Annotated in this window: 52 protein-coding genes and 1 tRNA gene (2 of these 53 running past the window's edge); 44 read left to right on the forward strand and 9 right to left on the reverse strand. The window is 68.5% G+C overall.

Annotated elements, in window-relative coordinates; translation table 11 throughout:
* From ACP15J_RS01665 to ACP15J_RS01815, 31 genes are all read left to right on the forward strand, one after another.
* On the forward strand, positions 1-2,054 hold the 3' portion of the coding sequence (locus ACP15J_RS01665) for a DEAD/DEAH box helicase (protein ID WP_424935761.1). 925 nt of this gene lie to the left of the window's left edge; 2,054 of the gene's 2,979 nt are visible here — the last part of the coding sequence; its start codon lies beyond the left edge, outside the window; it ends in the stop codon at positions 2,052-2,054.
* Between the two features lie 86 nt (positions 2,055-2,140).
* The gene (locus ACP15J_RS01670; protein WP_424935760.1) at positions 2,141-3,718 is read left to right on the forward strand and encodes a Rieske 2Fe-2S domain-containing protein; all 1,578 of its coding nucleotides are present in this window, start codon (positions 2,141-2,143) and stop codon (positions 3,716-3,718) included.
* 67 nt (positions 3,719-3,785) lie between these two features.
* Positions 3,786-4,322 carry a bifunctional pyr operon transcriptional regulator/uracil phosphoribosyltransferase PyrR gene (gene pyrR, locus ACP15J_RS01675; protein ID WP_424935759.1) on the forward strand — a complete coding sequence of 179 codons (537 nt, stop codon included), beginning with the start codon at positions 3,786-3,788 and terminating at the stop codon, positions 4,320-4,322.
* Positions 4,319-5,287 carry an aspartate carbamoyltransferase catalytic subunit gene (locus ACP15J_RS01680; protein ID WP_424935758.1) on the forward strand — a complete coding sequence of 323 codons (969 nt, stop codon included), beginning with the start codon at positions 4,319-4,321 and terminating at the stop codon, positions 5,285-5,287. Before pyrR ends, ACP15J_RS01680 begins: the two co-directional genes overlap by 4 nt.
* Positions 5,284-6,588: a dihydroorotase gene (locus ACP15J_RS01685; protein ID WP_424935757.1), complete on the forward strand. Its 1,305-nt coding sequence runs from the start codon at positions 5,284-5,286 to the stop codon at positions 6,586-6,588. The genes ACP15J_RS01680 and ACP15J_RS01685 overlap by 4 nt, the downstream gene beginning before the upstream one ends.
* A complete protein-coding gene (locus tag ACP15J_RS01690; RefSeq protein WP_424935756.1) occupies positions 6,585-7,088 on the forward strand; it encodes a hypothetical protein in 504 nt (167 codons plus the stop codon). The genes ACP15J_RS01685 and ACP15J_RS01690 overlap by 4 nt, the downstream gene beginning before the upstream one ends.
* Positions 7,085-8,266 carry a glutamine-hydrolyzing carbamoyl-phosphate synthase small subunit gene (gene carA, locus ACP15J_RS01695; RefSeq protein WP_424935755.1) on the forward strand — a complete coding sequence of 394 codons (1,182 nt, stop codon included), beginning with the start codon at positions 7,085-7,087 and terminating at the stop codon, positions 8,264-8,266. The genes ACP15J_RS01690 and carA overlap by 4 nt, the downstream gene beginning before the upstream one ends.
* Positions 8,266-11,577 (forward strand): carbamoyl-phosphate synthase large subunit, encoded by a 3,312-nt coding sequence (gene carB, locus ACP15J_RS01700; RefSeq protein WP_424935754.1) that lies wholly within the window; start codon positions 8,266-8,268, stop codon positions 11,575-11,577. The genes carA and carB overlap by 1 nt, the downstream gene beginning before the upstream one ends.
* Positions 11,574-12,407, forward strand: a complete 834-nt coding sequence (gene pyrF / locus ACP15J_RS01705; RefSeq protein ID WP_424935753.1) for an orotidine-5'-phosphate decarboxylase — start codon at positions 11,574-11,576, stop codon at positions 12,405-12,407. The genes carB and pyrF overlap by 4 nt, the downstream gene beginning before the upstream one ends.
* Entirely contained in the window at positions 12,400-13,314 is a 915-nt protein-coding gene (gene gmk / locus ACP15J_RS01710; RefSeq protein ID WP_424935752.1) for a guanylate kinase, read from the forward strand. Before pyrF ends, gmk begins: the two co-directional genes overlap by 8 nt.
* A gap of 59 nt (positions 13,315-13,373) precedes the next feature.
* Positions 13,374-13,628, forward strand: coding sequence for a DNA-directed RNA polymerase subunit omega (gene rpoZ, locus ACP15J_RS01715; RefSeq protein WP_197219860.1), 255 nt, complete (start codon positions 13,374-13,376; stop codon positions 13,626-13,628).
* Between the two features lie 123 nt (positions 13,629-13,751).
* On the forward strand, positions 13,752-14,945 hold the full coding sequence (metK, locus tag ACP15J_RS01720; protein WP_424935751.1) for a methionine adenosyltransferase: 1,194 nt from the start codon (positions 13,752-13,754) through the stop codon (positions 14,943-14,945).
* 15 nt (positions 14,946-14,960) lie between these two features.
* Positions 14,961-16,922 (forward strand): primosome assembly protein PriA, encoded by a 1,962-nt coding sequence (locus ACP15J_RS01725; protein WP_424935750.1) that lies wholly within the window; start codon positions 14,961-14,963, stop codon positions 16,920-16,922.
* A gap of 49 nt (positions 16,923-16,971) precedes the next feature.
* A complete protein-coding gene (fmt, locus tag ACP15J_RS01730) occupies positions 16,972-17,907 on the forward strand; it encodes a methionyl-tRNA formyltransferase (protein ID WP_424935749.1) in 936 nt (311 codons plus the stop codon).
* Complete coding sequence (locus tag ACP15J_RS01735; RefSeq protein ID WP_424935748.1) at positions 17,904-19,439, forward strand: RsmB/NOP family class I SAM-dependent RNA methyltransferase; 1,536 nt, start codon at positions 17,904-17,906, stop codon at positions 19,437-19,439. The genes fmt and ACP15J_RS01735 overlap by 4 nt, the downstream gene beginning before the upstream one ends.
* Before the next feature lie 61 nt (positions 19,440-19,500).
* The gene (rpe, locus tag ACP15J_RS01740; RefSeq protein ID WP_424935747.1) at positions 19,501-20,187 is read left to right on the forward strand and encodes a ribulose-phosphate 3-epimerase; all 687 of its coding nucleotides are present in this window, start codon (positions 19,501-19,503) and stop codon (positions 20,185-20,187) included.
* Complete coding sequence (locus tag ACP15J_RS01745; RefSeq protein ID WP_197219967.1) at positions 20,184-20,447, forward strand: phosphoribosyl-ATP diphosphatase; 264 nt, start codon at positions 20,184-20,186, stop codon at positions 20,445-20,447. Before rpe ends, ACP15J_RS01745 begins: the two co-directional genes overlap by 4 nt.
* 41 nt (positions 20,448-20,488) lie before the next feature.
* Positions 20,489-21,328, forward strand: a complete 840-nt coding sequence (gene hisG / locus ACP15J_RS01750; RefSeq protein ID WP_424935746.1) for an ATP phosphoribosyltransferase — start codon at positions 20,489-20,491, stop codon at positions 21,326-21,328.
* Positions 21,328-22,089: an imidazole glycerol phosphate synthase subunit HisF gene (gene hisF / locus ACP15J_RS01755; protein WP_424935745.1), complete on the forward strand. Its 762-nt coding sequence runs from the start codon at positions 21,328-21,330 to the stop codon at positions 22,087-22,089. Before hisG ends, hisF begins: the two co-directional genes overlap by 1 nt.
* On the forward strand, positions 22,086-22,466 hold the full coding sequence (gene hisI / locus ACP15J_RS01760) for a phosphoribosyl-AMP cyclohydrolase (RefSeq protein WP_424935744.1): 381 nt from the start codon (positions 22,086-22,088) through the stop codon (positions 22,464-22,466). Before hisF ends, hisI begins: the two co-directional genes overlap by 4 nt.
* Positions 22,463-23,047: a Trp biosynthesis-associated membrane protein gene (locus ACP15J_RS01765; protein WP_424935743.1), complete on the forward strand. Its 585-nt coding sequence runs from the start codon at positions 22,463-22,465 to the stop codon at positions 23,045-23,047. Before hisI ends, ACP15J_RS01765 begins: the two co-directional genes overlap by 4 nt.
* A 45-nt stretch (positions 23,048-23,092) precedes the next feature.
* Complete coding sequence (locus ACP15J_RS01770) at positions 23,093-23,323, forward strand: DUF6704 family protein (protein WP_424935742.1); 231 nt, start codon at positions 23,093-23,095, stop codon at positions 23,321-23,323.
* Positions 23,323-24,102, forward strand: a complete 780-nt coding sequence (trpC, locus tag ACP15J_RS01775; protein ID WP_424935741.1) for an indole-3-glycerol phosphate synthase TrpC — start codon at positions 23,323-23,325, stop codon at positions 24,100-24,102. Before ACP15J_RS01770 ends, trpC begins: the two co-directional genes overlap by 1 nt.
* Entirely contained in the window at positions 24,099-25,307 is a 1,209-nt protein-coding gene (trpB, locus tag ACP15J_RS01780) for a tryptophan synthase subunit beta (RefSeq protein ID WP_424935740.1), read from the forward strand. Before trpC ends, trpB begins: the two co-directional genes overlap by 4 nt.
* Positions 25,304-26,092: a tryptophan synthase subunit alpha gene (trpA, locus tag ACP15J_RS01785; protein ID WP_424935739.1), complete on the forward strand. Its 789-nt coding sequence runs from the start codon at positions 25,304-25,306 to the stop codon at positions 26,090-26,092. Before trpB ends, trpA begins: the two co-directional genes overlap by 4 nt.
* An 18-nt stretch (positions 26,093-26,110) precedes the next feature.
* Entirely contained in the window at positions 26,111-27,097 is a 987-nt protein-coding gene (gene lgt / locus ACP15J_RS01790) for a prolipoprotein diacylglyceryl transferase (protein ID WP_424935738.1), read from the forward strand.
* Positions 27,098-27,204: 107 nt separating this feature from the next.
* Positions 27,205-31,794 carry a glutamate synthase large subunit gene (gene gltB, locus ACP15J_RS01795; RefSeq protein WP_424935737.1) on the forward strand — a complete coding sequence of 1,530 codons (4,590 nt, stop codon included), beginning with the start codon at positions 27,205-27,207 and terminating at the stop codon, positions 31,792-31,794.
* Positions 31,787-33,253, forward strand: coding sequence for a glutamate synthase subunit beta (locus ACP15J_RS01800; protein ID WP_424935736.1), 1,467 nt, complete (start codon positions 31,787-31,789; stop codon positions 33,251-33,253). Before gltB ends, ACP15J_RS01800 begins: the two co-directional genes overlap by 8 nt.
* Before the next feature lie 58 nt (positions 33,254-33,311).
* Positions 33,312-34,763: a pyruvate kinase gene (pyk, locus tag ACP15J_RS01805; RefSeq protein ID WP_424935735.1), complete on the forward strand. Its 1,452-nt coding sequence runs from the start codon at positions 33,312-33,314 to the stop codon at positions 34,761-34,763.
* An 88-nt stretch (positions 34,764-34,851) separates the two neighbouring features.
* Positions 34,852-34,934, forward strand: a tRNA-Leu gene (locus tag ACP15J_RS01810).
* A 63-nt stretch (positions 34,935-34,997) separates the two neighbouring features.
* Positions 34,998-35,615, forward strand: coding sequence for a response regulator (locus ACP15J_RS01815; protein ID WP_197220182.1), 618 nt, complete (start codon positions 34,998-35,000; stop codon positions 35,613-35,615).
* Between the two features lie 21 nt (positions 35,616-35,636).
* On the opposite strand, the gene ACP15J_RS01820 is transcribed toward ACP15J_RS01815, so the two are convergent.
* The gene (locus ACP15J_RS01820; RefSeq protein ID WP_197220181.1) at positions 35,637-36,062 is read right to left on the reverse strand and encodes a hotdog fold thioesterase; all 426 of its coding nucleotides are present in this window, start codon (positions 36,060-36,062) and stop codon (positions 35,637-35,639) included.
* Positions 36,063-36,107: 45 nt separating this feature from the next.
* On the opposite strand from ACP15J_RS01820, the gene polA reads away from it, so the two are divergent.
* The 5 genes from polA to ACP15J_RS01845 are packed head-to-tail and all read left to right on the forward strand — an operon-like array spanning position 36,108 to position 43,036.
* Positions 36,108-38,741 carry a DNA polymerase I gene (polA, locus tag ACP15J_RS01825; protein ID WP_424935734.1) on the forward strand — a complete coding sequence of 878 codons (2,634 nt, stop codon included), beginning with the start codon at positions 36,108-36,110 and terminating at the stop codon, positions 38,739-38,741.
* A gap of 20 nt (positions 38,742-38,761) precedes the next feature.
* Positions 38,762-40,444 carry a DUF885 domain-containing protein gene (locus ACP15J_RS01830; RefSeq protein WP_424935733.1) on the forward strand — a complete coding sequence of 561 codons (1,683 nt, stop codon included), beginning with the start codon at positions 38,762-38,764 and terminating at the stop codon, positions 40,442-40,444.
* 55 nt (positions 40,445-40,499) lie between these two features.
* Complete coding sequence (locus ACP15J_RS01835) at positions 40,500-41,531, forward strand: LLM class flavin-dependent oxidoreductase (RefSeq protein ID WP_424935732.1); 1,032 nt, start codon at positions 40,500-40,502, stop codon at positions 41,529-41,531.
* A gap of 51 nt (positions 41,532-41,582) precedes the next feature.
* A complete protein-coding gene (locus ACP15J_RS01840; protein WP_424935731.1) occupies positions 41,583-42,359 on the forward strand; it encodes an SGNH/GDSL hydrolase family protein in 777 nt (258 codons plus the stop codon).
* Between the two features lie 26 nt (positions 42,360-42,385).
* Complete coding sequence (locus ACP15J_RS01845; protein ID WP_424935730.1) at positions 42,386-43,036, forward strand: YczE/YyaS/YitT family protein; 651 nt, start codon at positions 42,386-42,388, stop codon at positions 43,034-43,036.
* Here the strand turns inward: ACP15J_RS01845 and ACP15J_RS01850 are convergent.
* Positions 42,994-43,575, reverse strand: coding sequence for a dihydrofolate reductase family protein (locus ACP15J_RS01850; RefSeq protein WP_197220239.1), 582 nt, complete (start codon positions 43,573-43,575; stop codon positions 42,994-42,996). The two genes, ACP15J_RS01845 and ACP15J_RS01850, sit on opposite strands and share 43 nt — an antisense overlap.
* A gap of 87 nt (positions 43,576-43,662) precedes the next feature.
* On the opposite strand from ACP15J_RS01850, the gene ACP15J_RS01855 reads away from it, so the two are divergent.
* Positions 43,663-44,430, forward strand: coding sequence for a formylglycine-generating enzyme family protein (locus ACP15J_RS01855; protein WP_424935729.1), 768 nt, complete (start codon positions 43,663-43,665; stop codon positions 44,428-44,430).
* Between the two features lie 4 nt (positions 44,431-44,434).
* Positions 44,435-45,256: a phosphatase PAP2 family protein gene (locus ACP15J_RS01860; protein ID WP_424935728.1), complete on the forward strand. Its 822-nt coding sequence runs from the start codon at positions 44,435-44,437 to the stop codon at positions 45,254-45,256.
* Between the two features lie 26 nt (positions 45,257-45,282).
* Here the strand turns inward: ACP15J_RS01860 and ACP15J_RS01865 are convergent, their stop codons facing one another.
* Positions 45,283-45,834: a DUF2127 domain-containing protein gene (locus ACP15J_RS01865; protein ID WP_424935727.1), complete on the reverse strand. Its 552-nt coding sequence runs from the start codon at positions 45,832-45,834 to the stop codon at positions 45,283-45,285.
* A gap of 404 nt (positions 45,835-46,238) precedes the next feature.
* On the opposite strand from ACP15J_RS01865, the gene ACP15J_RS01870 reads away from it, so the two are divergent.
* Positions 46,239-47,750, forward strand: coding sequence for an amidase family protein (locus ACP15J_RS01870; protein WP_424980827.1), 1,512 nt, complete (start codon positions 46,239-46,241; stop codon positions 47,748-47,750).
* Positions 47,751-47,788: 38 nt separating this feature from the next.
* Here the strand turns inward: ACP15J_RS01870 and ACP15J_RS01875 are convergent, their stop codons facing one another.
* Genes ACP15J_RS01875 through ACP15J_RS01885 form a run of 3 tightly spaced genes read right to left on the reverse strand, consistent with a single transcriptional unit; the run spans position 47,789 to position 51,020 of the window.
* Positions 47,789-50,152 (reverse strand): ATP-binding cassette domain-containing protein, encoded by a 2,364-nt coding sequence (locus ACP15J_RS01875; RefSeq protein WP_424935725.1) that lies wholly within the window; start codon positions 50,150-50,152, stop codon positions 47,789-47,791.
* Between the two features lie 12 nt (positions 50,153-50,164).
* Positions 50,165-50,575 carry a VOC family protein gene (locus ACP15J_RS01880; RefSeq protein ID WP_197220196.1) on the reverse strand — a complete coding sequence of 137 codons (411 nt, stop codon included), beginning with the start codon at positions 50,573-50,575 and terminating at the stop codon, positions 50,165-50,167.
* Between the two features lie 10 nt (positions 50,576-50,585).
* The gene (locus ACP15J_RS01885; protein WP_197220197.1) at positions 50,586-51,020 is read right to left on the reverse strand and encodes a helix-turn-helix domain-containing protein; all 435 of its coding nucleotides are present in this window, start codon (positions 51,018-51,020) and stop codon (positions 50,586-50,588) included.
* A gap of 97 nt (positions 51,021-51,117) precedes the next feature.
* Here ACP15J_RS01885 and ACP15J_RS01890 point away from each other — a divergent pair, with 97 nt between their 5' ends.
* Positions 51,118-51,699, forward strand: coding sequence for a DUF308 domain-containing protein (locus tag ACP15J_RS01890; protein ID WP_197220198.1), 582 nt, complete (start codon positions 51,118-51,120; stop codon positions 51,697-51,699).
* On the opposite strand, the gene ACP15J_RS01895 is transcribed toward ACP15J_RS01890, so the two are convergent.
* Entirely contained in the window at positions 51,700-52,467 is a 768-nt protein-coding gene (locus tag ACP15J_RS01895) for an SDR family oxidoreductase (protein WP_424935724.1), read from the reverse strand. It lies immediately after the preceding gene.
* Positions 52,468-52,639: 172 nt separating this feature from the next.
* On the opposite strand from ACP15J_RS01895, the gene ACP15J_RS01900 reads away from it, so the two are divergent.
* From ACP15J_RS01900 to ACP15J_RS01915, 4 genes are all read left to right on the forward strand, one after another.
* Positions 52,640-53,113, forward strand: a complete 474-nt coding sequence (locus ACP15J_RS01900) for an NfeD family protein (RefSeq protein ID WP_197219994.1) — start codon at positions 52,640-52,642, stop codon at positions 53,111-53,113.
* A gap of 19 nt (positions 53,114-53,132) precedes the next feature.
* Positions 53,133-54,059: an SPFH domain-containing protein gene (locus ACP15J_RS01905; protein ID WP_424935723.1), complete on the forward strand. Its 927-nt coding sequence runs from the start codon at positions 53,133-53,135 to the stop codon at positions 54,057-54,059.
* Complete coding sequence (locus ACP15J_RS01910) at positions 54,056-54,835, forward strand: glycerophosphodiester phosphodiesterase family protein (RefSeq protein ID WP_424935722.1); 780 nt, start codon at positions 54,056-54,058, stop codon at positions 54,833-54,835. Before ACP15J_RS01905 ends, ACP15J_RS01910 begins: the two co-directional genes overlap by 4 nt.
* A 97-nt stretch (positions 54,836-54,932) precedes the next feature.
* Positions 54,933-55,316 carry an RNA polymerase-binding protein RbpA gene (locus tag ACP15J_RS01915; protein WP_424935721.1) on the forward strand — a complete coding sequence of 128 codons (384 nt, stop codon included), beginning with the start codon at positions 54,933-54,935 and terminating at the stop codon, positions 55,314-55,316.
* A gap of 9 nt (positions 55,317-55,325) precedes the next feature.
* Here the strand turns inward: ACP15J_RS01915 and lnt are convergent, their stop codons facing one another.
* Together lnt and ACP15J_RS01925 are read right to left on the reverse strand one after the other, a co-directional pair.
* A complete protein-coding gene (gene lnt / locus ACP15J_RS01920; RefSeq protein ID WP_424935720.1) occupies positions 55,326-56,909 on the reverse strand; it encodes an apolipoprotein N-acyltransferase in 1,584 nt (527 codons plus the stop codon).
* A 5-nt stretch (positions 56,910-56,914) separates the two neighbouring features.
* Positions 56,915-57,671 carry the end of a DEAD/DEAH box helicase gene (locus ACP15J_RS01925; RefSeq protein WP_424935719.1) on the reverse strand. It continues 1,721 nt past the right edge of the window, so the window shows 757 of its 2,478 coding nt (coding positions 1,722-2,478); the start codon falls outside the window, past its right edge — the gene reads right to left on this strand; the stop codon is at positions 56,915-56,917.

Here is a 57,671-nt window from a genome sequence, read left to right on the forward strand (position 1 = left end):
GGCTCGGGCGATATCCGTTCGACAGCGGCACGGAGCCGGCACGCGATCCCGATGCCGAACAGGAACTGCAGGCGGAGGTGATCCGGGCCTGGTGCGGGGCGACAGAGGCGCCTTTCGCCTCCTCCGGCCAGGTCCGCGACGCCGACGCCGCGGAGCTCGTCACTCGGGTCACGACCGCGCTCGAGGCGTGCGGCGTGCTCGTCGTGGTGAGCGGAACGCCGCGGCGGTACCACGAGCTCACCGGCGAGCCGGAGATCGCTGTCAGCACCGTCGAGTCGACCGACCCCGACTGGTTCGATCTCGGCGTCATCGTCCGCATCGATGGACGCGCTATCCCTTTCGAGCCGCTGTTTCGCGCGCTGAGCCTCCGTCGCTCGAAGCTGCTCCTCGTGGACGGGAGCTGGTTCGCGCTGCGACACCCCTCGCTCGATCGGCTTCGTGAACTGATCGACGAGGCCGTCGAGCTCGCCGAATGGGAGACCGGGCCCCGGATACATCGCGCGCAGGTGTCGCTCTGGGCGGACTTCGAGGACCTCGCGGACGAGGCGTATCCCGCCGTCGCCTGGCGCGATCGCGTACACGGCCTCGCACGCGCAGAGGGCGTGCCGACCACGCCGACGCCATCGGCCATCGCCGCCGAGCTTCGTCCGTATCAGCGGGAGGGACTGGACTGGCTCTCGCTCCTCTGGTCCCACCGGCTCGGCGGCATCCTCGCGGACGACATGGGGCTCGGCAAGACCCTCCAGCTGCTTGCGCTGGTCGCCCGCATCCGCGAGCAGGGGACGACGCGTCCTTGTCTCATCATCGCGCCGACGTCGGTGCTGGGGGCGTGGGCGGAGGAGGTGAGGCGGTTCGCCCCCGGGCTCGCCCTCGCTGTTCGGGATCGAACGGGAGCCGCCGGCGGTCTGTCCCTCGACGGCCTCGACGGGGCCGACATGGTGCTCACGTCTTACGCCGTTCTCCGTATCGACGCCGACGTCTTCGGCGCGCGGGAGTGGGCGGCGGTGATCCTCGACGAGGCGCAGAACGTCAAGAACCCCGCCACCCGTCTCCATCGCGCCGTCGCGAGCCTCCAGGCTGAGGCGGTGTACGCCGCGACCGGCACGCCGATCGAGAACGGTCTCGCGGATCTCTGGGCCCTGCTCGCCCTGACCTCACCGGGGCTGTTCGCCTCTGGCCGGCGGTTCCGCGAGGAGTACGTCCAGCCGATCGAGGACGGGAAGGTCCCGGAGAACGCGGAGGGGGCCCCGTACCGCCGCGCTCGGATCGAGCGTCTCCGGCGACGCATCCGCCCTTTCGTCCTCCGGAGGACGAAAGAACTCGTCGCGTCGGATCTTCCGGAGCGTCAGGAGCAGGTGCTGCGGATCGAGCTGGGCGCGGCGCATCGTGCCCGTTACGACGCCGCGCTCCAGCGTGAGCGGCAGAAGGTGCTGGGGCTTCTGCCCGATCTCGACCGCCATCGCTTCACCGTCTTCCGATCACTGACGCTCCTGCGCATGATGAGCCTCGCGCCGGGTCTCGTCTCCCCGGGGGACGCCGACATCGGCTCGAGCAAGCTCGACGCGCTCGTCGAGCACATCGCGGAGCTGCGCGCGGAAGGCCATCGCGCGCTCGTGTTCAGCCAGTTCACGTCCTTCCTCCGGCTCGCCGAACGGCGGCTGCGCGCCGCCGGGATGCGTACGGCGTATCTGGACGGGGCGACGCGCGATCGGACAGCGGAGATCGCTCGGTTCCGGGCAGGCGAGGACGACGCGTTCCTGCTCAGTCTCAAAGCGGGCGGCGTCGGGCTGACCCTCACCGAGGCGGACTACGTCTTCCTGCTCGACCCGTGGTGGAACCCGGCTGCCGAGGCGCAGGCGGCCGATCGCGCCCACCGGATCGGGCAGCAGAACCGCGTCTTCGTATACCGCATGATCGCGGCGGGGACGATCGAGGAGAAGGTCCTGGACCTCCAGCGCCGCAAGGCCCGTCTCACCGCGGCGGTCATGGACGACGACGATCTGTTCGCCCGGGCTCTCACGGCCGAGGACGTGCGCGACCTCCTCGGCCCCTGAGGCCGGCCGCATTAACCCCGGGCGGTCTCCAGGGGATCACCGGACGGCGCCGGTAGACTCGACGGGTCCACAGCAGGAGGAGAGACATGCGGATCACGGGACTCGGACACGCCGGGATGTTCATCGAGACGGTCGGCGGCAACATCATCTGCGACCCGGTGCTCGGTCCTTCCTTCTTCGGATCCTGGTTCCCCTTTCCCGACAACCGCGGGCTCGACTGGGAGAGGCTCGGTCGTGAAGCGGACTTCCTCTACATCTCGCACCGCCATCGCGACCACTTCGACCCGAGGCTGCTCGATCGGTACATCCGCAAGGACATCGAGGTGCTGCTCCCGGAGTACCCGACCGACGAGCTCGAGCAGGACATCCGCGCGCTCGGCTATACGAACATCACATATGCACCTGCGGGCGAGGTGATCCAGCGTGGCGAGCTGAAGATCATGATCACGCCGCTCCGCGCACCCAGCGACGGTCCGATCGGCGACTCGTCGCTGAGCGTCGACGACGGCACGGGATCGGTGCTGAACCAGAACGACTCGCACCCGCTCGACCTTGAGAAGCTTCTGCACTTCGGCAAGCCGGACGCCTATTTCACCCAGGTGTCCGGCGCGATCTGGTGGCCCATGGTCTATGACCTCCCGTTGGACGCCAAGCAGAACTTCGCGAGGCTCAAGCGTGAGGCGCAGAACAAGCGCGCCATGTACTACATCGAGAAGGTCGACGCCCCGCACGTCTTCCCCATGGCTGGTCCGCCGATGTTCCTGCGAGACGACCTCTTCGACTTCAACGGTGTCGGACGCAACGGCGAGTCCATTTTCACCGATCAGAAGCAGTTCCTCGAGCACATGAGGGAGCTCGCGCCGCAGTACGACGGCCAGCTGTTCATCCCGGGCACGGTGGTGACGGTCGAGGGCGGCCAGGTGACCACCGCGCAGACGCTCTACTCCGAGTCCGAGATCGCGCACATCTTCGATGAGAAGTGGGACTACCTCGAGGAGCAGCGGGCGAGCCGGCAGCAGGAGCTGCGCGACGAAGAGGCCTCCCGTGCCGAGGCGCTCCCGCCGGACGAGATCCTTGCGACGCTCAAGTCCTGGTGGGAGCCGCTGCTGAAGAAGTCGCGCACCATCCGGCTCGGCGTAGGCGGGTGCGTCCGGTTCCGCATCGGCGAGCTCGACATGGTCGTCGACTTCCCGCGCGCGAAGGTCCGGGAGTATGCGGGAGAGGAGTGCATCTACTGGTACACGATCCCTGCCGACCTTGTCTCCACGAACATCCGTGACCGCGAGATCGACTGGTCCAACTCGATCTTCCTGTCCATGCAGTTCCAGGTCGGCCGGAGCGGCAAGTTCAACGAGTTCCTGACGACGTTCCTCAAGTGCCTCTCGGCAGACCGGATCGAGTACGTCGAGAACTGGTACCAGGAGCAGACGGACCAGACTGAGGACGCGGAGATCGGCGACTGGATCGTGCAACGGCGGTGCCCGCACCTCCGCGCCGACCTCACGCGCACCGGGAAGATCGATGAGAACGGCGTGCTCACCTGCAGCATGCACGACTGGAAGTGGGACCTCAAGACCGGGCGGTGCCTGTCGACCAGCGGGCACCCGATCCGTGCCACGAAGATCGACGACGTGACCGAGGACGCGCTCAGACCGGCGGTCTGACGGCAGCTAGACTGGTCTCCACAGCAACCTTTAACACCGTCCTGTGAGGCGGAGAAGGGAGCGGCGGATGAGCACGAGGATCGTGCTGCACGAAGCCGATATCACGCGGGCATTGACCCGCATCGCTCATGAGATCCTCGAATCCAATCGAGGCGCCGAGAATCTCGTCCTTCTTGGCGTCCCCACCCGCGGCGCGACGCTGGCGGAGAGGCTCGCCCCGGTCATCGGCGCGATCGCCCAGGTCGATGTACCGGTCGGCGCGCTCGATGTGACGCTCTTCCGGGACGATCTCGCCAGGAACCCCACCCGCTCCCCGCAGCCGACGCACATCCCGGCCGGAGGGATCGACGGACGAACCGTGGTGCTCGTGGACGACGTCCTCTTCTCCGGGCGAAGCATCCGCGCCGCGCTCGACGCGCTCCAGGCGATCGGGCGTCCCGCGGTGGTCCGACTCGCGATCCTGGTTGACCGGGGCCACCGCGAGCTGCCGATCCGGCCCGACTTCGTCGGCAAGAACATCCCGTCCTCGCGTCAGGAACGGGTGAACGTGCGCCTGCGGGAGGTCGACGGCGAGGATCTCGTGAGCATCGAGGAGGCGCGATGAGGCATCTGCTCGACACCCGCGGGCTCTCCCGCATGCAGGCGCTGCGCATCCTCGATGTGGCCGAGGACATGGCGGACACGCAGTCCCGCGAGGTGAAGAAGCTCCCGACGCTGCGGGGCAAGACCGTCGTGAACCTCTTCTTCGAGGACTCCACCCGCACGCGGATCTCTTTCGAGGCCGCCGCCAAGAGGCTCTCGGCCGACGTGATCAACTTCGCGGCCAAGGGGTCGAGCGTCTCCAAAGGCGAGAGCCTCAAGGACACCGCGCAGACCCTGCAGGCCATGGGCGCGGACGCCGTGGTGGTGCGTCACGCCGCCTCCGGCGCGCCGCGGACGCTCGCCACCAGCGGCTGGATCTCGGCGGGCGTCGTGAACGCGGGAGACGGCACGCACGAGCACCCCACCCAGGCGCTCCTCGACGCCTTCACGATCCGCAAGCGTCGCTTCGGCGCGGACAGCCGGGGGCGGGGTCTCGACGGCGTCCGCGTCGTGATCGTCGGCGACGTCCTCCATTCGCGGGTCGCACGCTCCAACCTCTGGCTGCTGAACGCCCTCGGCGCCGAGGTCACGCTCGTGACGCCGCCGACGCTCATCCCGCAGGACGTGAGCGCATGGCCGGCGCGCGTCCTCTACGACCTCGACGAGGCTCTTGCCGAAGGCCCGGACGCCGTCATGATGCTCCGGATCCAGCTGGAACGCATGAACGCGGCTTTTTTCCCCAGTGAGCGGGAGTATTCCCGGCGCTGGGGGCTCGACTCCGCACGAGTCGACACACTGCCGGACGATAGCATTGTGATGCACCCCGGCCCGATGAACCGGGGTCTGGAGATCTCCGCAGATGCCGCCGATTCCCCCCGTTCTACCGTGCTCGAGCAGGTGGCGAACGGAGTGTCCGTGCGGATGGCGGTCCTCTATCTGCTGCTGACGGGAGAACGAATGGACGACGAGATGGGGGAGAAGCGATGAGTGATGCCCTCATCTTCCGTGGTGCACGGCTTCTGGGCGGCGACGGTGCCGACATCCTGGTGCGCGACGGCGTGATCGCAGAGATCGGCATCGGGCTCAGCGCGCCCGGCGCCCGGCTGGTCGACGCCGACGGCCTCGTCGCCCTCCCGGGACTCGTCGATCTGCACACGCACCTGCGCGAACCGGGATACGAGGCGTCCGAGACTGTGCTCAGCGGCACGCGCGCGGCGGCCGCAGGAGGCTTCACAGCCGTCTTCGCGATGCCCAACACCTCACCGGTCGCGGATTCGGCCGGTGTCGTCGAGCAGGAGCTCGCGCTCGGCGAGGCGGCCGGCTACGCGACGGTCCAGCCGATCGGTGCCGTCACTGTCGGGCAGAAGGGAGAGCGCCTGGCCGAGCTCGGCGCGATGGCGTCCTCCCGCGCCAGGGTCCGCGTGTTCAGCGACGACGGCTTCTGCGTATGGGACCCCCTCATCATGCGACGGGCGCTCGAGTATGTGAAGGCCTTCGGAGGGGTCGTCGCCCAGCATGCTCAGGATCCCCGTCTGACCGAAGGTGCGCAGATGAACGAGGGCGCGGTGTCCGCCGAGCTCGGACTCGCGGGCTGGCCCGCGGTCGCGGAGGAGTCGATCATCGCTCGTGACGTGCTCCTCACCGAGCATGTCGGATCGCGTCTCCATGTCTGCCATCTCTCGACTGCGGGCTCGGTGGACCTCATCCGCTGGGCGAAGAAGCGAGGGATCGCCGTGACCGCAGAGGTCACCCCGCACCACCTGCTCCTGACGGACGAGCTCGTCCGCGGCTACGACGCGCGCTTCAAGGTGAACCCGCCGCTACGGCGGGAGGAGGACGTCCTCGCGGTCAGGGAGGGACTCGCGGACGGCACGATCGACATCGTCGCGACCGACCACGCCCCGCACCCGCGGGAGAGCAAGGCCTGCGAATGGCCGGCGGCAGCCAACGGCATGGTGGGTCTGGAGAGCGCCCTGCGCGTGGTGCATCAGGCGATGGTCGAGACCGGCCTTCTGAGCTGGACCGATGTCGCCCGTGTGCTGAGCGCCGCGCCCGCGCGGATCGGCTCTCTGGCGGGCCACGGAACGCCGTTCGCGGTCGGCCAGCCCGCGGAGCTCACACTCTACGACGCCGACGCGCGGGGGAGCTTCACCGAGGAGGACCTGCGCGGGCGGAGCCTCAACTCGCCGTACATCGGGCGGGAGCTCCCCGGCCAGGTGCGCTGGACCGTGCACCGTGGCTACGCCACGCTCGCTGACGGCCTGCTCGTAGAGGAGCCCGGCGCATGAGCCGGGAACTGGCCGTCACGGTGATGGTCGCCGTCGCCGTCCTCATCCTGCTCGCGATGCTTCTCGCTTGGCGGGCCCGCCTCCGGCGAGACTCCGGCCTCGTCGCCCCGCTCGGCGTCCCTGAGCACGCGGAGGTCCAGTCGCGCCACGAGGTCCTGTATGTCGCGACGACACGGCACGATCACTCTCTCGAACGGCTCGCGGTCCGTCCGCTCGCCTATCGGGCGCGCGGCGAGGCCGCCGTCACGGACCGCGGGCTCGCGCTGAGCCTGGACGGCTCGCCGACCGTCTTCGTCGCCGCCGACCGGCTCGTCTCCGTGGACCGCGCCACGGTGACGATCGACCGCGTGGTCGAGCCGGGCGGCCTCGTCCGGCTCGCCTGGAAGATCGACGACGAGACCGTCGTCGACAGCTACCTCCGATTCACCGGCGACCCCCGCGCCGTGATCACCGAACTCCAGCGCCTGTGCGCTGCCCCCGAGACGGGAGAATCCGAATGACCTCTCCAACCGCCCAGAGCCCAGCGACCGCGGTGCCCGCCGAGCCCGCCGTGCTCGTCCTCGAGGACGGCACCCGCCATGTCGGACGCGCCTACGGGGCGCGGGGGACGACGCTCGGCGAGGTCGTCTTCGCCACCGGCATGTCCGGGTATCAGGAGACGCTGACCGACCCCTCCTACGCAGGGCAGATCGTGCTCCAGACGGCGCCGCACATCGGCAACACCGGGATGAACGACGAGGACTCCGAGTCCCGTCGCATCTGGGTCGCCGGCTATGTCGTGCGCGACGCCTCTCGCGTGGTGTCGAACTGGCGCGCGACCACCTCGCTCGACGCCTCCCTCGAACGCGACGGGATCGTCGGCATCAGCGGGATCGACACGCGTGCGGTCACCCGGCACATCCGCTCTGCAGGCTCGATGCGAGGGGGGATCTTCTCGGGCGCGGACGCGTCGCTCGACGCCGAGGAGCAGCTGCGGCGTGTCACCGCCGCACCCGAGATGGCCGGGCAGAGCCTCTCCGCGCAGGTCTCGGTGGAGCGAGCGGAGGTGACCCCGGCGGCCGGAGAGCGCATCGGGAACCTCGCCGTGCTCGATCTGGGTGTCAAGCAGTCCACCCTCGACAACCTTGCCGCCCGCGGCTTCGACGTGCACGTTCTGCCGCAGTCCTCGACGTTCACCGACATCGCCGCGATCGATCCGGTCGCGGTGTTCTACTCCAACGGCCCCGGCGATCCCTCCGCCTCGGATGCACAGGTCGCCGTGCTCCGCGAGGTCCTCGATGCCGGGCTGCCGTATTTCGGCATCTGCTTCGGCAACCAGCTGTTCGGACGCGCCCTGGGCCTCGGCACGTACAAGCTGCCGTTCGGGCACCGCGGCATCAACCAGCCGGTGCTGGACAAAGCGACCGGCCGCGTGGAGATCACCGCGCACAACCACGGGTTCGCCGTGGAGGCCCCGGTCGAGGGCTCTTTCGACAGCCCCCAGGGCTACGGCAGGGTCGAGGTCAGCCATGTCGGGCTCAACGACCAGGTGGTCGAAGGTCTGCGTGCCCTCGACATCCCGGCGTTCTCCGTGCAGTACCACCCTGAGGCCGCCGCCGGGCCGCACGACGCGAACTATCTCTTCGACCGTTTCCGCGACGTCGTCGTCGCCCACCTCGCCCGGAAGGACGCCCAGTAATGCCCAAGCGCGACGACATCCGCTCCGTCCTCGTCATCGGGTCCGGCCCGATCGTCATCGGCCAGGCCTGCGAGTTCGACTATTCCGGAACCCAGGCCTGCCGCGTGCTCCGTGAGGAGGGCGTGCGGGTCATCCTGGTGAACTCCAACCCGGCGACGATCATGACCGATCCGGACTTTGCCGACGCCACCTACATCGAGCCGATCACGCCCGAGGTGATCGAGACGATCATCGCGAAGGAGCAGCCGGACGCGATCCTGCCGACGCTCGGCGGTCAGACCGCTCTCAACGCCGCGATGGCGCTGCACGAACGCGGAGTCCTGGAGAAGTACGGCGTCGAGCTCATCGGAGCGAAGGTCGACGCGATCCGCAAGGGCGAGGACCGGCAGATCTTCAAGGAGCTGGTGATCGAGGCCGGTGCGGACGTCGCGGCCTCCCGCATCGCGCACACGATGGACGAGTGCCTGGCCGCGGCGGAGGAGCTCGGTTACCCGCTGGTCGTCCGACCGAGCTTCACGATGGGCGGACTCGGGTCCGGATTCGCGTTCGACGAGGCCGACCTCCGCCGCATCGCCGGTGCCGGCCTTCACGACTCGCCGACGAACGAGGTGCTCCTCGAAGAGTCGATCCTCGGCTGGAAGGAGTACGAGCTCGAGCTCATGCGCGACACAGCCGACAACACGGTCGTGGTCTGCTCGATCGAGAACGTCGACCCTGTCGGCGTGCACACCGGCGACTCGATCACGGTCGCGCCGGCACTCACGCTGACCGACCGCGAGTACCAGAACCTCCGCGACATCGGCATCGACATCATCCGGGCGGTCGGCGTGGACACGGGCGGCTGCAACATCCAGTTCGCCGTGAATCCCGAGAACGGACGCGTCATCGTCATCGAGATGAATCCTCGCGTCTCCCGCTCCTCGGCGCTGGCCTCCAAAGCCACCGGCTTCCCGATCGCGAAGCTCGCTGCGAAACTGGCGCTCGGGTACCGCCTCGACGAGATCCCGAACGACATCACAGGGGTGACGCCGGCGAGCTTCGAGCCCACGCTCGACTACGTCGTGGTGAAGGTCCCGCGCTTCGCCTTCGAGAAGTTCCCGGCCGCCGACCCCACCTTGACGACCACCATGAAGTCGGTCGGCGAGGCGATGGCGATCGGACGCAACTACACCACCGCTCTGCAGAAGGCGCTCCGGTCGCTCGAGAAGCGCGGCTCCAGCTTCCACTGGGGCGAGGAGGGGCGCAGCGTCGAGGAGCTCCTGGAGATCGCGAAGACGCCGACCGACGGCCGTATCGTCGTTCTGCAGCAGGCGCTCCGCAAGGGCGCGACGATCGCGCAGGCCTATGACGCCACCGCGATCGACCCGTGGTTCCTCGACCAGATCGTCCTCATCAACGAGGTGGCCGAGCACGTGCGCACGGCCTCGGAGCTGAGCGCGGACGTGCTCCGAGCGGCAAAGGAGCACGGCTTCTCGGACGCGCAGATCGCGCAGCTCCGCGGCGCCACGGAAGAGGAGGTACGCGGCAGCCGTCACGGGCTGGGCCTTCGGCCGGTGTACAAGACGGTCGACACCTGCGCAGGCGAGTTCCCCGCTCTCACCCCGTACCACTATTCCAGCTACGATCTCGAGACCGAGGTCGCTCCTTCCGACCGGACCAAGGTCGTCATCATCGGCTCCGGGCCGAACCGCATCGGGCAGGGCGTCGAGTTCGACTACTCCTGCGTGCATGCCTCATTCGCTTTGGCCGATGCCGGGTACGAGACGGTCATGGTCAACTGCAACCCGGAGACGGTATCCACCGACTACGACACCTCCGACCGTCTGTACTTCGAGCCGCTGACGCTGGAGGACGTCCTGGAGGTCCTGCATGCGGAGGCGGCGAGCGGTGAGATCCTCGGCGTCGTGTGCCAGCTGGGCGGTCAAACGCCGCTCGGCCTCGCGAAGGGGATCGAGGCGGCGGGCTACCGGGTCCTCGGCACCAGCCCGGAGGCCATCGACCTCGCGGAGGAGCGCGAGCTCTTCTCCCGACTGCTGGATTCCGCGGGGCTCGTCGCTCCTCGCAACGGCACGGCTATCGACGTCGAGGGCGCGGTGGCGGTGGCCGAGGAGATCGGCTATCCGGTCCTCGTCCGGCCGAGCTTCGTCCTGGGCGGTCGCGGCATGGAGATCGTCTACGGCACCGATGCGCTCCGCGACTACTTCCAGCGCACCGCCGGTGAGGTCGTGATCGAAGAAGGCAAGCCGCTGCTCGTCGACCGTTTCCTCGACGACGCGATCGAGCTCGACGTCGACGCGCTCTACGACGGCACGGATCTCTTCATCGGCGGCGTGATGGAGCACCTCGAAGAGGCGGGGATCCATTCCGGCGACTCCAGCTGCACGCTTCCTCCGGTCTCGCTCGGCCGCACCGACATCGATCGTGTGCGCCAGGCCACCCTGGCGATCGCCGAGGGCGTCGGCGTCCGGGGGCTCTTGAACGTGCAGTTCGCGATCAGCGCCGGCGTGCTCTACGTGATCGAGGCCAATCCGCGCGCCAGCCGCACCGTCCCGTTCGTGTCGAAGGCGCTCGGCATACCGATGGCCAAGGCAGCGAGCCGGATCATGGCAGGGGCGACCATCGCGGAGCTCCGTGCTGAGGGCATGCTGCCAGCGCTCGATGGCTCTCGAGTCCCGCTGGGCGCGCCGGTGTCGGTGAAGGAGGCGGTCCTGCCCTTCAAGCGATTCCGCACCCGCGACGGCAAGAACGTCGACTCGGTGCTCGGGCCGGAGATGCGGTCGACGGGAGAGGTCATGGGCATCGACCGCGACTTCCCGACGGCCTTCGCCAAGAGTCAGGCCGCGGCGTACGGGGGCACTCCGACGTCCGGCACCGTCTTCGTCTCGGTCGCCGACGCGGACAAGAGGGCCGTGATCCTCCCTGCCCATCGGCTGCAGCAGCTGGGCTTCACGATCGTCGCGACGGAAGGGACGGCGGAGATCCTCTCGCGTAACGGCATCGCCGTCACGGTGGTGGAGAAGTTCAGCGAGACCCAGGAGTCCGGCGCGAAGAACATCGTCGACCTCATCAACGACGGCGCGATCGACATCATCGTCAACACGCCCAGTGGCGGAGCCACCCGTGTCGACGGGTACGAGATCCGCGCCGCCGCTGTCGCCGCGGACAAGGCGCTGTTCACCACGATCGCCACGCTCGGCGCGGCGGTGAGCGGACTGGACGCGGTCGAGTCCGGCTTCTCCGTCCGGAGCCTCCAGGAGTACGCCGCCGACCGGGCTTCGGCTCTGGCCGCCACGGACAAGGCGGCGGTGTGACGGCGACATTCGGAGCGCGCCTCCGGGCGGCGCTCGACGAGAACGGACCCCTCTGCGTCGGGATCGATCCGCATGCGGCGCTCCTCGAGGCCTGGGGACTGCCACAGAGCGCGGAAGGCGTGCGGGACTTCGGCCTCGCGGTGGTCGCCGCCGCGGCGGGACGCGTGGTCGCGGTGAAGCCGCAGGTGTCGTTCTTCGAGCGGTTCGGCGCCCGTGGGTTCGCGGCGCTCGAAGAGGTGATGGCTGCAGCGAGGGCGGTGGCGCTCCTCGTGATCGCCGATGCGAAGCGCGGCGACATCGGCACCACCAACGCCGGTTATGCCGAGGCCTGGCTGGCGCAGGATGCTCCCCTCGAGGCGGATGCTCTCACGGTCAGCCCGTACCTCGGCGTCGGGGCGCTGGGCCCGATTGCGGAGCTCGCACAGCAGAACGGGAAGGGCCTGTTCGTCCTGGCTGCGACCAGCAACCCGGAGGGCGCCGTCGTGCAGCGCGCCCTCGAGGGAGGAGAGCCGGTCGCCCGCCGCGTCGCGGAGGAGGCCGGTGTCGGTTCCCCCGGCGCGGCGCTGGGCTCCATCGGGCTCGTGATCGGGGCGACGGTGGACCGCGAGAGCTTCGCCCTCGATGACGCCCTTCTCGCCGGCACGCCGATCCTCGCTCCCGGCTTCGGCACACAGGGCGCGGATCCTTCGGATCTCGTCCGTCGCTTCGGACCTCTCGCTCGCAACGTCCTTGCCAACGAGAGCCGCAGCATCCTCGGCGCGGGTCCTGAGGGCCTCGTCGCCGCCATCGATGCACGAGCGGCACGATACCGGGAGGTTCTGGGTGGTTGAGGACGTCAAGCGCCGGGTGCCCGATGTGGACCGTGCGGCTGCCGCACGTCGTGCGGTCGAGCGCCGCCGAGCGAGAGCTTCGTTGAAGCGCGACCTGACGATGCGCGTCGTCGCCCCGCGGACGGTCCTCGACCAGGCGGGCTCCGACCCGGAGTCGACCGCCGGATCGCTGCGAGTGCCGGACTTCCTGACGGCCCTTCCGGCGATCGGCGCCGGCAAGCGGGATCGGATCCTCGCGGAGCTGCACATCTCACCGGTCAAGCGGCTGGGGGGCCTCGGCGTACGCCAACGCCGTGCGCTGCGCGCCTGGCTCGACACGCGGTTTCCGGTGCCCGCTCCTCGTGCGGGGCGCAGTCGGCTCCTCGTTCTCGCCGGCCCGACGGCCGTGGGGAAGGGGACGGTGGCCGCGCACATCCGCGAGCATCATCCGGAGATCCATCTCTCGGTCTCGGCGACCACCCGAGCGCCGCGGCCGGGGGAGCAGGACGGCGTGCACTATTTCTTCGTCGACGACGACGAGTTCGACCGGATGATCGCGGCGGGCGAGCTCCTCGAGCACGCGACGGTGCACAACCGTTTCCGCTACGGCACACCGCGCGCTCCGATCGAGCGCGCCCTCGCCGCAGGGAAGACCGTCCTCCTAGAGATCGACCTACAGGGGGCACGGCAGGTGCGGGCGGCCGACCCGTCGGCGACGCTCGTGTTCCTGCTGCCGCCCTCGTGGGATGAGCTCGTGCATCGTCTGGTGGGGCGAGGCACGGAGGATGCCGAGGAACGGGCGAGGCGTCTCCGCACCGCGAAGGTCGAGCTGGCGGCCCAGGGCGAGTTCGATTACCGCGTCGTGAACGAGGACGTCGCCGTGGCCGCTCGCGAGGTCGTAGAATTGGCTGCAGACTCCGCGCGCTGAGTTCTCTGCGCGCCTGAGACACCCCGCGACCGTGCGTCGCCCTATCCAGGAGGTCACCCATGGCCGGAAGCAACCAGGGCATCATCGATCCGCCCATCGACAACCTGCTCGAGCGCGTCGAGTCCAAGTATGAACTGGTCATCTACGCCGCCAAGCGAGCGCGCCAGATCAACGACTACTACTCGGACCTGCACGAGGGCAACCTCTTCGACAACGTCGGCCCGCTCGTGGACTCCTCGGTCGAGGACAAGCCGCTCACGATCGCACTGCACGAGATCAACGAGGACAAGCTCCGCATCCGCCACGCCGAGTAGGCGCCTCGACACGGAGCCGTCGTCATCCTCCACCGGGATGTCGACGGCTCCCGTCATACTGGAGACATCGCGCCGCGGCACCCCAGGCGCATGCACATCCCTTCCGCAACCGATGGAGCATCGATGAGCGCCCTGCGCCTTTTCACGTCCGAGTCCGTGACGGAAGGCCACCCCGACAAGATCTGCGACCAGATCTCCGACAGCATCCTCGACGGGCTGATCGCGCAGGACAAAGGCTCGCGCGTCGCGGTCGAGACGCTGGTCACCACGGGGCTGGTCCATGTCGCCGGCGAGATCCGCACCGATGCCTATGCCGACATCCCGACGATCGTCCGCGACGTCGTCAACAGGATCGGCTACACCTCGAGCGATATGGGATTCGACGGCTCGTCCTGCGGAGTGAGCGTCTCCGTGGGGGAACAGTCCGGCGACATCGCACACGGCGTCGACCAGGCGCAGGAGTACCGTGAGGGCGGGTCGGACGACCCCCGCGATCTGCTGGGAGCCGGTGACCAGGGCATCATGTTCGGTTTCGCGACCACGGAGACCCCACAGCTCATGCCGATGGCCGCGTGGACCGCGCATCGCATCGCGGAGCGGCTCACGGAGGTACGCCGCTCCGGCGAGCTGCCCTTCCTCCGGCCGGACGGGAAGACCCAGGTCACCCTCGGCTACGACGGGTTCACACCGAAGACGGTGGACGCGGTGGTGCTCTCCACACAGCATCATCCTGGCGTCTCCCAGGAGGAGCTCAGGGAGCGGGTGCGCACGCACGTCATCGATCCGGTCCTTCAGACGACAGGGCTCGACCTCGATGACGTGACGATGTACATCAACCCGGCAGGTCCTTTCGTCACCGGCGGCCCCAAGGGCGACGCAGGGCTCACCGGCCGCAAGATCATCATCGACACCTACGGCGGTGCCTCCCGTCACGGTGGCGGCGCCTTCAGCGGGAAGGACCCGTCCAAGGTCGACCGCTCGGGCGCCTACGCGATGCGCTGGGTCGCCAAGAACGCGGTCGCGGCCGGCCTCGCCGAGCGGCTGGAGGTGCAGGTCGCCTATGCGATCGGGGTGGCGCAGCCTGTCGGCCTCTACGTCGAGACCTTCGGAACAGGCGTGCTCGCGGACGAGACCATCACCCGGGCCATCACGCAGGTGTTCGATCTCCGCCCGCAGGCCATCATCGAGGAGCTCGACCTGCTCCGCCCGATCTACGCGCAGACCGCGGCGTACGGGCACTTCGGCCGGGAGCTTCCCGACTTCGCCTGGGAGCGCACCGATCGCGCCGAGGAGCTGCGTCGCGCCGCGGGCCTCTGACGTGAGGCGGTGAGCATGGCCCGTCGTATCGTCCGTGCGTTGTTGGACTCACCGCTGCCGCAGCTGGACCGCCTGTTCGACTACGCGGTGCCCGAGGAACTGCGCGACGAGGTCCGGCAAGGGGTGCGTCTGCGCGTCCCGCTGCGCTCGGCGGGGCGGATGGTCGACGCGTTCGCCGTCGAGGTCGCAGAGGAGAGCGATGACACCCGCGCCCTCTCCGACATCGATGCCGTGGTGTCCGCCGTGGAGGTGCTGCCGTCGCGTCTGTACGACCTCGCGCGTCGCGTCGCCGATCGCGCCGCGGGCAGCGCTTCAGACGTGATCCGGCTGGTGGTCCCGAAACGGCAGGTCAGGGTCGAGAAGGCGTGGTCCGCGGCCGGGGGCCCCGCACTTGCGGGGGAGAGGCTCCCGGACGGCGTCGCCGAGAAGGCGGCTTCTCTCCTCCTTGCCTTCCCCGGCCTCGTCGAAGCGCTCGAAGACCGGGGGCGCGTGGCGCTCGAGGCGTCCCCGCGGGTACACGAGGACGGCCTGCCGGAATGGTGCCGCACTCTCGCCGCCGCGGCGGCCACGACACTCGCCGGGGGCGCTTCGGCGATCCTCGTCGTCCCCGACCACCGGGATCTGGACCTGGTCGTCGCGGCTCTCGACGGATTCGTCCCAGGAGAGGCCGTCGCCCGGCTGGACGCCCGTCAGTCCGGGCCTGACCGCTATCGCGCCTTTCTGCGGACCCTCCAGGACGCCCCCTGCATCGTCGTGGGCAATCGTTCGGCCGTCTACGCGCCGGTCCGGGCGGGGATGATCGCTCTCTGGGACGACGGGGACGGTCTGCTCGCCGAGCCGCTCGCTCCCTACGTGCACGCCAGGGATGTGGCGTTGCAGAGACAGGAGAGGGAGGGGTCGGCGTTGATCTTCGCCGGGCACACCCGTACCACCGATGTGGAGCGTCTCGTCGACACCGGCTGGGTGCGCGCGGTGACCGCTCGGCGCCGTATCCTCCCCCGGGTGATCCTCGACGCGGCGGTCGAGCTCGATCGACGGGGTCAACGCCTTCCGTCGCAGGCGTTCCGTACCGCGCGGGAGGCGGCCGCCGAAGGACCGGTCCTCATCCAGGTCGCACGCCCCGGGTTCTCGCCGATGCTGGTCTGCGCGACATGCCGGTCTCCGGCGCGCTGCGCCTCCTGCGGCGGTCCGCTGGGGGCGGCGCACCGGGGGGCGGTGCCGGTGTGCGCCTGGTGCGGACGTTCCGCGCGCTCGTGGTCCTGCGGTTCCTGCGGCGGCGACACCGTTCGCCTCGCGTCCTCCGGCAGTGAGCGGACGGCGGAGGAGCTCGGCCGGGCGTTCCCAGGAGTGCGCGTGATCGTCGCCGACGGGACGCATCAGGTCCTGCGCGTCGATGCACGGCCGTCGCTCGTCGTGGCGACTCGTGGCGCGGAGCCGATCGCCGAGGGCGGATACCGTGCGGTCGTCCTCCTGGACGGGGTGCGGATGCTCCAGGCACCCGAGTTGAGGATCGGCGAGTCCTGTCTCCGCTGGTGGTCCAATGCCGCCGCCCTCGCTGCTCCGGGGGCGCCCGTGCACCTCGTCGGCGTCGACGGCCCCGTGGCGCGCGCGCTCGCGACGTGGAACCAGGCCGGGTACGCCCGTGGCGAGCTCAGGGAACGTGCGCCTCTCCGAATGCCTCCGACCGTGCGCGTAGCGCAGGTGGACGGAAGCGACGTCGGTGTGCGGCGCGCGCTCGACGCGCTATCCGAGCTCGGCCTGCCACCGGACGCGGTGCTCGGTCCTCTGCCACGGGACGGGGACGAGGCCGGCCGCTTTCGCGCCCTCGTCCGTTTCCCCTACGCGGAAGGTCCTCGGGTCGCGACGGCGCTGCGTGCGGCCGTCGTCTCCGAGGCGGCGGGACGACGGCGCGGTCGCGGGAGATCCGCGAGGACTACGCTTTCGGTGAGGCTTGATCCCCTTGAGCCCGATATCTGAGCGTCGTCCCTGCCGCTCTCGCTCCCCGCTCGATCAGAAGGAATCGTCGATGCGCCTCGTCTTCGCCGGAACGCCCGCGGCGGCTCTGCCCACTCTGCGATGTCTCGCCGCCGTGCACGACATCGCCGTGGTGGTCACCCGCCCCGACGCACCGCTGGGCCGCAGACGCGTGCTCACTCCGTCTCCGGTCGCGGCGACGGCCGGAGAGCTCGGGCTGCCGGTCATCGGGGCAGCACGCCTGGACGAGGAGGTCACCGGTCAGATCGCCGCGCTGCGCCCCGACCTCGGTGTGATCGTCGCCTACGGCGGTCTCGTCAGAGAACCGCTCCTCGACATCCCCACGCACGGCTGGATCAACCTTCATTTCTCCCTTCTCCCCGCGTGGCGGGGGGCGGCGCCCGTGCAGCGAGCCCTCATCGCTGGCGATGTCGAGCTCGGCGCGAGCGTGTTCCAGCTCGTCCCGGAGCTCGATGCCGGCGACGTCTTCGCCAGGCAGGCGTTCTCCGTGCCCTCGGAGGCGACGGCCGACGAGGCTCTCACGCTGCTTGCGGAGGCGGGCGCCGCGCTCACCGCGGACGTGGTCGGGGGGATCGCGGACGGCACAGCGCGGGCGACCCCGCAGACGGGGACGCCCACTTTCGCGCCGAAGCTCGATCAGACTGACGGGCTCCTGGACTGGGGTCAGAACGCGGACGCCGTCTTCGCCCGTTTCCGCGGTGTGACCTCCGAGCCTGGCGCCCACACGACCGTTGGCGGTCAGCGTGTGAAGATCCTCGGCCTCGCCCGTGCCGATTCCCCCGAGGCCGACGAGCCTATCGGCCCCGGGGTGCTCCGCTCCGTGCGCGGGGGAGTGCTCGTGGGCACAGGAACCACCCCGTTGCTGCTCACACGCGTCCAACCTGCAGGAAAAGGCCCGATGGATGCCGCTGACTGGTTCCGTGGCCTCCGCCCTCTGGACGGCGTTCTGCCGAGGGCAGGACGATGACCGGCCACGGCGGATCCGGGCCGCCCCGCGGAGATGGAGGCCGCAGAGCCGGTGACCGGAACGATGACGTCGGCGGCGGGTATCCTCGGCGTCCCGGTCGCGGTCCCGCACGTCGAGGCGACGCCGGCGGCCGAGACGAACGAGTCCAGGCCGCCGGCCGCCGACGCCGCGGGACGACCGTGCAACCGGCGCGCCGGGTCGCCTTCGATGTCGTGCGCGCGGTCACTGCCTCCGACGCGTATGCCAACCTCCTCCTCCCGTCGGCGATCCGCGAGGCGGGGTTGAGCGCGCAGGACGCGGCCCTCGCAACCGAGCTGACCTACGGCACCCTGCGGCGGCTCGGCACCTACGACGCCGTCATCGCGATCGTCGCGGACCGCTCGACGAGCGCGATCGACCCGGTCGTGCTCGATGCGTTGCGGCTGGGGGCCCATCAGCTGCTGAGCACCAGGGTGGCGCCGCACGCCGCGGTGAACGAGACGGTGGCGCTCGTCACGGAGGCTGCCGGGCGCGGCGCCGGCGGCTTCGCCAACGCGGTCCTCCGCCGTATGGCCGGTCGGGATGCAGCCTCGTGGCAGGAGGCGATCGAATCCTCCGCCCGCTCCGACGACGAGCGGATCGGGCGGCGCTCCTCGCACCCGGTCTGGATCCTGAGGGCGTTCCGCCGGGCTCTCGCGGCAGAGGGGCGGATCGAGGAGCTGGATGCCCTCCTCGCCGCGGACAACAAAGCCCCCGAGGTCACTCTCGTCGCCCTGCCCGGGCTCGCGGATCCCGCCGGCGAGCCCCGCCCCTACGCGTCTACGGCGTTCGGCTCCGCGGGTGGAGACCCCGCGTCGTTGATCGAGGCGACCGGGGGGAGAGTGCGGGTCCAGGACGAGGGGTCACAGCTCGTCGCGCTCGCCCTCGCCGGGGTCATCCCGATCGTCCCCGGAGAGCGCTGGCTGGACCTCTGTGCCGGGCCTGGCGGCAAGACCGCGCTCCTGGCTGCGCAGGCCCGCCTCGGCGGAGCCGCGCTCGAGGCCAATGAGATCGTGCCGGCGCGCGCCGGGCTGGTCCGCCGTGCGCTCCGCGCCGTCCCTCTCGAGGTCCCGGTCTCGGAGGAGGACGGGCGGGAGTTCGCGCGGCAGCGTCCCGCCCGCTACGACCGCATCCTCGTCGACGCCCCGTGCACGGGGCTCGGCGCGCTGCGTCGGCGTCCCGAGGCCCGCTGGCGCAAGGTGCCGGCGGACGTCCCGGAGCTTGCCGCCCTGCAGGAGGAGTTGCTGTCTGCCGCGATCGAGGCGCTGAGGCCGGGGGGAGTCGTCGCCTACGTGACCTGCTCGCCGCATCTGGCCGAGACGGCGGGCGTGGTCGAGAGCGTGCTGCGGGCACGGCCGGATCTGGCGGAGCTCGACGCCCGCGCCGCGATCCGTGGAGTCTCCCGGTCGGTGATCGACCTTCCCGAGCCGGTGTCGGGTCGTGGTCATGCGCAGCTGTGGCCACATCGCCATGGCACCGACGCGATGTTCCTCTCCCTCCTCCGCAAGGGCTGAGGCGGGAGAGGACGGACGCCGGGAGAGCGGACTCTCGACCGCTCGCCGGGATAATGGGGGCATGTCCCACGCGTTCCCGTCTGCCCCTCGCATCAATCCGAGCATCCTCGCCGCCGACTTCGTCAACATGCAGGCGGAGCTCGCGCGGATCGCCTCGGCCGACTTCGCGCACGTCGACGTGATGGACAACCACTTCGTGCCGAACCTCACCTTCGGGCCGCAGATGGTCGAGCGCATCCAGGCGACGAGCCCGATCCCCCTCGATGTGCATCTCATGATCACGGGGCCGGAGCGCTGGGCGCCGGGCTACGCGGAACTGGGAGCGGCGAGCGTCACGTTCCATCTCGAGGCCGCCGAGGAGCCGGTCGCGCTTGCCCGCCGGCTGCGGCAGATGGGCGCTCGCGCCGGCGTCGCCATCAAGCCGGGGACGGCGGGGGAGGCGCTGTATGACATCCTCGACGAGTTCGACCAGATCCTTGTGATGACGGTCGAGCCCGGCTTCGGGGGCCAGGGGTTCATGCCCGAGACCATGCCGAAGCTCCGTGCCCTGGTGCAGGAGGCGCAGCGTCGCGGGTCCGATGTCTGGTTCCAGGTGGACGGAGGGATCTCGGACAGGACCATCGCGCAGGCCGCGGAGGCGGGGGCCGACACGTTCGTCGCCGGATCCGCGGTCTACGGGACGGACGATGTCGAGACGGCGATCGCCCGGCTCCGGGACCTCGCCCGAGCCGCTAGCCTGGACGGGTGAAATCCTTCGACGAACTCTTCTCGGAACTGCGCCGCAAGGCCGAGGAACGCCCGGAGGGCTCGGGCACCGTCCGTGAGCTCGACGGCGGGGTCCACGCGATCGGCAAGAAGATCGTCGAAGAGGCGGCCGAGGTGTGGATGGCGGCCGAGTACGAGAGCGACGAGGCCGCGGCCGAGGAGATCTCGCAGCTGCTTTACCACCTCCAGGTCCTCATGATCGCGAAGGGCCTGTCCCTGGCGGACGTCTACCGACATCTCTGACGCGCCCCGACCAGGACCACTTCGAGAGAGACCTTCACCACATGCTTCGCATCGCCGTCCCGAACAAGGGATCGCTGTCTGAGACCGCCGTCGAGATGCTGCAGGAGGCCGGATACGCCGGTCGCCGCGACCCGAAGACGCTGCACGTCGTCGACGCCGAGAACGACGTCGAGTTCTTCTATCTGCGTCCTCGTGACATCGCCACCTACGTCGCCTCCGGGGCGCTTGACGTGGGCATCACCGGCCGCGATCTTCTGCGCGATGTGCGCCAGCCGGCGCGCGAGATCGAGGCGCTGGGATTCGGCGGATCCACCTTCCGCTTCGCCGGCCCTCCCGGACGCTTCACCACGATCGAGGAGCTTGCGGGAGTGCGTGTGGCCAGCGCGTATCCGGGGCTCGTCGGCGCCTTCCTCGAGGAGCGCGGAGTCTCGGCCGAGCTCGTGCAGCTCGACGGTGCCGTCGAGTCGGCGGTGCGGCTCGGCGTCGCGGACGCGGTCGCCGACGTGGTCTCCACCGGAACCACGCTTCGCCAGGCGGGGCTCGAGATCTTCGGCCCCGTGATCCTGGAGTCCGAGGCCGTCCTGATCTCCCGTCCCGAGGATGCCGAGGGCACCGACACCCTTCTCCGCCGGCTCCGTGGCGTCATGGTGGCACGGCGCTACGTGCTGCTGGACTACGACCTCCCCGCCGCTCTCGTGGACCAGGCGACCGCGATCGCCTCCGGCCGCGAGTCCCCGACGGTGTCACCGCTGCGGGATCCGGGGTGGGTCGCCGTGCGTGTGATGATCCCGCGACGGGGGATGAACCAGGTGATGGACGCGCTGTACGCGCTGGGAGCGCGCGCGATCCTCGTCACCGCGATCCACGCGGCGAGGCTCTGATGACTCTCGCCGCCCGTGTGATCCCTTGTCTCGACGTCGCCGACGGGCGTGTCGTCAAGGGTGTCAACTTCGAGAACCTCCGCGATATGGGCGATCCGGTCGAGCTCGCCGCGCACTATGCCGCGCAGGGCGCCGACGAGATCACCTTCCTCGACGTGACGGCGACGGTGGACGGGCGGGCCACGACCCACGACGTCGTCCGCCGCACCGCCGAAGAGGTCTTCGTCCCGCTCACCGTGGGCGGAGGGGTGCGTTCGGTCGACGACGTCGCCCGGCTGCTCGCCGTCGGCGCGGACAAGGTCGGCGTCAACTCGGCGGCGATCGCACGTCCCGCTCTGATCGGTGAGATCGCCGATCGGTTCGGCGCCCAGGTCCTCGTGCTGTCCCTCGATGTCAAGCGCAGCCCCGTGAGTGCCTCCGGCTTCGTCGTCACCACGCACGGAGGACGCACGGAGACGGCGCTCGATGCGAGGGAGTGGGCACGAGAGGCGGTCGAACGCGGAGCCGGCGAGCTGCTGGTGAACTCGATCGACGCGGACGGGACGCGAGACGGCTTCGACCTCGAGCTCACGGCCCTCATGCGCGAGGTCTCGGGCGTGCCGGTGATCGCCTCGGGCGGCGCAGGAAGGGTCGAGGACTTCCCGCCTGCCATCGCGGCCGGAGCCGACGCGGTTCTGGCCGCGAGCGTCTTCCATACCAGCGCGCTGAGCGTCGGAGAGGTCAAGGACGCCCTGCGCGATGCGGGGGTGGTCGTGCGATGAGCGCGGTCGCCGACGCGCTCGGCCAGGTCCGCTGGAACGATCAGGGGCTCGTCCCCGTCGTGGTGCAGCAGTGGGATTCGCATGAGGTCCTCATGCTCGCGTGGATGGACGAGGAGGCGCTGCGCAGGACGCTCATGACGGGGCGTGCGGTGTACTGGTCTCGCTCGCGGCAGTCGTACTGGCGCAAGGGGGACACCTCGGGGCATGTGCAGCACGTGCGCGGCGCACGGCTCGACTGCGACGGCGACACCGTGCTGCTCCAGGTCGACCAGATCGGCGTGGCCTGCCATACCGGGACCCGGACCTGCTTCGAGGCGACCGATCTTCATCCGCTTGTCGGCCCCGCCACCGCCGCTCCGGGGGAGGAGGGGGCATGAGCGCGCTCGCACGGCGGGGACGCTCGGTGAGCCTGCTCCTGATGGTGATCGCGGGAGGCATCGGGATCATCTCCTCGACGCAGACCTGGCTCGTCGTCTCCCGAGCAGACGGCGGCGAGGACGTCGTCGTGCCGGGAGCGACGGCGCTGCCGCTGCTCGCACCGCTCAGCCTGACGACGCTCGCGCTCGGCGCCGCCGTCGCCCTCGTCGGCCCCTGGTTGCGCTATGTCTTCGGCGCGGTCGCCCTGCTCGCGGCTGCGGTGCTCATCGTCCTCACGACGGTCATCCTCGTACAACACCCGCTCGCCGCCGTCGCGCCATCCCTGACGTCCGTGACCGGGCTGGCGGGGGAGAAGGCGCTGTCGCCGGTGATCGGCGGGATCTCTTCCACGGCGTGGCCGTGGGTGGCGATCGTGGGCTGGCTCCTGCTGCTCCTCGCGGGAACGCTCGTCCTCGTCACCGGGAGACGCTGGCGCGGCGGCGGACGCCGGTTCCAGACCTTGCCCGTGTCGGAGAACGGCCCTGTCGACGCGATCGAGTCCTGGGACGAGCTGTCCCAGGGGACGGATCCCACCCGGTGATCCCGATAGACTGAGCCGGATTCCACAGCACGTTCGGAGGAGAACATGACCAACCCCATCGCCGACCCCGGCCACGGACACTCGCCTGCCGCCTGGACCGCTGTGGTGATCATGCTGCTCGGCGTCGCCGTCGGGACGACCGCCTTCTTCCTCGACCAGCCGATCGTCGTCTGGGCCTCTGCTGCGTTCGTCCTGGTCGGACTGATCGTCGGGTGGATCCTGGCGAAGGCCGGCTACGGCGTGAAGGGTCCGAAGTACTCGCCGAAGGCGCACTGATGGTCCTCGCCGACCTCACGGCCGGCGCAGTCGAGGACGCGGCCCGTCGTGAGGAGCGGCGGCCTCTTGCGGCCGTCGAACGCGATGCCCTCGCGCGCGCTGCGGCCCGCGACGCGGTCGCCGCACTGAGCCCCGGCGACCGGGTGAGGATCATCGCCGAGGTGAAACGGGCCAGCCCATCTCGCGGCCGGCTCGCGGACATCCCCGACCCGGCGCTGCAGGCCTCGCTGTACGAGCAGGGCGGCGCCTCTGCGATCAGCGTCCTCACCGAGGAACGACGTTTCGGGGGCAGCCTGGCCGATCTCGAGGCGGTGACGGCCGCGGTATCCGTCCCGGTCCTGCGCAAGGACTTCATCGCCACGCCCTACCAGGTGCTCGAGGCACGGGCTGCGGGTGCCGACATGGTGCTCCTTATCGTGGCGGGCCTCGATCCGCGTGTTCTCACGGAACTGCACGCCCTCATCTTGGAGCTCGGCATGACGCCGCTCGTCGAGACGCACTCCGCAGAGGAGCTGGAGCAGGCCGCCGACCTCGGCGCGACGCTCATCGGCGTGAACGCGAGGGATCTGCGCACGCTCGAGCTCGATCGCGACCTGTTCGGCCGTCTCGTCGACCGGATCCCCGACTCTGCGATCAAGATCGCCGAGTCGGCGGTCCTCACCCCCGAGGACGTGGCGCACTACCGGGGAGCCGGTGCCGACGTCGTCCTCATCGGCGAGGCGTTGGTCAGCGGGGATCCCGTGTCCACACTCCGCTCCTTCTTGGAGGCCGGCTCATGAGCCTGCGCGACCAGCATGGTCCCTTCTTCGGCGATTTCGGCGGGCGTTACATGCCTGAGTCGCTCATCGCGGCGATCGATGAGCTCACCGCTGCCTACGAGGACGCGATCGCCGACCCGGCCTTCCGCGCGGAGCTCGCGCATCTACTGGGCTCTTACGCAGGGCGTCCGTCGGCGCTGACCGAGGTCCCACGTTTCGCGGAGCACGCCGGCGGCGCCCGGATCTTCCTCAAGCGTGAGGACCTGAACCACACCGGCTCTCACAAGATCAACAACGTGCTCGGCCAGGCGCTCCTCACACGGCGCCTCGGCAAGACGCGCGTGATCGCGGAGACCGGAGCGGGCCAGCACGGTGTCGCCACCGCCACGGCCGCGGCGTTGTTCGGCCTGGAGTGCACGATCTACATGGGCGAGGTCGACACGGAGCGCCAAGCGCTCAACGTCGCGCGCATGCGCCTCCTCGGGGCCGAGGTGATCCCGGTGACCACCGGCTCCCGCACCCTCAAGGACGCGATCAACGACGCCTACCGGGACTGGGTCGCAAGCGTGGAGACGACCAACTACATCTTCGGCACGGCAGCCGGTCCGCACCCGTTCCCGGCCATGGTGCGCGACTTCCAGAAGATCATCGGCGAGGAGGCCCGTCAGCAGCTCCTCGACGAGGCCGGGCGGCTGCCTGACGCTGTCGTCGCCTGTGTGGGCGGCGGATCCAACGCGATCGGCATGTTCGACGCGTTCCTCGACGACGCCGAGGTGCGTCTCTACGGGGTGGAGGCGGCGGGCGACGGCGTCGACACCGACAAACACGCCGCGTCGATCGAACGGGGACGGCCCGGCGTCCTCCACGGAGCCAAGACCTACGTTCTGCAGGACGAGGACGGTCAGACGATCGAGTCCCACTCGATCTCCGCAGGACTCGACTACCCCGGGGTGGGGCCGGAGCACGCATGGCTCGCCGACATCGGTCGCGCCGAGTACATCCCGGCGACCGACGACGAGGCGATGCAGGCGCTGCGTCTTCTGAGCCGCACCGAGGGCATCATCCCGGCGATCGAGTCGGCGCACGCTCTTGCCGGGGCCCAACGGCTTGGCCGTGCCCTCGGGCCGGACGCGCTCATCGCGGTCTGCCTCTCCGGGCGCGGTGACAAGGACATGGAGACGGCGGCCCGCTACTTCGGCCTCTACGACGAGGAGGGTCAGCGATGAGCCGCGTCGAGCAGGCCATCAGGACAGCGGAGGAGCAGGGGCGCGGCGCCTTCATCGGCTACCTTCCCGTCGGCTTCCCCGACCTGGCCACGAGCATCGAGGCGGCGATCGTGCTCGCCCGGAACGGCGCCGACGTCATCGAGCTCGGCCCCCCCTACAGCGACCCGGTCATGGACGGCGCGATCATCCAGGAGGCAACGCAGAAGGCGCTCGCCTCGGGATTCCGGATGGCCGATCTCTTCGCCGCCGTCCGGGAGATCACGGCGGCCGTCGACGTCCCGGTCGTCGTGATGACCTATTGGAACCCGGTGCTGCAATACGGCGTCGCACGATTCGCCGACGATCTGCTCGCGGCAGGCGGGGCGGGGCTCATCACGCCCGACATCACTCCGGACGCCGCCGCCGAGTGGATTGCCGCGAGCGAGCGCACGGGGCTCGACCGGGTCTTCCTGGCCGCCCCGACCTCGACGGAGGCTCGTCTCGACCTCATCGTCGAGGCGAGCCGCGGGTTCGTCTACACGGTCTCGACGATGGGCATCACCGGCGAGCGGGCCGAGCTCGACCGAGCCGCTCGCACGCTCGTCGGGCGGCTCCGCGCGCATGGCGCACAGCGTGCCTGCGTGGGCATCGGCATCTCGACGGCGGAGCAGATCCGTGCGGTGCTCGAGTACGCCGACGGCGCGATCGTCGGCACCGCGCTCGTCCGTGCCCTGCGCGACGGAGGCGTCGCCCAGCTTGCGGAGGTGACGCGCCAGCTCGCGGCCGGAACGCGTCGCGACGGGTGAACCCGTAGAATCGATCCCATGTCCCTCGCGCTCCACAACGTCCTCGCGGGCGTGACCGCCAGCATTCCGAGCCCTCCGGTCAGCTCGTTCTCGCTCGGCCCGTTCACGATCCACTTCTACGCGCTGTGCATCATCACCGGCATCATCCTCGCCGTGCTGATCACCAACCACCGGCTCACCAGACGCGGTGCAGAGCGCTGGGTCGTCGTGGACATCGCGATCATCGCCGTCCCGCTCGCGATCATCGCCGCACGCATCTTCCACGTCCTCACGCACCCGGGCTTCTATTTCGGGCCGGGCAAGAACATCTGGGCGGTGTTCTATATCTGGGAGGGCGGCATCGCGATCTACGGCGCCCTCATCGGCGGCGCGATCGGCGCATGGCTCGGGTGCAAGTGGTCCGGGATCCGCTTCTGGACGTTCGCCGACGCCCTGGCGCCAGGGCTGCTGCTCGCCCAGGCGATCGGGCGGTTCGGCAACTGGTTCAACCACGAGCTGTTCGGCCTGCCCACCGATCTGCCCTGGGGGCTCGAGATCGAGTCCACGAACCCTGCCTTCCCCGCGGGCCTGGCCGAGGGCACCCTGTTCCACCCGACCTTCCTGTACGAGGTGATCTGGAACACGCTCGGTGTGCTCTTCCTCCTCTGGATCGGGCGCCGGATGCGCCTGCAGTGGGGCAAGCTCTTCGCGCTGTACCTCGTCTGGTATAGCGCAGGACGCATCGTCTGGGAGTCGATCCGGATCGACCCGAGCGAGATCTACCTGGGCCTGCGCACGAACGTCTGGGCGGCGATCGCCGGCGTGGTTATCGGTCTCGTGATCCTCATCGTCCAGACGCGTCGCCATCCCGGAGTCGAGCCCTCGCCGTACTACCCCGGCCGGGAGCCGAAGAAGGCTGATGTAGACTCTCAGGACAATCTCTCCGAGTTCGTCGATGTGAGCGAGCCTCCGACGGCGGACGAGGTCGATGGAGCCACAGCCACAAGCACTGCTCCCACGAGCTGACACCCCACCTCCGAGGTGGAGCGCGGCCTCGTGAGGATCCCCCCATCTGCTGAGCGCTGCGCAGGCCGAAGACGTCCTTTGTGCATCGAACAATGAGGACGGTACGCATGGCATCGAGCCACTCGCTGGACGACCCCGGACGCGCGAGCACCGGCCATCGGTATCCCGCACGTCAGGGAATGTACGATCCGGCCTTCGAGAAGGACGCCTGTGGCCTGGCGATGGTGGCCACCCTGCGCGGTGCGCCGGGACACGACATCATCGCGCTCGCGTTGGAGGCCCTGCGCAACCTCGAGCACCGCGGGGCGATCGGCTCCGACGCGGGCACCGGTGACGGGGCGGGGATCCTCACTCAGATGCCGGACGGATTCCTGCGTGAGGTCGTTCCGTTCCTGCTTCCCGCCGCGGGAGAGTATGCTGCGGGACTCGCGTTCCTGCCCCGGGACGCCAGCGCGCGGCGTACGCAGAAGGCGGGGATCGAGAGGATCGCCGCGGAGGAGGGCCTCACCGTCCTCGGCTGGCGTGAGGTGCCCACCGCGAACGAGCACCTCGGCAAGCTCGCAGACGAAGCCCGACCTGCCTTCGAGCAGCTCTTCGTCTCTCGCCCGAGCGATGACGGACCCGGCGTCTCCGGCATCGCGCTCGATCGCCTTGCCTACCGACTGCGGAAGCGCGCGGGGAACGAGCTCGGCGCCTACTTCGTGACACTCTCCGCGCGCACCCTCGGGTACAAGGGCATGGTGACCACGCTCCAGCTGGAGCCGTTCTATCCTGACCTCCAGGACGAGCGCTTCACCTCGGAGCTTGCGGTCGTGCACTCTCGTTATTCGACCAACACCTTCCCCTCCTGGCCGCTCGCCCAGCCCCTGCGCATGCTCGCCCACAACGGCGAGATCAACACTGTCGGAGGCAACCGCAACTGGATGCGTGCGCGTCAGTCTCAACTCGAGTCGGAGCTCCTGGGCGACATCCGCCCGCTGCTGCCGATCTGCACGGACGGTGCGAGTGATTCCGCATCCTTCGACGAGGTGCTCGAGCTGCTCACTCTCACCGGGCGCACGCTGCCGCACGCCATCATGATGATGGTGCCTCCGGCGTGGGAGAGACAGGACGACCTCGATCCCGACCTCCGTGCCTTCTACGAGTTCCATGCGAACCAGATGGAGCCATGGGACGGACCCGCGGCGCTCATCTTCACCGACGGAACGCTCGTCGGTGCGACCCTCGACCGCAACGGTCTTCGACCCGGTCGCTGGACGGAGACCACAGACGGACTGATCGTCATCGGCAGCGAGACAGGCGTGCTGGAGTTCGCTCCGGAGCGCATCAAGCGCCGGGGACGGCTTCGCCCGGGAACGATGTTCCTCGTCGACACCGCTCAGGGTCGGATCGTGGAAGACGACGAGGTCAAACGTGAGCTCGCAGGCATGGAGCCGTGGCGGAAGTGGCTGGACGAAGGCACGGTGCGCCTCGCCGATCTCCCCGAGCGTGAGCACATCGTGCATCCCCCCGCCTCGATCACCCGACGGCAACGGACCTTCGGCTACACCGAGGAAGAGGTCCGCATCCTCCTCACCCCGATGGGACAGCACGGCGCCGAGCCGCTGGGCGCGATGGGCAGCGACGCGCCGATCGCCGTGCTCAGCGAGCGTCCGCGGCTTCTCTTCGACTACTTCGTCCAGCAGTTCGCCCAGGTGACGAACCCGCCCCTGGACGCCATCCGCGAAGAGGTCGTGACCAGCCTGGGGCTCGGGCTCGGCCCCGAGCGCAACCTGCTGGCATCGGGACCCGAGCACGCCCGCAGCGTGACGCTGGACTTCCCGGTCATCGACAATGACGAGCTCGCGAAGATCCGACACATCGATCGGGCCTTGCCCGGGCGGTCCAGTGCGACGATCAAGGGCCTCTACCACTTCGATGCCGGCGCGCACACGATGCAGCAGCGGTTGTCGGAGATGTGCGCGGAGGTTGACGATGCGATCGCACAGGGCGCGGAGTTCATCATCCTCTCCGATCGAGACTCGAACAAGGACCTCGTGCCGATCCCGTCGCTCCTGATGATCTCGGCCGTCCACCACCATCTGATCCGCAACGAGAACCGGATGAAAGTGGGCCTGATCGTCGAAGCCGGCGACGTGCGCGAGGTGCATCACGTCGCCACCTTGATCGGCTACGGCGCGTCGGCGGTCAATCCGTATCTGGCGATGGAGACGGTGGAGCATCTCGTGCGCACCGGGTTCATCTCCGGGGTCACGCCAGAGAAGGCGGTGCGGAATCTGATCTACGCGCTGGGTAAGGGCGTGCTGAAGATCATGTCCAAGATGGGCATCTCCACGGTCGGGTCCTACGCCGGCGCGCAGGTCTTCGAGGCCGTCGGGCTCAGTCAGGAGTTCGTCGACGCCTACTTCACCGGCACCGCGACGCGGCTCGGTGGAATCGGGATCGAGGACGTCTTCGCCGAGAACCAGGCCCGGCACGACCACGCCTACCCCGAGGATGCCGCCGCTCGTGCGCATGAACGGCTCTGGACCGGGGGAGAGTATCAGTGGCGTCGCGATGGCGCGCCCCACCTCTTCAACCCCGAGACGGTCTTCCGTCTCCAGCACTCGACGCGTAATCGACGCTATGACGTCTTCCGTGAGTACACGAAGCTCGTCGACGACCAGTCTCGGGAGCTGAAGACGTTGCGCGGGCTCTTCGAACTGCGGACGGGGGAGCGCCCCCCGGTCCCGATCGACGAGGTCGAGCCGATCTCCTCGATCGTGAAGCGTTTCTCCACGGGCGCGATGAGCTACGGGTCGATCTCGCAGGAGGCGCACGAGACCCTCGCGATCGCGATGAACCGCCTCGGCGCCAAGTCCAACACGGGCGAGGGCGGCGAGGATCCGGACCGTCTGGTCGACCCGGAGCGGCGGAGCGCGATCAAGCAGGTCGCCTCCGGGCGGTTCGGCGTCACGAGCCTTTACCTCACCCAAGCGGACGATATCCAGATCAAGCTGGCCCAGGGGGCGAAGCCCGGCGAAGGAGGCCAGCTCCCGCCGCAGAAGGTCTATCCCTGGGTCGCTCGGACACGGCATGCGACACCCGGCGTCGGTCTGATCTCCCCGCCGCCGCACCACGACATCTACTCGATCGAGGATCTGAAACAGCTGATCTTCGACCTGAAGCGGGCCAACCCCGCCGCTCGCATCCACACCAAGCTCGTCAGCCAGTCCGGGATCGGGGCCGTCGCGGCGGGCGTCGCTAAGGCGCTCAGCGACGTGGTCCTCGTCTCCGGGCATGACGGCGGCACGGGCGCAAGCCCGCTGAACTCGCTCAAGCACGCGGGGACGCCCTGGGAGCTGGGACTCGCCGAGACCCAGCAGACGCTCATGCTCAACGGGATGCGCGACCGCGTGGTGGTCCAGGTCGACGGGCAGCTCAAGACCGGCCGCGACGTGGTCATCGGCGCGCTGCTGGGGGCAGAGGAGTTCGGATTCGCGACCGCTCCGCTCGTCGTGAGCGGCTGCATCATGATGCGCGTCTGCCACCTCGACACCTGCCCGGTCGGCGTCGCGACACAGAACCCGGTGCTGCGGGAACGCTTCACCGGCAAGCCCGAGTTCGTGGTCAACTTCATGGAGTTCATCGCCGAGGAGGTACGCGAGATCCTCGCCTCCCTCGGCTTCCGCACTCTGGACGAGATCATCGGCCGCGCCGATCTGCTGCGCGTCGACGCGGCGGTCCGTCATTGGAAGGCCGATGGACTCGACCTCTCGCCGGTGCTTGAAGGCCCGGTCTTCCCCGCCGGCGAGCCGCGCCGCAGCGGCCGTGCACAGGATCACGAGCTGGAGAAGCACTTCGACGCGGCGTTGATCGAGATGGCCCGGGAGGCACTGGAGGACAAGGCTCCGGTCATCGTCGAGGTCCCGATCCGCAACACCGAGCGCGCGGTCGGCACCATGCTCGGCCACGCCGTCACTTCCCGGCACGGGGCGAAGGGGCTCGCCAGGGAGACGATCGACGTCACGCTGCACGGTACGGCGGGGCAATCGCTCGGCGCGTTCCTGCCGCCCGGGATCGCGCTCCGGCTCGAAGGCGACGCGAACGACTACGTCGGCAAGGGACTGTCCGGCGGCGACATCACGATCCGTCCGCCGCGGACGGCGACTTTCCGCCCGGATCGCAACGTGATCGCAGGAAACGTCATCGGCTATGGAGCCACCAGCGGCACGATCTACATCTCGGGCGTGGTCGGGGAGCGCTTCCTCGTCCGCAACTCGGGGGCCACGGCCGTCGTCGAGGGGGTTGGCGACCACGCGTTGGAGTACATGACCGGCGGCGTCGCGGTCATCCTCGGCGAGACGGGACGCAACCTCGGCGCCGGGATGTCCGGAGGCGTGGCCTACGTCCGAGACCTCCGCGAGGAGAGGGTGAACGCCCAGTCCCTCGACGCCGGCGAGCTCCTCCTCGAGCCTCTCGACCGCGCCGACCTGGAAGTCCTTCGCAGCCTGCTCGTCGAGCACGAGGAGCGCACGGGATCGCCTCTGGCCGCGGAGCTCCTCGCCGATTTCGAGGGGGCGTCGGCCGAGTTCGTCAAGGTCCTCCCGCGTGACTTCGCCGCCGTGCGGCGCACCCGCGAAGAGGCGCTGGCCGCGGGGCTGGACCCCGACGGCGATATCGTCTGGAACCGCATCCTGGAGGTGACCGGTGGCTGACCCCAAAGGCTTTCTCAAGGTGACGGAGCGGGAGCTGCCTGCTCGCCGCCCCGTGCCGGTCCGGATCCTGGACTGGAAAGAGGTCTACGAGCCGGGCGACTCCGCGGTGCTCCGTCGGCAGGCGAGTCGATGCATGGACTGCGGCGTGCCGTTCTGTCACTCGGGATGCCCGCTCGGCAACCTCATCCCGGAGTGGAACGATCTGGCCTGGCGTGGTGAGGGCCGCGCGGCGATCGAGCGCCTGCACGCGACGAACAACTTCCCCGAGTTCACGGGTCGCCTCTGCCCCGCGCCGTGCGAGAGCTCCTGCGTGCTCGGCATCAACCAGCCCGCCGTGACCATCAAGCAGATCGAGGTCTCGATCATCGACGAGGCGACAGCCAAGGGCTGGGTGGAGCCGCAGCCTCCCGAGCGTCTCACCGGCAAGACCGTGGCGGTCGTCGGGTCCGGCCCGGCAGGGCTGGCTGCGGCGCAGCAGCTCACCCGGGCGGGCCACACGGTGGCGGTGTTCGAGCGGGACGACCGCATCGGCGGCCTGCTTCGATACGGCATTCCGGACTTCAAGATGGAAAAGTCCGTCCTCGACACGCGCCTCCGTCAGATGCAGGAGGAGGGCACCCGTTTTCGCGCCGGCGTGGAGATCGGTGTCGACATCAGCTGGCAGGATCTGCGCGCCCGGTATGACGCCGTGGTCCTGGCGACCGGTTCGACGGTGCCGCGAGACCTCGCGATCCCTGGACGGGATCTGGACGGGATCCACTTCGCGATGGAGTACCTCGTGGAGTCGAACAAGGCGGTCGCCGGGGATCCGGTGCCGAACCAGATCAGCGCGAGGGGCAAGCACGTCGTCGTGATCGGCGGTGGCGACACCGGCGCGGACTGCATCGGCACCGCGCATCGGCAGGGCGCCTTGAGCGTCACGAACCTCGCGATCGGACGCCAGCCGTCGAGCGGTCGGCCTGAGCACCAGCCGTGGCCGATGATGCCCACGGTCTTCGAGGTCCAGTCCGCGCACGAGGAGGGCGGCGAGCGGGTGTATCTCGCATCGACCGTGGAGTTCCTCGCGAATGAGGCCGGAGAGGTCCGTGCACTGCGTGTGGCCGAGACCGAGTACGTCGACGGACGCCGCGTGCCCCGGAGCGGTACCGAGCGCGAGATCCCCGCGGACCTCGTGCTCATCGCGATGGGCTTCACCGGTCCGGATGCCGAGGCCATCGACGGAAAAGAACGACCGCTGACGACCGACCGCGGCGTCTACGCCCGCGACGACGAGTACGCCACGACGACGCAGGGTGTGTTCGTGGCCGGAGATGCGGGGCGGGGACAGTCCCTCATCGTCTGGGCGATCGCGGAAGGAAGGGCGGCGGCCGCGAGCGTCGACCGATACCTCATGGGTCGCACCGTCCTTCCGTCGCCTGTACAGCCGACGGATGTCGCGCTGGGTCTCCAGCCCGCGTAGGCTGAACCCCGGCAGCGTGGCCCCCTCGTCCATCCTCGAACCACACGGAGACATAGCTTTGAGACGTGCCAAGATCGTCGCCACCCTCGGACCGGCCACCTCGACGTACGAGACGGTTCGTGCCCTCATCGACGCGGGGGTGGATGTCGCGCGCCTGAACCTCAGCCATGGGGACTACTCCGTGCACGACAACAACTACGCCAATGTACGTCGTGCCGCAGAAGACTCCGGGCGCGCCGTGGCGATCCTCGTGGATCTGCAGGGGCCGAAGATCCGCCTCGGCAAGTTCGAGGACGGCCCGTACGAGCTCGCCGTCGGAGACATCTTCAAGATCACGACCGAGGACATCGTCGGGAACCGGGAGATCTCCGGGACCACCTTCAAGGGACTTCCGCAGGACGTCAAGCCGGGGGACTACCTGCTGATCGACGACGGCAAGGTCCGGGTCGAGGTCGTCGACACCGACGGCACCACGGTGACGACCAGAGTCGTCGTCGCCGGCGCCGTGTCCAACAACAAGGGCATCAACCTCCCTGGCGTCGCCGTGAACGTCCCGGCGCTCAGCGAGAAGGACGAACAGGACCTCCGTTGGGGATTGCGCTCGGGCGCAGACCTCATCGCGCTGTCGTTCGTCCGCAACGCCACCGACGTCGAGCGGGTGCACGAGATCATGGCGGAGGAGGGCGTGCGCGTCCCCGTCTTCGCGAAGATCGAGAAGCCCCAGGCGGTGGACGCGCTGGAGGAGATCGTCGCCGCGTTCGACGGGATCATGGTCGCCCGTGGCGACCTGGGCGTGGAGCTGCCTCTCGAGGCGGTCCCGATCGTGCAGAAGCGAGCGGTCGAGCTCGCCCGCCAGAACGCGAAGCCGGTCATCGTCGCGACGCAGATGCTGGAATCCATGATCTCCAGTCCGGTTCCCACCCGCGCGGAGACGTCGGACGTCGCCAACGCGGTCCTCGACGGCGCGGACGCGGTCATGCTGTCGGGAGAGACGAGCGTGGGGGAGTACCCGGTGATCGTCGTCGAGACGATGGCTCGCATCATCGAGTCGACCGAGGAACACGGGCTCGAGCGCATTCACCCGCTCACCAACAGGCCTCGCACGCAGGGCGGGATCATCACGCTGGCCGGGCTCGAGGTCGCCGAGTTCGTCGAGGCGAAGTTCATCTGCGTGTTCACCCAGTCGGGCGACTCTGCACGACGCATGTCCCGTCTTCGCTCCCGTATCCCGATGCTCGCCTTCACTCCCGAGCCCGCGATCCGCCATCGCCTGGCGATCACCTGGGGAATCCGCTCCGTCCTCGTCGACGTCGTCGAGCACACGGACCTGATGTTCCACCAGGTGGACGAGCACCTGCTGGGCGAGGGGCTGGCCGCCGAAGGGGACAAGGTCGTCGTGATCTCCGGGTCCCCTCCCGGCCTCATCGGCTCCACGAACGACATCCGCGTGCACAAGGTAGGTGACGCGGTGGGCGGCGCCGCTCCGGTATACAAGGCCGCACGGGCGTGATCGTCGCGGAGGGCGGGGCCGATGGCCTCGCCCTCCGTCGTCCTCGCGGTCCGCGCAGGACAGCGTCGTGCGCTAGCGTGGAGTCCGAGCCGGCGTGGCGGAATGGCAGACGCGGAGCACTCAAAATGCTTTGTCCTCACGGGCGTGTGGGTTCGAGTCCCACCGCCGGCACTCGAAGTCCGTTCGTGCGCGCGTTCGCTCGGGTCCGGCAGCGCCTTCCTCTAGAATGGTCGGGTGACCGAGCAAGAGCAGCCTGAGCAGCCCACCGTCTCCGCTCCGCGGCGCGTCGTCGTCGCCGAGGACGAGTCGCTGATCCGCCTCGACATCGTCGAGATCCTCCGCGACAACGGCTTCGACGTCGTCGGCGAAGCCGGAGACGGCGAGACGGCCGTGCAACTTGCGACGGAACTGCGTCCCGACCTGGTCATCATGGATGTCAAGATGCCGCAGCTCGACGGCATCAGCGCCGCGGAGAAGCTCCACAAGAACAACATCGCGCCGGTCGTGCTGCTCACCGCCTTCAGCCAGAAGGAGCTCGTCGAGCGTGCCAGCGAGGCAGGCGCGCTCGCGTACGTCGTCAAGCCGTTCACGCCGAACGACCTGCTGCCTGCGATCGAGATCGCGTTGGCTCGTCACGAGCAGATCATCACGCTCGAGGCAGAGGTCGCCGACATGGTCGAGCGCTTCGAGACCCGCAAGCTCGTGGACCGTGCGAAGGGCCTTCTGAACGAGAAGATGGGCCTCAGCGAGCCGGAGGCGTTCCGCTGGATTCAGAAGGCGTCGATGGATCGTCGTCTGACGATGCAGGACGTCGCGAAGGCCATCATCGAGCAGCTCGCGCCCAAGAAATGACGAGGACGCTCGCCGTCTGACTCAGCTGCGCGGGATGTCCTTGATCATGTTCGTGATGCGGATCGTGGAGCATCGTCGTCCCTGATCGTCGCTGACGGCGATCTCGTGCACCGCGATGCTCCGTCCGAGGTGGATCGGCGTGCAGACGCCGGTCACGACCCCGCTCGTGACCGAACGGGTATGTGTCGCGTTGATGTCGACACCGACCGCCATACGTCCAGGACCCGCGTGCAGGGTCGCGGAGATCGAGCCCAGCGTCTCGCCCAGCACGACGTATGCGCCGCCGTGCATGAGGCCGAAAGGCTGGGTGTTTCCCTCGACAGGAAGAGTCGCCACGCTCCGTTCCGCGCTGACCTGGAGGAAGCGCATCCCCATCTTGGCGGCCAGCGCGCCCAGGGCTTCGGGCGTCGACCAGTCGCGCTCTTCCGTCGGGTCCGTCTCCGGCATGCGTCCTCCTCGGCGAGTGTCCGTCGTCCTCGTTAGGCTGACAGGGTGACGGACTCCGCAAAGCCTACCCTCATGGTCGTAGACGGCCACTCGCTCGCATATCGTGCCTTCTTCGCGCTGCCGGTCGAGAACTTCACGACCAAGGACAACCAGCACACCAACGCGATCTACGGCTTCCTGTCGATGCTCGTCAACCTCATCAAGGCGGAGCGCCCTACCCACCTGGCGATCGCCTTCGACACCTCGCGTCATTCGTTCCGCACCGAGGAGTATGCGGAGTACAAGGCGACGAGGTCGGAGACCCCGCAGGAGTTCCGTGGCCAGATCCCGTTGCTCCAGGACTGCCTGGCCGCGATGTCCATCCCGGTGCTCGTGAAGGAGACGGTCGAGGCCGATGACATCCTCGCGACCCTCGCGACGCAGGGCGCGGAGCAGGGGTTCGACGTGCTCGTCGTCTCGGGAGACCGCGATACGATCCAGCTCGTCAATGACGAGATCACCCTCCTTTACCCTTCCGTTCAGGGGGTCTCTCAACTCAAGCGCTACGACCCGACAGCGGTGCAGGAGCGCTACGGGGTCCGTCCGGAGCAGTATCCCGATATCGCGGCCCTCGTCGGGGAGACCAGTGACAACCTCCCCGGCGTCCCCAAGGTGGGGGAGAAGACCGCGGTGAAGTGGCTCACCCAGTTCGGTTCGCTCGACGAGCTCCTTGACCGAGCGGACGAGATCAAGGGGGTCGTCGGTGGCAATCTCCGCGACCACATCGAGGACGTCCGGCGCAACCGTCGGCTGAATCGTCTCCTTCGCGACGTCGACCTCACCGTCGGCCCGACGGATCTTGCGGTCGAACCGATCGACGCGCAGGCCGTCCGTGACATCTTCGCCCGCCTGGAGTTCCGCACGCTGCTGCCCAGGGTCTTCGAGGCGATGGACGGCGGCGACGGGGCAGAGGAGACGCGCGCACAGGCGGACGTCCCCGCCGCGAGAGAGGTGGACGCCACAGGCTTGCGCAGCTGGGTGGAGGGGCTCTCCGGCGAGGTCGGCGTCACCCTCGTCACCGCGAACGCCTTGCCGCAGCGGATCGGGCTCTCTTCGGCCGGCGACCTCGTCGAGGCAGGATGGGATGGCGACACGAGCGCGGCGCTACAGGGCTGGCTGACCTCGGACGCGCCCAAGGTGTTCCACGACGCGAAGCCCCAGATAAAGGCGCTGCGCAACGCCGGGATCCGGCTCGGTGGTCTGGCTTACGACACCAGTCTCGCGGGATGGCTGCTCCGCCCGAGCTTCCCGGACAAGTCCTTGGCCGACCTCGTGGACCGTTACCTGGGCGAGAAGCTTCCCGAGGCGGATCCGAGCCAGCTCGTCCCGGAGACGGAGGGGGCGACGCCGGCGCAGCTGTCGTGGTTCACCGCACGGGTCGCGGAGGCGCTTCGTGCCGACCTGCCGGAGAGCGTGGATCGCGTTCTCCGCGAGATCGAGCTGCCGACTCTGAGCACGCTCGCCGACATGGAGCTGGCGGGGGTCGCCGTCTCGCACGAGAAGCTGTCTGGCTTCTCGCGAGAGCTCGCCGAACGCGCCGACCGCATCGCGCAGGAGGCGTTCGGCATCATCGGGCGCGAGGTGAACCTCGGTTCCCCCAAACAGCTGCAAGAGGTCCTGTTCGAGGATCTCGAGCTGCCGAAGACGCGCAAGACCAAGACGGGCTACTCCACCGATGCCGCCGTGCTCGCCGACCTGCAGGAGACGAACCCTCATCCGTTCCTGGGGCTGCTCCTCCAGCATCGCGAGGCCACGAAGCTGCGTCAGATCATCGAGTCGCTGGACACCTCGATCCGAGAAGACCATCGCGTCCACACGACCTACGTCCAGACCGGCAGTCAGACCGGCCGGCTCTCCAGCACCGATCCGAATCTGCAGAACATCCCGGTTCGCACGGAGGAGTCGCGGCGCATCCGTGCGGCGTTCGAGGTAGGCGAGGGCTATGAAACGCTCCTTACCGCGGACTACTCGCAGATCGAGATGCGTATCATGGCGCACCTGTCCGGCGACGAAGGCCTGATCGAGGCCTTCAACACCGGCGAAGACCTGCACCGTTTCGTCGGCGCCAGAGTCTTCGGTGTCGAGCCGGACGACGTCACCCCCTTGATGCGCACCAAGGTCAAGGCGATGTCCTACGGGCTCGTGTACGGGTTGAGCGCTTTCGGTCTGTCGAAGCAGCTGCGGATCGAGCAGACCGAGGCCAAGCAGCTCATGCTCGAGTACTTTTCCCGGTTCGGCGCCGTCCGCGACTACCTGCGGGCGTCCGTCGTCGCCGCGAAGGAGGTGGGTTACACCGAGACGATCTTCGGACGTCGGCGCCCGTTCCCTGACCTGGCCAGCCCCAACCGGGTGCTGCGCGAGAACGCGGAGAGAGCCGCTCTCAACGCTCCCATTCAGGGGAGCGCGGCGGACATCATGAAGATCGCGCTGTTCCGCATCCATCAGGATCTGCTGACGGATGGTCTCCGCTCTCGTGTGCTCCTGCAGATCCACGACGAGCTCGTCGTGGAGGTCGCGGATGGTGAATGGGACCCGGTCGAACGCATCGTCCGCGCTCGTATGGGGGGCGCGGCAGAGTTGTCCGTCCCGCTGGACGTGCAGGTCGGACGCGGGGCGGACTGGAACGAAGCGGCACACTGACGCGCGATACGCTCGAACCCATGACTTCCCACACCCCCGGAACCCGGGTCCCGACCGCGATCGACAAGGTGGCGGAGGAATGGGTCGACACGCTCGTCGACCTCTCGCCGATCACCGCGACGTACATCGGGCGCAACGAGGCGAACGGACGACTTGACGACCTGAGCCCGGACGGGCATGCCCGCGGAATCGAGGCGACGAAAAGGGCTCTCGCCGCGCTGGAGGGGTTGGAGCCGTCGGATGCGATCGACGTGGTGACACAGGCCGACCTCGGCGCCGAGCTGCGTCTCGCCCTCGAGCTCGATCAGGCGCAGTGGCATCTCCGCGATCTCAACGTGATAGCCTCGGCCGCTCAGGACGTCCGTCAGGCGTTCGACCTCATGCCCACGGCGACGGTCGATGACTGGGCGGTGGTCGCCGAACGACTCGGAGCTGTCCCCGATGCGCTCCGCGGGTACACCGCCACCCTGCGCGAGGGGATCACCCGCGGGGTCGTGCCCGCCCGACGCCAGGTCGTCGAGGTGGCGACACAGGTCGCCCGTTACACGGCCGACGACGGCTTCTTCGCCGCGTTCGTCGCGGACGCAGCTCCGGAGGAAGGCCAGCTGCCTGCCTCGCTCGCTCGGGATCTCGCTGATCGTGCGGCGGCGGCGCGTGTCGCCTACGACGAGCTGCGGCTGTTCCTCACCACAGAGCTCGCCCCGGCGGCGGGGGAGCAGGATGCGGTCGGCCGCGAGCTCTATGCGCTCTCGTCCCGCCGTTTCCTCGGGGCGACGATCGATCTCGACGAGACGTACGAGTGGGGGCGCGAGGAGCTCGCGCGGATGATCGCCGAGCAGACCTCCATCGCGCAGGAGATCGTGCCTGGAGGCACGGTCGAAGAGGCCATCGCCCACCTCGAAGCCGATCCGTCTCGGCGCCTCATCGGCACCGATGCCCTGCAACGGTGGATGCAGGAGACCAGCGATCGTGCGATCGCCGACCTCGGCGCCACCCACTTCGACATCCCAGAGCAGATCCGCCGCCTGGAATGCATGATCGCGCCCACTCAGGAAGGCGGGATCTACTACACCGGCCCGACCGACGACTTCTCTCGTCCTGGCCGAATGTGGTGGTCGGTGCCCGAGGGGGTCACCGAGTTCGACACCTGGCGCGAGCTCACGACCGTCTATCACGAGGGCGTTCCCGGGCATCACCTGCAGATCGCCCAGGCGACCTACAACCGCGCGGAGCTGAACACCTGGCGTCGTCTGCTCGCGGGGACGTCGGGCCATGCGGAGGGATGGGCGCTCTATGCGGAGCGGCTCATGGAGCAGCTCGGATACCTTGACGATCCGGCCGATCGTCTCGGCATGCTCGACGGCCAGCGGATGCGGGCGCTCCGCGTCGTCCTCGACATCGGCGTCCATCTGGGCAAGCCCCGTCTCGACGGCGAGGGGGTTTGGGATCACGACTACGCGCTCGAGATGATGCGACGGAACGTGAACATGAACGACGGCTTCCGCCAGTTCGAGGTGAACCGTTATCTGGGCTGGCCCGGCCAGGCGCCGTCCTACAAGGTCGGTCAGCGCATCTGGGAGCAGGTGCGCGACGAATACGCGGCCGCCCGCGGCAGGTCGTTCTCGATCAAGGAGTTCCACAAGCGCGCCCTCGACATCGGCGGGGTCGGCCTCGACACGCTTCGGCGCGCTCTGCTCGGCTGACGGGAATTCTCGTCCCCTCACCGAGGTTTCATTCAACTGAATGGAAGGATCGGTGATGGGCCTGGAATTCGGACTCGACACATTCGGGGATGTCACGCGTACGCCCGAAGGCGTGCTGTTGAGCGGGGCGGAGACGATCCGCAATGTCGTGGCGCAGGCAGAGCTCGCCGACCGGGTCGGCGTGGACTTCTTCGGAGTGGGGGAGCATCATCGGAGGGAGTTCGCCGTCTCGAGCCCTGAGATGGTGCTCGCGGCCATCGCTGCCAGGACCGAGCGCATCCGACTGGGAACCGCGGTCACCGTGCTGTCCTCGGACGACCCGGTGCGCGTCTACGAACGCTTCGCGACGTTGGACGCACTGTCGGAGGGACGTGCCGAGGTCGTTCTCGGCCGAGGCTCGTTCATCGAGTCCTTCCCGCTCTTCGGATACGACCTGGCCGACTACGAGCTGCTCTTCGAAGAGAAGCTGGACCTCTTCGTCCGGCTCCTCGAGGAGAAGCCGGTCACCTGGAGGGGGACGCTCCGTGCTCCTCTGGAGAACGCCGATGTGTTCCCGAAGACCGCGAAGGGGCTCCGGACCTGGGTCGGCGTGGGCGGGACCCCGGAGTCGGTCGTGCGTGTGGCGCGGCATGGACTGGGGCTGATGCTCGCGATCATCGGCGGCCCGGCCGCTCGCTTCCGCCCGCTCGTCGACCTGTATCACCGCTCCACGACGAGCTTCGGCACGGTGACCCATCCCGTGTCCGCGCATTCCCCGGGGCACCTCGCGTCGACCGATGACGAGGCCTGGGAGGCGGCTTACGAGGGCTTCGAGGCGATGAACAACACGATCGGAAGGGAACGCGGATGGCCTCCATACAGCCGGGCGCGTTTTCAGAACGACATCGGTCCGGGTGGTGCGCTCTACGTCGGTTCTCCTGATCGCGTGGCCGCTAAGATCGCCGACACCGTCACGACGCTCGGGCTCGGACGCTTCGACCTGAAGTACGCGACGGGCACCCTCTCGCACGAGGCGATGATGCAGAGCATCGAGCTCTATGGCACGGAGGTGATCCCGCGGGTCCGTCGGCTGCTCGACGCACATTGACGTCATCTGCGGTGACAGACCACAAGCGTCGACGAGGAATAGGCTGGGCGGATGACTTCTGTCCGCTACGTCGCCATCGGAGACTCCTTCTCCGAAGGCGTCGGTGACGAGCTCCCTGACGGACGCGTCCGCGGTTGGGCGGACCTCGTCGCCCAGGGGTGGGCCGATGCGCTCGGGCAGCCCGTCTCCTACGCCAACCTCGCCATCCGAGGAAAGCTTGCCTGGCCCGTCGTCGAGGAACAGCTGGAGCCTGCGCTCGCCCTCGCACCGACTCACCTGTCGTTCAACGCCGGCGGCAACGACATGCTGCGTCCTCGTACGGATGTCGAGCACGTCGCCGATGCGTTCTCACGCGTCCTCCGCCGCTGCAACGAGACGGGGACCACGTTGATCATCCTCTCCGGAGCGAATCCCGCAGGCCAGCTTCCCCTCGGAGGACTCGTCCAGCGACGGGGAGACGAGCTCTCCGCCGCTGTGCTTCGCCGCGTATCCTCTCGCCCCGATGTCGTACGAGCCCTCAACTGGCCCGATCGTGAGCTCAGCCGCCCGCCGTACTGGTCTGAGGATCGTCTTCACATGAACGCCGCGGGGCATCATCGCGTCGCTGCTCGCGTGCTCGCCGCCCTCGGGATGGAGCCCCCGGCGAGCTGGTGGAAGCCGACCTCTGCCGTCATCGCAGAGCGCGCCGGCTCATGGGAGTACTACCGTGCCCACGTCGCTCCCTGGATCGTCCGACGGGTCACAGGCCGTTCCTCCGGCGACGGGCGTCGGCCGAAGCACCCGGCCTGGACCGAGGGCGCCTCGTCCCCCGAGCGGGGAGCGGAGTGACACCGGCGCGACCGGCATCGAGGCGGTTGATCCGTCGCATCACACAGCTTCTCGTCGGTCTGTTCCTCTACGGCATCAGCATCGCGTTCATCGTCCGCGGGAGCCTCGGCGCCGCGCCGTGGGATGTGCTCACTCAGGGGCTCACTCGCCAACTCCCGCTCAGCTTCGGCGTGATCACCATCATGGTGAGCGCGGTCGTCCTGCTGCTGTGGATTCCGATCCGTCAACGTCCCGGCATCGGCACGGTGCTCAACGCGCTCTGCGTCGGGCCTTCCGCGGATGTGGGTCTCCGTATGATCCCGGTCGCCCATGAGCTCTGGCTGCAGGTGCTGTTCTTCGTGCTCGGGCTCGGGATCCTCGCCGCCGCGACCGGGCTGTACATCGGAGCGGATCTCGGGCCGGGCCCTCGGGACGGGCTGATGACCGGTCTGCACCGACGACTGGGCGCGCCGATCTGGATCGTCCGTACGGCGATCGAGATGACCGTCGTGGTCATCGGGTGGCTCCTCGGCGGCATGGTCGGGGTGGGAACCGTCGCATTTGCGCTGCTTGTCGGTCCTCTCTGTCAATTCTTCCTGAGAGTGTTCGCCGTGCGTCGTGCCGGGGGAGAGGCAGCGGGGGAGCCTTCAACGCCTCAGGCCCGTTCGGTCGAGGGCTCCGCTGGCGAGAGCCGATAGGTCAGCTCCGCGAACGCACCGACCTGACGCACACGGACGAGGCATAGACCCTCGTGCCCGATCTCGCGGGGGAGCAGCGGTTTCCCCGCAACCAAGGTCGCGGGAGCGAACGTGACGACGATCTCATCCAGAAGCCCTGCATCGGCGAACTGCCCGGCAAGGTCGCCGCCGCCCACGACCCAGATGTCGCGGCCTCCCGCGGCGCGAGCGATCTCATCGAAGCGGTCTCGTACCGATCCGGAGACGAGGCGCACGTCGGCGTCCGGGACGAGGGGGAGCGCTCGGGAACTGAACACATAGGTGGGCCGATCTCCGTATAACTCCTGCCACCGCGCGGGGTGCGCAAGGAGGTCGTGCTCGCGGACGGTCCACTCGTACGTGGCGGACCCCTCCACCAGCACGCCGATCCGGGAGGTGAACGCCTCGATGTCTCCCGTCACATCCTCCTGCGGAACGGTGAGCAGCCATGTGAGCGAGTCGTCGGGATCGGCCAGGAAACCGTTGAGCGTTGCGGCCGTGTAGAAGATCGTCTTCGGCATGTCACGACCTTAGGAACGGCCACCGACATCGGTATGCACGGAGGGCCGTCCATGGAGCGGGGTGGGCGGCGGCGATAGAGTGCCCTGGTGGACGATATCGCCCTGGTCCCTCTGCCCGGCGGGACCGTGGAACTGCATGACGCACGTGCGCGACACCGGTGGGAGGTCGCCCTTGAGCCTTTCGAGATCGCTGTCTACCCTGTGACCGAGGAACAGGTCGCCGAGCTCCTCGGTCTCGGCGCCGTGCATCCGCGGCGTCCGGCCGTCGACCTGACCTGGCTCCGCGCCATCCGCGTCTGCAACGCCGCCTCAGAATGGGAGGGCCTCGAGCCCGCCTATCGGTTCGACGGTGAAGAGGTGCGCTGGCGCACCGAAGCCGATGGGTTCCGCCTGCCGACCGAGGCGGAATGGGAGTACGCCTGCCGTGCCGGCTCACGGGCTCCTCAGTACGGCCCCCTTTCGGAAGTCGCATGGACCGCCGGTGACGCCGTCTCCGCTCCCCGGGACGTCGGCGGGAAGAAGCCGAATCTGCATGGCTTGTTCGACACGCTAGGGAACGTGTGGGAGTGGTGCTGGGACCTGCTCGATCCCGCTCGATACGGTGACTACCGGGTCTTCCGCGGTGGCGGCTTCGCCGACGAGCCGTGGAGCGTGCGGGCCTCGACCAGACGTGGCGGCGGTCCGCGCATGCACCACGACGATCTCGGAATGCGTCTCGCGCGTGGAGGCTTCGACACCGTCGATGCGGCGCAGGGGTGGTCCGCAGCGGCCGATGAGGATCGTGCGAACGTCTCCTGGCCGCTTCGGCCAGGATGGACGCCCCGACCTTCCTCCCAGGCGGACACGGCAGGATGAGCAGATGACGAACAGGCGGGGTATCGGAGCGTTCGTCGCCGGGGTCATCGCCCTCTCCCTCCTGTTCGGGGCCGTCTACGTCCTGTTCGTACGCACCTACACCGGGCAGGTCATCGATGCGCGCGCCTTCGACGGCGCGGCCGAGCAGCACGACCTCGTGCACTGGGCCGCCGTCAAACTGCTCGAGCACGTGCCTGAGCTCGCGATCGGCGGGGGAGCGGTGCTCATCCTGCTCGTCGGCGGAGTGACGCGGCGATTCAAGCACGTTGCCGTGGCGCTGGGGGCGGCCGCGACAGCGCTATCGGTGACCGAGCTCGCCAAGCACGTGGTGCTGACACGCACGGATACCGGCGCGACGGACTTCTTTCACAACTCGCTGCCGTCCGGGCATGCGACCGTGGCGGCGGCCGCCGCGTTCGCGGTGTTCCTCGTCTCGACGCCGCGCTGGCGCCCGGTCGCGGCACTCGTCGGCGGTGCGTTCGCGGTATCCGTCGGCGTCCTCCTCGTGATCGGCCAGTGGCACCGGCCCAGCGACGTGATCGCGGCCTTCCTCGTGGTCGCGATCTGCGGCTGTCTGAGCGGTATCGTCCTGCTCCTCTGGCGAGTCCCCGAGGCGGATCCCTCTGCTTCACCGCTGAACGCGCTCTGGTGGGTCTTCGGGGCGAGCGCCGTGGTCGCGATCATGGCACTCGGTGTGGTCTTCGTGACCGCGACCGATGAGAGGACCCCTCTCCAGATCGCCTACCTGGGCGGCAGTGCGGCCATCCTCGCCGCGGGGAGCGGGCTGGCTGCCGCCGGCAATCGCTGGTTCCGTCGCCTTTCCTGAGCACGACGCGGCAAAGTGGTGCTTGGCTAGACGGGGTCTCGGACATCGACGACGTCGCTTGATCCCGAGGAGGGCGGGACGTCGGTATGCTCGGCGATCGCACGACGTCGTCGATGCAGTTGCCACTCGCGTAACGTCAGCCCGACGATGAACAGGTCGAAGACCGTGAGCGCGAGCATGCCCCAGGTGAAGTGCATGACCAGCTCGTAACACTGGTAGCCGATGAAGGCGGCCAACGCGACGACCATCCAGGGGTAGGCCCACAGCTTCTCTTTCAACAGCGCCCACACCAGCACGACCTTGATGACGCCGTGGAGGAGCAAATAGATGCCGGCGAAGACCGTGGCCTTCGTGTCCAGAGCGTCGGCGAGATGCCGGAACCACTGCCAGACGGGGGAGTGCTCGTGTCCGATGACGAAGTGTGCGGTGATCCCGGAGAGCCAGGCGCGCACCGCGACCGGGTCCACGAAGAAGAGCGCGAGCCCACCCACCAGCTCCAGGACGCCATTGATGCCTTTGAGGACGATGCTGACCTCGAAAACGCGGTCCAGGACACGATGTCGAGGGTTCACTCTCATAGAGTGATCGTAGCGACGGACTCGACTCAAGGTCGCATAAATTCTCCGGGCCTCGGCATGGGCCGCCAGGAAGAACGAGGACAGGCTCAGCTTCGGAATCTCCGGTCTCGGTGACCGCGAAGGGGAGGTCCAGATCATCAGCGCGCATAGTTCCCACTCTGCGGTGCAGAAGCCAGTTTCCTTTCCTGAGCTCCTCCAGGATGGGTTTCATATCTGACATAATATGCATTATCGGCGACATGGGGACCGACGCTCAGGCAATGCCGCGAGGGCGACGAAATCCACGCCCAAGACGGCACGGAGTTCTTGTCGCGGACGCGCGCTGTTAACGTGGGCACTCTTCGAGACCCGAACCCGACGGATGCTCTCGCAGCAAGAAGGAGAACGAGAACGTGCCCCCGAGGATGCCACGGCGTCGACTCGTCGCGACGATGTCGGCGATGGTGCTGGCCGCCATCGCCGGCTGCAGCGCACCCGCCACGACCGCCGAGGCCCTGAGCGAGACGATCGATCCGCCGCGGCTCATGTCAGGCGAGTTTCGACTCACCGAGGTCGTCAACACCTTCGCCGGCGCCAGACCACTGGACTACACCCCATTCAAGGATGCTATAGCAAATTTGCCGGAGAGCCAATACGTCGCGATCCGTGATGCGATCAAAGGCAAGAGTGTCGATGAGATCCGCGAGGCGCGTGCGAGGCTCGGACTCACCGTCCGCGACCTCGTCGTGGCCACGGTCAAAATGGTGCAGGCCGAGGTGTACTACCGACCGGTCCTCCAGCTCGACCCGACCGCGCTCGACCAGGCAGACGCCCTCGACGCCGGTCGCGGAGGCGGTCCGCTGACCGGCGCCATACTCCTCGTCAAAGGCAACACCGCGGTGAAGGGGCTGAGGAACGACGCCGGAAGCGGCGCCCTGGCCGACCAGGTCGCGGCGGCTGACTCCCCCGTCGTGGCGAGGCTGCGAGAGGCGGGGGCGGTGATCCTCGGGCGCGCGAACCTCAGCGAGCTCTCCTACAACCTCGGGTCCAAGCTTCCCAATGGGTTCAGCGCGATGGGTGGGCAGACCCTCTCCCCCGCTGGGCCGCTCACCGTCGACCCGGAAGGATCGTCCACCGGAAGCGCTGTGGCCGTTCAGCTGGGGATCGTTCCGTTGGCCTTGGGCACGGAGACGATCGGTTCGATCATCTCCCCCGCTGCGAAGGCGGGGGTCCTAGGGTATCGTGCGGGCTCCGCCCACTGGTCCACCCAAGGAGTCGTGCCCATCGACAGCCAACTGGACTCCCTGGGGACCCTCAGCCATACCGTGGCCGATGTCAGGCACGTCGAGCAGGCCGTGACCGGACAGGAAGGCAGAACGATGTCACGGGCGGTCGTGATCGCCGAGGACGAGAGCCAGGCCGCGGCCTACGCGAGAAGGCTCGAGGATGCGGGACTCGACACGGTGGCCGCGGACGAGGCGCTTCGCGCGGCGATCGAGGTGGCCAACGCGACCCTCGGCGATCCGTCGCTGCTCGAGTGCGGATTCGCGAGGGACATGAACGCATATCTCGCGACCGCCCAGGGAAAGGTCACCGATCTGCGCGGACTCTCTGCCTGGTATGAGGCTGTTCCGGCGCTGGCGCCCTACGGCTTCGACATCGTGGCCGAGGCAGCGAGATCGAGCATCAGTCCAGAGCAGTGCCGGAGGACCCACGCGGCCGCCGCCGACGCCGTCACCGCTGTGGAACGGGAGATGCAACGCCTCGGCGCCCAGTTCATCGCCGGCGACAACGTCTCCACTCTCTTCGTCGTGCAGAACGGTGGTCCGCGATTCCTGGTCCCTGGGCCGGACCATCTCGTCATCAACGCGACCTCGTCCGCGGACAGTGCGGATCTGGTCGCCACCGCGGCGCGGATCGCGCAGGAGGAGGAGTGAGGTAAACAACTCCTCCCCCTGATGGCGTCCTCGCCGCCTTAGCCGTGTGTGGCGCCGACGTACTCGGCGAGGTGCTCCCCCGTCAGCGTCGACCTCCGGGCGACGAGATCGGCGGGTGTGCCTTCGAAGACGATCCTTCCGCCGTCGTGGCCCGCGCCGGGCCCGAGATCGATGATCCAGTCGGCATGCGCCATGACGGCCTGGTGGTGCTCGATCGCGATCACCGTCTTACCGGAGTCGACCAGCCGGTCCATGAGTCCCAGGAGGTTCTCCACGTCGGCGAGATGCAGCCCCGTCGTGGGCTCGTCCAGGATGTAGACCTCGGCACCATCCGCCATCTGGGCGGCGAGCTTGATCCTCTGCCGCTCTCCGCCGGAGAGGGTCGAGAGCGGCTGCCCGAGCGTGAGGTACCCCAGACCGACGTCGGCGAGACGTGTGAGGATCGCCTCTGCCGGAGCGAGCTTCGCCTCTCCCTGGCTGAAGAAGTCACGAGCCTCGGCCACCGGCATGTCCAGAACCTGGGTGATGTCCTTCCCGCCCAGGGTGTACTCGAGGACGGCGGCTTGGAACCGCTTCCCGCCGCAGTCCTCGCAGGGTGACTCCACGGTGTCCATGAAGCCGAGCTCGGTGACGATCACTCCCGCACCCTTGCAGGTGGGGCAGGCGCCCTCGGAGTTGGCGCTGAACAGAGCGGGCTTGACCCCGTTGGCCTTCGCGAACGCCTTCCGAATCGGCTCCAGGAGTCCCGTGTAGGTCGCGGGGTTGCTCCGACGAGATCCGCGGATGGCGCCTTGATCGATCGAGACCACTCCCTCCCGTCCGCCGACCGAGCCGTGGACCAGGGAGCTCTTGCCGGATCCTGCGACACCGGTCACGACGGTGAGAACGCCGAGCGGCACATCGACATCCACGTTCTGCAGGTTGTTGTCGTCGGCTCCTCGGACGGCGATCGCGCCCTTGGCGCTGCGCACTTCAGGCTTTACCGAAGCGCGATCGTCGAGGTGACGACCGGTGAGGGTCCCGCTCGCTCGCAGGCCGTCCACCGTACCCTCGAAGCAGATGGTCCCGCCGGCGCTGCCCGCCCCCGGCCCCAGGTCGACGACGCGATCCGCGATCGCGATGGTCTCCGGTTTGTGCTCGACGACGAGAACCGTGTTCCCCTTGTCCCTCAGCTGCAGGAGGAGGCGGTTCATCCGCTGGATGTCGTGGGGGTGGAGCCCGACTGTCGGCTCGTCGAAGACATAGGTCACGTCCGTGAGGGAGGAGCCGAGGTGCCGCAGCATCTTGATCCGCTGCGCCTCTCCCCCGGACAGCGTCCCCGACGGCCGGTCGAGGCTCAGATAGCCGAGTCCGAGGGTGACGAACGCGTCCAGGTTCGCGCCGAGGGCCGAGAGCAGCGGCCCGGCCTCGGGCTTGTCGAGCCCGCGTACCCAGGCGGCGAGATCGGTCACCTGCATCCGACACGCGTCGGCGATGCTCACCCCGTCGATCCTCGACGACCGCGCCCCTTCGGTCAGCCTGGTGCCCTCGCACTCCGGGCAGGTGGCGAACGTCGCCACGCGCTCGACGAAGGCGCGGATGTGCGGCTGCATGGCGTCGATGTCCTTCGAGAGCATCGACTTCGTGATCTTGGGGATCAGGCCCTCATAGGTGATGTTGATCCCATTCACCTTGATCTTGGTGACCTCACCGTAGAGGAAGAGCTGTCTCTGCTTGTCCGTGAAGGCCGAGATCGGCTTATCGGCTGGGTAGAAGCCGGATTCGGCGAACTGGCGGACCATCCAGCCGTCGGACGTGTATCCGGGGACCATGATCGCGCCGTCGTTCAACGACTTGCTCTCGTCGACGACCTGCGCGAGATCGAGGTCGGACACGGCGCCGCGGCCCTCGCAGCGCGGGCACATCCCGCCGAGATAGATCGCGTCCTTGACGATCTTCTTCTCGCCCCCGGGCCCGGTCATCACACCGCTGGCCTTCTGGGTCGGGATGTTGAAGGAGAACGCGGTCGGCCCGCCGATGTGAGGATCCCCCAGCCGGCTGAAGAGGATGCGCAGCATCGCGTTCGCGTCCGTCACCGTCCCCACCGTCGACCGCGGGTTCGCGCCGAGGCGCTCCTGATCGACGATGATCGCGGTGGTGAGCCCTTCCAGGATGTCGACGTCGGGGCGGGGCACCGACGGCATGAACCCCTGGATGAAGGCGCTGTAGGTCTCATCGATCATCCGGCGTGATTCCGCGGCGATCGTGTCGAAGACGAGAGAGCTCTTTCCCGACCCGGAGACGCCGGTGAACACCGTCAGACGTCTTTTCGGGAGTTCGATGCTCACGTCTCGGAGATTGTTCTCCCGTGCGCCCTGCACCCGGATCGTGTCGTGGGTGTCGGCAAGGTGCTCCTCGGCCATCCTCTTCCTCTCTCAGACGGACTGCTGCAGACGGACCATGTTGCCCGCAGGGTCGCGGAATGCGCAATCGCGGATGCCGTAGGGCTGGTCGATCGGCTCCTGCACCACGTCTGCGCCCCTGCTCTCGATCTCGGCGAAGGCGCCGTCGACGTCTGAGGTGGCGAGCACGACGCCGCCATAGCTGCCCTTCGCCATGAGAGCGAGGACGGTCTTTCGCTCCTCCTCGTTGATCCCAGGGTCGACGGCAGGCGGCGTGAGCACGATCGCGGTGTCGGGCTGCCCCTTGGGCCCCACGGTGATCCAGCGCATGTCCTGGTATCCGACGTCCTTACGGACCTCGAACCCGAGGACGTCCCGGTAGAAGGTGAGCGAGGCCTCGGCGTCGACGTGAGCAAGGAAGCTGGCGTTGATGGTGATGTCCATGCGAACGACGCTACCCATCGCCCTCCGACACGGCTTCTCGATTCCTGATCGGTCTCGTCGCCTGTTTCTCCAGCCATGACGGGATGCCAGGGCCGAGCCCGGGATCTCGCCGATAGGCGCTCGGCGACATGCCGACCAGCTCGGAGAAGCGTGTGCTGAAAGTGCCGAGGGACTGGAAGCCGACCTCGAAACACGCCTCCGTCACGGTGACGTCTCCTCGACGGAGCAGCGCCATCGCGCGCTCGATTCGTCGCGTCATGAGGTAGGAGTATGGCGGCTCACCGTAGACGAGCTTGAACTGCCGGCTCAGATGCCCGGCCGACATGTGCGCCCCTCGTGCAAGAGCCTCGACGTCCAGCGGCCTGGCATACTCGCGATCGATGCGATCACGTACTCGGCGCAGAGCCATCAGGTCGCGGAGCCGATCGGCATCATCCGACGTCATTCGACGATCCTCCCACGGCGCCGCTCCCCCGCGACGACGGCAGAAGGCTACGCTGTAACGCAACACTCACAGTGTTCTCCCAGAAAGGGGACTCCCCATGTCTGAACCGTTCGCGGAGGCGAAGAGCCTCGTCAAGTCCGTTCGTGCTTTCCTGCTGATCTCGGGCGTCGTCGCGCTGGTCGCCGGCGCCGTCCTCCTCATCTGGCCGGAGAAGACCGCGGTCGTCGTGACCGGAATCTTCGTCGTGTACCTCGTCGTCGGCGGGATCGTATATCTCGGTCTCGGGATCTTCTCGGGTTCTGGCGGCGGTTGGGTCCGCGTCGGACACATCCTCCTCGGCCTGCTCTACATCGCAGCCGGAATCATCGCGTTCACCAACCTCACCGCAGCGACCGCGACGTTGGCCTTCGTCGTGGCGATCTTCATCGGCATCAGCTGGATCTTCGAGGGTTTCGTCGCTCTGACGTTGCTCGGCAGCGACGGAACGAAGACCTGGACGGTCCTCTACGCGCTGCTGAGCATCGTCGCGGGGATCGTGGTCCTCTTCTCCCCGATGTACGCCGCCGCGATCCTCTGGATCATCCTCGGCATCTCGGCCGTCGTCCTCGGGGTCGTCCAGATCGCCCGCGGCATCGCCCTCGGCCGCGCCTCGAGCGCTGTCAAGGATCGGGTGGGCTGATCACTCCCGCCCGAAGCCGCTCACGTCGCCGATGAGACGCGTGTGGTCGGTCGGGACCGGCTCGATGGCGGCTGCCGCGACCTCTGCCGCGAACTCCGCCACGTTGTAGAGCCGCCCGGCCGACTCCCGACGCTGCGAGATCGCCCCCGGGTTGGCTCGCTCGAGGAGGGTGGCCGTGATCGTGCCCTCGATCATGTCGCCCGAGACGACGACGAACTCGAGCCCCTTTTCCTCGAGCGCGGGGATCATGGCTCGGAGAGCGTCCTCCCCGGCGCGTTTCGACAGCGCGACCGGCTCGTATTCCGGCATCGTCGGCGTCGTGCGGATGAAATGAGCCTGGTGGCTGGTGACGAACACGACTCGCCCGCCCTCACGGAGAAGCGGCAGCGCCGTCTCCAAGACGCTGACCTGCGCGTCGCGGTTCAGGCGGAGCGCATAATCCTCGCCCAGGCCGGACTCCATGCCGCCCGAGGCGTTGAGGACCAGGACGTCAAGCTTGCCGAACTCAGCCTTCACCGCCGAGAACATCTCGGCGACCGAGGCAGGCTCGGTGAGGTCGGCCCCGACGACCAGCGCACGGCGACCGAGCTCGCGAACTTCCGTGGCCAGCTTCTCGGCACGGGGCGCCTTGTTCCGGTAGTTGATCACGACGTCTGCGCCCGCGTGGGCGAAGTAGCGGATCGTGTCGGCGCCGATCCCTCGGGACGAGCCGGTGACGAGAGCGACTTTGCCGGTCAGGGATTCGGCAGGCAGCAGGGGCTCGACCACGATGGCTCCTCAGGAAGGTGATGACGGCACGACGGCACCGGGAAACAGGAGTTCTCAGCCTAGCAACGGGGCCTGTCGTCGACGATCCCTGCGTCGCCTCCCCGCCGCGCGCCATGGCGCTCGTACGCGGGAAAGCCCATGGTAGGTTGGCAAAAACGAGGGGCAAGGGAGCATGGACGGGATTCTGCAGCTGGTGGAGAACTGGGCATGGATCGGCTGGCTCGTGCTCATCGCGGTCTTCCTCGTCGTCGAGATGCTCACCCTCGACTTCACCTTCCTGATGCTCGCGCTCGGCAGCGCCGTCGGACTCCTGTCTGACGTCACGGGCCTTCCGTTCTGGGCGCAGGTGATCATCGCGGCGATCGCCGCGGCGGCGTTCATCCTGCTTCTGCGACCTCCGCTGCTCCGCCGGCTCCACCGGGGCGAGGACGCCACGAAGTCGAACGTCGAGGCGCTGATCGGACTTCACGGGGTCGTGCTGCTCGAGGTGAGCGCCCTCACCGGTCAGGTGAAGCTCAGCAACGGGGACACCTGGACCGCTCGCATCGCATCCGACGTGCCCGCCGCCCCTCTCTCCCCCGGATCTCCCGTGACGGTGAGCCGGATCGAGGGGGCCACCGCATACGTCCGTTCCGCACACGACTAGGAATCAGGAGCAGCCGCCCATGGACAACACGTCCTTCATCCCGGCCGCGATCGGGTGGATCCTCGCCATCGCCGTCATCATCTTCGTCCTGGTGACGATCGTCCGCTCCGTTCGGATCATCCCCCAGGCGACCGCCGGCGTCGTGGAGCGGCTCGGCCGCTATCACAAGACCCTCACGCCGGGGCTGAATCTGCTGGTTCCCTTCATCGATCGCCTCCGCCCGCTCATCGACATGCGCGAGCAGGTCGTGTCCTTTCCGCCGCAGCCGGTGATCACCGAGGACAACCTCGTCGTCTCGATCGACACGGTCGTCTACTTCCAGGTCACCGACGCTCGCGCCGCGACCTATGAGATCGCGAACTATCTCGGCGCCGTCGAGCAGCTCACCACCACGACCCTCCGCAACGTCGTCGGTGGCCTCAACCTGGAGGAGGCGCTCACCAGCCGCGATGAGATCAACGGCCAGCTGCGTGTCGTGCTCGACGAGGCGACGGGCAAGTGGGGAATCCGCGTCTCGCGCGTCGAGCTGAAGGCCATCGACCCGCCCGTCTCCATCCAGGACTCGATGGAGAAGCAGATGCGCGCGGAACGGGATCGCCGCGCGGCTATCCTGACCGCCGAGGGTTCCAAGCAATCGCAGATCCTGGAAGCGGAGGGACGACGCCAGGCGGAGATCCTTCGCGCCGAGGGCGACAAACAGGCTGCTGTGCTGCGCGCCCAGGGCGAGGCGGAGGCCATCCAGAACGTCTTCAACGCCATCCATCAGGGGCAGCCGGACGACAAGCTGCTCGCCTACCAGTACCTGCAGATGCTTCCGAAGATCAGCGAGAGCCAGTCGAGCAAGCTCTGGATCATCCCGAGCGAGTTCACCGAGGCGCTCAAGAACTTCGGCGGCGCCTTCAGCCCCCGCGGCGGGCAGACGCCCCCGCCGGCGGGCAACGCGTGACACACGGCTATCTCAACGGCGCTCTGACGCCGCGGATCCTCGCCCATCGCGGCCTCACCGCCGCACCGGGCGGGGATCCATCCGTGTTCGAGAACTCGGCCTTGGCGTTCGCCGCCGCCCACGCGGCCGGCGTCGAGTACGTCGAGACCGACTGCCGGCGGACCGCGGACGGAGATGTGGTGCTCTTCCACGACGAGACGCTGACCCGGCTCTTGGACGATCCCCGGCCGCTACGCGAAGTCCGGACCGCCGAGCTCGCACAGCTCTTCGCCGAGCGCGGGGGCCTCCTCACCCTGGAGGAGGCACTGGAGACGTTCCCCACCCTCCGCTTCAATGTCGATGTCAAAGAGCTTGATGCCGCCGAAGCGGCCGGCAGCGTCGCCGGCGCGCATGCGCATAGGGTGCTCCTGACGAGCTTCTCAGACCGGATCCGTCGCCTCGCAGTGCAGAGCGCGCTCCGCTCCTCCGGATCCTCCCCCGCCGTCTCCCCCGGCCGACGCACGATCGCGCTTCTCCGTGCCGCCGCTGCCGCCGGCTCGAGCGCGCTCGCCCGCCGTGCCCTCCGCGGGGTGGACGCGGTCCAGGTTCCCGAACGCTTCGGCGCTGTGCGCGTCCTCACCCCGGCGCTTCTCCGTCTCGCGCATGAGCTCGACGTCGAGGTCCACGTCTGGACCGTGAACGATCCGAGCCGCATGCGGGCGCTGGTCGCGGCGGGGGTCGACGGCATCGTCACCGACCGCGCCGATGTCGCGATCGAGGCTCTTCGCACGGGATGAGCCTCGTCCTGGCGAGAGTGTCAGCCTCGTCATGCGTTGCTCGGATGAAGCGTACAGTTTGACGCGCTATACCTGAGGACGACGAGAGGACCACACAATGGCAGATCGCAGCCTTCGCGGCATACGACTCGGCGCTCAGAGCCTGCAGAGCGAAGAAGGCGTCGTCTTCATGGAGCGTCAGCAGACGTCGTACGTGTGCGACGCGTGCGGACACGTCACCACGCTCATGTTCGCCGCCGACGCCGAGGCGCCGGCCACCTGGGAATGCCGTTCCTGCGGCGCGGACGCCCGCCTCCAGGTCGACGGCAAGTCCGTCGACCTCGAGGACGGCGATGACAAGACCGCACGCACTCACTGGGACATGCTGCTCGAGCGCCGTTCCCGCGCCGAGCTCGAGGAGCTCCTCGAGGAGCGCCTCGCCTACATCCGCGCCCGCCGAGGCGCCGGAGACGATCCGACCCGCGAGAAGATCGGCGCCTGAGCGTCCCCCTCACGCCCGGCGTGTGCGCGCGAGGACTCCCGCCGACACGATCGCGAGCAGACCGCCCCAGAGCAGGATCTGCTCCAGGGCAGGACCGATCATCACCCCTGCTGTCGCCCCGGTACGAAGCTCGACCTCCTCGAGCATCGTACCGGGGCGATCTGCATGCATGGCGGCCTGCGTCGATCCGTCCGGGCGGATGACCTGACTCGTCCCGACCGTTGAGATGTTCACGACCGACCGGCCGGTCTCCACTGCCCTCATCCGGGCGATGCCGAGCTGCTGGAGGTTCTCGACGGTGCCCCGGAAATCGGCGTTGTTGGTCTGGAAGACCAGCACGTCGGCGCCGGCGCCGATCCCCTCGCGGATCACCTCGTCGTAGATCACGTCGAAACAGATCGCGAGGCCGACGGTCCGCTCCCCCACCTTCACGACAGGCGGATCGTCTCCCGGCGCGTACTCTCGCTGGATCAGGCCGATGAGGTCGGGAACGATCGCGTTGAAGAACGGCCGGTCCGGGACGTACTCGCCGAACGGCACAGGATGGCGCTTCGCATGTGTCTGCACGTCGCCCCTGGTCATCCCCGCCGGCGCGTCCACCGGCCAGAGGAAAGAGGTGTTGTAGAACTTCTGGTCGTCTCCTGTCGCGGCGTTCGCCAGGACAGGGGCTCCGAGGCGATCCGCCAGCCGGGTGAGGGTGCGTGCGGCCGTGCCGTTCTGGAACGGGTCGGCGTCGACTCCGCCCTCAGGCCACACGAGAAGGTCCATCCGCTCGTCCAGGATCGGCGTCGTCGTCGCCGTCTGCGCTCCGAGGACCGCCAGAGGCTCACGAACATCGAAGTATCCCGCCGGTCCGTTGCCCTGCACCGCTCCGATGCGAAGCGTCCCGGGGCTCGCCGTAGGAAAGGCAGGAGCGAAGGCGAGGATCACGACGATGATGGCGGGCGCGATCCCCGACCGCCATCCTGGCCTCGTCCTTTCCCGCAGCGGCTCGACGCACAGCGCGACGAGGAAGACCATCAGGAAGCTGAGACCGGTCACCCCGACCCACGACGATATCCGCGCGGCGGGGGTGTCGGAGAGCACATAGGCGATCCGTGCCCAGGGAAGCCCGCCGTAAGGCCACGAACCGAGGAAAAGCTCCCTCCCCGTCCAGAGTGCAGCGACCGCGGTGGAGACGACGAGCGGGCGTACGGCCGATCGTCGGAAGAGCCGGGGGAACCAGCGGTACGCCAGAGTGACAGGGATCGTCGCTAGCGCTGTCAGCGCTCCCTCCAGTCCGCTGAGAGCCGCCCAAGGGATCGGTCCCAGATAGCGCCCGGCCCATGAGTACAGGAGGAACGAGAAGACCAGGCCGAACACCGCGCCGACCAGGAGCGCGCCGCCCACGCGCCGGCCGATCAGAGAGATCAGCAGCAGCGCCACCGCGGGGAAGGCCAGGAGCCATAGCGCCGCGCCGGGGTAAGCCAGGGCCATTGCTCCGCCGGATGCGGCCGCGATGAGCACGGCGGCCCAGAGTGGCACGAGCGCGTCATCCGCGGCGGCGTCCTTCTCGACCGTCTCGGAAGTGTCGGCGGAGTCAATGGCGGTCATGGGATTCACATCGACGAGTAGGCGACGATACCCCGCCGTACGCCGTCGAGGGCGGTGCGCGCGGTGCGGGCGAGCTCAGCAGACGAAGCCACGACAGACAGCTGATCGAGGAGGTCGATCGTCTGCTTCGCCCATCGGACGAAGTCGCCCGCGGCGAGGTCCGCCTCCTGCAGCACGTGTTCGAGAGCCCCTCCGCGGGCCCAGGCGTGCATCGCGGCGGAGAGGCCCGCGGACGGCTGTTCGGAGCCGGGCAGGCGGTTGTCCTTCTCCAGGTCGTCAAGCTCCGCCCAGAGTGTCAGGGTGTCGTCCCAAGAGATCCGGAAGCGGCCGCGGGGAAGGCCGCGCGGATCGGCGCCACCGTCTTCCCGTCGAGGCTCGTACACGAGCCCGCAGGCCATCGCCGCCAGCGAAGGCGCATCCAGACCGTCCCAGAGGCCGCGCCGGAGCGCCTCCGCCACAAGAAGGTCACGCTCGCCGTAGATGCGCTGCATCGTGCGTCCCGCCGCAGTCAGCTTCAGTCCCACGCCCGTGCCTTCGACGTATCCGACGGCCTGGAGCACGTCGAGGACCCGGTCGAACACCCGTGCGACCGTCCCGGTCCGGTTCTCGATCTGACGCCGGGTGCGGTCGGTCTCGTGGCGGAGCTTCCAGTAACGCTCCGCCCAGCGGGCGTGCGCCTCGCGGTCCGGACATCGATGGCAGGAATGCCGCTGAAGGGTCCGCCGGAGGTCATCGATGCGACGCAGGCGCTTCTCGCGCACC

Origin of the sequence: Microbacterium sp. S308A+ (genome assembly GCF_049800815.1) — a bacterium.
GTDB lineage: Bacteria > Actinomycetota > Actinomycetes > Actinomycetales > Microbacteriaceae > Microbacterium.

Coding starts and splice junctions, on each gene's coding strand:
- ACP15J_RS01770 (WP_424935742.1), top strand. CDS start 23,093: ATGACCAACCCCATCGCCGACCCCGGCCACGGACACTCGCCTGCCGCC.
- trpA (WP_424935739.1), top strand. CDS start 25,304: ATGAGCCGCGTCGAGCAGGCCATCAGGACAGCGGAGGAGCAGGGGCGC.
- ACP15J_RS01680 (WP_424935758.1), top strand. CDS start 4,319: ATGAGGCATCTGCTCGACACCCGCGGGCTCTCCCGCATGCAGGCGCTG.
- ACP15J_RS01765 (WP_424935743.1), top strand. CDS start 22,463: ATGAGCGCGCTCGCACGGCGGGGACGCTCGGTGAGCCTGCTCCTGATG.
- ACP15J_RS01840 (WP_424935731.1), top strand. CDS start 41,583: ATGACTTCTGTCCGCTACGTCGCCATCGGAGACTCCTTCTCCGAAGGC.
- ACP15J_RS01725 (WP_424935750.1), top strand. CDS start 14,961: ATGGCCCGTCGTATCGTCCGTGCGTTGTTGGACTCACCGCTGCCGCAG.
- trpC (WP_424935741.1), top strand. CDS start 23,323: ATGGTCCTCGCCGACCTCACGGCCGGCGCAGTCGAGGACGCGGCCCGT.
- ACP15J_RS01820 (WP_197220181.1), bottom strand. CDS start 36,062: ATGCCGGAGACGGACCCGACGGAAGAGCGCGACTGGTCGACGCCCGAA.
- hisG (WP_424935746.1), top strand. CDS start 20,489: ATGCTTCGCATCGCCGTCCCGAACAAGGGATCGCTGTCTGAGACCGCC.
- ACP15J_RS01875 (WP_424935725.1), bottom strand. CDS start 50,152: ATGGCCGAGGAGCACCTTGCCGACACCCACGACACGATCCGGGTGCAG.
- ACP15J_RS01890 (WP_197220198.1), top strand. CDS start 51,118: ATGTCTGAACCGTTCGCGGAGGCGAAGAGCCTCGTCAAGTCCGTTCGT.
- ACP15J_RS01905 (WP_424935723.1), top strand. CDS start 53,133: ATGGACAACACGTCCTTCATCCCGGCCGCGATCGGGTGGATCCTCGCC.
- ACP15J_RS01830 (WP_424935733.1), top strand. CDS start 38,762: ATGACTTCCCACACCCCCGGAACCCGGGTCCCGACCGCGATCGACAAG.
- fmt (WP_424935749.1), top strand. CDS start 16,972: ATGCGCCTCGTCTTCGCCGGAACGCCCGCGGCGGCTCTGCCCACTCTG.
- ACP15J_RS01850 (WP_197220239.1), bottom strand. CDS start 43,575: ATGCCGAAGACGATCTTCTACACGGCCGCAACGCTCAACGGTTTCCTG.
- ACP15J_RS01685 (WP_424935757.1), top strand. CDS start 5,284: ATGAGTGATGCCCTCATCTTCCGTGGTGCACGGCTTCTGGGCGGCGAC.
- lgt (WP_424935738.1), top strand. CDS start 26,111: ATGTCCCTCGCGCTCCACAACGTCCTCGCGGGCGTGACCGCCAGCATT.
- ACP15J_RS01900 (WP_197219994.1), top strand. CDS start 52,640: ATGGACGGGATTCTGCAGCTGGTGGAGAACTGGGCATGGATCGGCTGG.
- gltB (WP_424935737.1), top strand. CDS start 27,205: ATGGCATCGAGCCACTCGCTGGACGACCCCGGACGCGCGAGCACCGGC.
- ACP15J_RS01735 (WP_424935748.1), top strand. CDS start 17,904: ATGACCGGCCACGGCGGATCCGGGCCGCCCCGCGGAGATGGAGGCCGC.
- pyrR (WP_424935759.1), top strand. CDS start 3,786: ATGAGCACGAGGATCGTGCTGCACGAAGCCGATATCACGCGGGCATTG.
- rpoZ (WP_197219860.1), top strand. CDS start 13,374: ATGGCCGGAAGCAACCAGGGCATCATCGATCCGCCCATCGACAACCTG.
- ACP15J_RS01835 (WP_424935732.1), top strand. CDS start 40,500: ATGGGCCTGGAATTCGGACTCGACACATTCGGGGATGTCACGCGTACG.
- ACP15J_RS01865 (WP_424935727.1), bottom strand. CDS start 45,834: ATGAGAGTGAACCCTCGACATCGTGTCCTGGACCGCGTTTTCGAGGTC.
- ACP15J_RS01670 (WP_424935760.1), top strand. CDS start 2,141: ATGCGGATCACGGGACTCGGACACGCCGGGATGTTCATCGAGACGGTC.
- ACP15J_RS01860 (WP_424935728.1), top strand. CDS start 44,435: ATGACGAACAGGCGGGGTATCGGAGCGTTCGTCGCCGGGGTCATCGCC.
- ACP15J_RS01915 (WP_424935721.1), top strand. CDS start 54,933: ATGGCAGATCGCAGCCTTCGCGGCATACGACTCGGCGCTCAGAGCCTG.
- metK (WP_424935751.1), top strand. CDS start 13,752: ATGAGCGCCCTGCGCCTTTTCACGTCCGAGTCCGTGACGGAAGGCCAC.
- carA (WP_424935755.1), top strand. CDS start 7,085: ATGACCTCTCCAACCGCCCAGAGCCCAGCGACCGCGGTGCCCGCCGAG.
- rpe (WP_424935747.1), top strand. CDS start 19,501: ATGTCCCACGCGTTCCCGTCTGCCCCTCGCATCAATCCGAGCATCCTC.
- ACP15J_RS01690 (WP_424935756.1), top strand. CDS start 6,585: ATGAGCCGGGAACTGGCCGTCACGGTGATGGTCGCCGTCGCCGTCCTC.
- ACP15J_RS01880 (WP_197220196.1), bottom strand. CDS start 50,575: ATGGACATCACCATCAACGCCAGCTTCCTTGCTCACGTCGACGCCGAG.
- trpB (WP_424935740.1), top strand. CDS start 24,099: ATGAGCCTGCGCGACCAGCATGGTCCCTTCTTCGGCGATTTCGGCGGG.
- hisI (WP_424935744.1), top strand. CDS start 22,086: ATGAGCGCGGTCGCCGACGCGCTCGGCCAGGTCCGCTGGAACGATCAG.
- lnt (WP_424935720.1), bottom strand. CDS start 56,909: ATGACCGCCATTGACTCCGCCGACACTTCCGAGACGGTCGAGAAGGAC.
- ACP15J_RS01885 (WP_197220197.1), bottom strand. CDS start 51,020: ATGACGTCGGATGATGCCGATCGGCTCCGCGACCTGATGGCTCTGCGC.
- carB (WP_424935754.1), top strand. CDS start 8,266: ATGCCCAAGCGCGACGACATCCGCTCCGTCCTCGTCATCGGGTCCGGC.
- ACP15J_RS01870 (WP_424980827.1), top strand. CDS start 46,239: ATGCCACGGCGTCGACTCGTCGCGACGATGTCGGCGATGGTGCTGGCC.
- hisF (WP_424935745.1), top strand. CDS start 21,328: ATGACTCTCGCCGCCCGTGTGATCCCTTGTCTCGACGTCGCCGACGGG.